This window comes from Cellulomonas sp. (genome assembly GCF_035634735.1).
In the GTDB taxonomy this organism is placed as follows: Bacteria; Actinomycetota; Actinomycetes; order Actinomycetales; family Cellulomonadaceae; genus Cellulomonas.
Genome location: NZ_DASQCJ010000235.1, coordinates 1 through 56,964 on the forward strand (window position 1 = coordinate 1; position 56,964 = coordinate 56,964).

The 56,964-nt window shown below is 76.3% G+C and carries 51 protein-coding genes, 4 tRNA genes and 1 pseudogene (1 of these 56 only partly in view); 28 read left to right on the top strand and 28 right to left on the bottom strand.

Features of this window, described 5'->3' with window-relative positions; translation table 11 throughout:
* From VER05_RS19325 to VER05_RS19345, 5 genes and pseudogenes are all read left to right on the top strand, one after another.
* Nucleotides 1-771: pseudogene (locus tag VER05_RS19325) on the top strand (NADH-quinone oxidoreductase subunit L); the annotation flags it as partial.
* Nucleotides 772-781: 10 nt separating this feature from the next.
* Nucleotides 782-2,401, top strand: coding sequence for an NADH-quinone oxidoreductase subunit M (locus VER05_RS19330; protein ID WP_324846935.1), 1,620 nt, complete (start codon nt 782-784; stop codon nt 2,399-2,401).
* On the top strand, nt 2,398-4,170 hold the full coding sequence (gene nuoN / locus VER05_RS19335; RefSeq protein WP_324846936.1) for an NADH-quinone oxidoreductase subunit NuoN: 1,773 nt from the start codon (nt 2,398-2,400) through the stop codon (nt 4,168-4,170). Before VER05_RS19330 ends, nuoN begins: the two co-directional genes overlap by 4 nt.
* A 101-nt stretch (nt 4,171-4,271) precedes the next feature.
* The gene (locus VER05_RS19340; RefSeq protein WP_324846937.1) at nt 4,272-5,279 is read left to right on the top strand and encodes a polyprenyl synthetase family protein; all 1,008 of its coding nucleotides are present in this window, start codon (nt 4,272-4,274) and stop codon (nt 5,277-5,279) included.
* Between the two features lie 376 nt (nt 5,280-5,655).
* A complete protein-coding gene (locus VER05_RS19345) occupies nt 5,656-7,188 on the top strand; it encodes an RDD family protein (protein WP_324846938.1) in 1,533 nt (510 codons plus the stop codon).
* Between the two features lie 477 nt (nt 7,189-7,665).
* On the opposite strand, the gene eccCa is transcribed toward VER05_RS19345, so the two are convergent.
* Entirely contained in the window at nt 7,666-11,646 is a 3,981-nt protein-coding gene (gene eccCa, locus VER05_RS19350; protein WP_324846939.1) for a type VII secretion protein EccCa, read from the bottom strand.
* Between the two features lie 260 nt (nt 11,647-11,906).
* On the opposite strand from eccCa, the gene VER05_RS19355 reads away from it, so the two are divergent.
* Nucleotides 11,907-13,274, top strand: a complete 1,368-nt coding sequence (locus VER05_RS19355; RefSeq protein WP_324846940.1) for a hypothetical protein — start codon at nt 11,907-11,909, stop codon at nt 13,272-13,274.
* A gap of 82 nt (nt 13,275-13,356) precedes the next feature.
* Nucleotides 13,357-14,820, top strand: a complete 1,464-nt coding sequence (locus tag VER05_RS19360) for an RDD family protein (protein WP_324846941.1) — start codon at nt 13,357-13,359, stop codon at nt 14,818-14,820.
* Nucleotides 14,821-15,538: 718 nt separating this feature from the next.
* Here the strand turns inward: VER05_RS19360 and VER05_RS19365 are convergent.
* The 6 genes from VER05_RS19365 to VER05_RS19390 all read right to left on the bottom strand — a co-directional run bounded on the left by VER05_RS19365 (nt 15,539) and on the right by VER05_RS19390 (nt 20,901).
* Nucleotides 15,539-16,825, bottom strand: a complete 1,287-nt coding sequence (locus tag VER05_RS19365; RefSeq protein ID WP_324846942.1) for a S8 family serine peptidase — start codon at nt 16,823-16,825, stop codon at nt 15,539-15,541.
* Between the two features lie 127 nt (nt 16,826-16,952).
* Nucleotides 16,953-18,458 (bottom strand): hypothetical protein, encoded by a 1,506-nt coding sequence (locus tag VER05_RS19370; protein WP_324846943.1) that lies wholly within the window; start codon nt 18,456-18,458, stop codon nt 16,953-16,955.
* Entirely contained in the window at nt 18,451-19,752 is a 1,302-nt protein-coding gene (locus tag VER05_RS19375; protein WP_324846944.1) for a S8 family peptidase, read from the bottom strand. Before VER05_RS19375 ends, VER05_RS19370 begins: the two co-directional genes overlap by 8 nt.
* Entirely contained in the window at nt 19,752-20,138 is a 387-nt protein-coding gene (locus tag VER05_RS19380) for a hypothetical protein (protein WP_324846945.1), read from the bottom strand. Before VER05_RS19380 ends, VER05_RS19375 begins: the two co-directional genes overlap by 1 nt.
* A 148-nt stretch (nt 20,139-20,286) precedes the next feature.
* On the bottom strand, nt 20,287-20,571 hold the full coding sequence (locus VER05_RS19385) for a WXG100 family type VII secretion target (RefSeq protein WP_147795412.1): 285 nt from the start codon (nt 20,569-20,571) through the stop codon (nt 20,287-20,289).
* Nucleotides 20,572-20,589: 18 nt separating this feature from the next.
* Nucleotides 20,590-20,901, bottom strand: coding sequence for a WXG100 family type VII secretion target (locus VER05_RS19390; RefSeq protein ID WP_147795413.1), 312 nt, complete (start codon nt 20,899-20,901; stop codon nt 20,590-20,592).
* Nucleotides 20,902-21,279: 378 nt separating this feature from the next.
* Here VER05_RS19390 and eccD point away from each other — a divergent pair, with 378 nt between their 5' ends.
* From eccD to VER05_RS19405, 3 genes are read left to right on the top strand one after another with little or no spacing between them, the layout of a single operon-like run.
* On the top strand, nt 21,280-22,629 hold the full coding sequence (gene eccD, locus VER05_RS19395; RefSeq protein WP_324846946.1) for a type VII secretion integral membrane protein EccD: 1,350 nt from the start codon (nt 21,280-21,282) through the stop codon (nt 22,627-22,629).
* Between the two features lie 3 nt (nt 22,630-22,632).
* Nucleotides 22,633-24,033, top strand: coding sequence for a type VII secretion protein EccB (gene eccB / locus VER05_RS19400; protein WP_324846947.1), 1,401 nt, complete (start codon nt 22,633-22,635; stop codon nt 24,031-24,033).
* Complete coding sequence (locus tag VER05_RS19405) at nt 24,030-25,301, top strand: S8 family serine peptidase (RefSeq protein WP_324846948.1); 1,272 nt, start codon at nt 24,030-24,032, stop codon at nt 25,299-25,301. The genes eccB and VER05_RS19405 overlap by 4 nt, the downstream gene beginning before the upstream one ends.
* 32 nt (nt 25,302-25,333) lie before the next feature.
* Here VER05_RS19405 and rarD read toward each other — a convergent pair whose 3' ends face one another.
* Nucleotides 25,334-26,338 carry an EamA family transporter RarD gene (rarD, locus tag VER05_RS19410; protein ID WP_324846949.1) on the bottom strand — a complete coding sequence of 335 codons (1,005 nt, stop codon included), beginning with the start codon at nt 26,336-26,338 and terminating at the stop codon, nt 25,334-25,336.
* A 138-nt stretch (nt 26,339-26,476) separates the two neighbouring features.
* Between rarD and VER05_RS19415 the strand changes: the two genes are divergently transcribed.
* A complete protein-coding gene (locus tag VER05_RS19415; protein ID WP_324846950.1) occupies nt 26,477-27,874 on the top strand; it encodes an FAD-dependent oxidoreductase in 1,398 nt (465 codons plus the stop codon).
* A gap of 109 nt (nt 27,875-27,983) precedes the next feature.
* On the opposite strand, the gene VER05_RS19420 is transcribed toward VER05_RS19415, so the two are convergent.
* Genes VER05_RS19420 through VER05_RS19430 form a run of 3 tightly spaced genes read right to left on the bottom strand, consistent with a single transcriptional unit; the run spans nt 27,984 to nt 30,528 of the window.
* Nucleotides 27,984-28,763 (bottom strand): amino acid ABC transporter ATP-binding protein, encoded by a 780-nt coding sequence (locus VER05_RS19420; protein WP_324846951.1) that lies wholly within the window; start codon nt 28,761-28,763, stop codon nt 27,984-27,986.
* On the bottom strand, nt 28,760-29,647 hold the full coding sequence (locus tag VER05_RS19425; RefSeq protein WP_324846987.1) for an amino acid ABC transporter permease: 888 nt from the start codon (nt 29,645-29,647) through the stop codon (nt 28,760-28,762). Before VER05_RS19425 ends, VER05_RS19420 begins: the two co-directional genes overlap by 4 nt.
* Before the next feature lie 26 nt (nt 29,648-29,673).
* Entirely contained in the window at nt 29,674-30,528 is an 855-nt protein-coding gene (locus tag VER05_RS19430) for a transporter substrate-binding domain-containing protein (RefSeq protein ID WP_324846952.1), read from the bottom strand.
* A gap of 116 nt (nt 30,529-30,644) precedes the next feature.
* Between VER05_RS19430 and htpX the strand changes: the two genes are divergently transcribed.
* A complete protein-coding gene (htpX, locus tag VER05_RS19435; protein WP_324846953.1) occupies nt 30,645-31,520 on the top strand; it encodes a zinc metalloprotease HtpX in 876 nt (291 codons plus the stop codon).
* Between the two features lie 29 nt (nt 31,521-31,549).
* Here htpX and VER05_RS19440 read toward each other — a convergent pair whose 3' ends face one another.
* The 5 genes from VER05_RS19440 to VER05_RS19460 form a co-directional block, all read right to left on the bottom strand.
* Nucleotides 31,550-32,044, bottom strand: coding sequence for a hypothetical protein (locus VER05_RS19440; RefSeq protein WP_324846954.1), 495 nt, complete (start codon nt 32,042-32,044; stop codon nt 31,550-31,552).
* On the bottom strand, nt 32,041-33,552 hold the full coding sequence (locus VER05_RS19445; RefSeq protein WP_324846955.1) for a hypothetical protein: 1,512 nt from the start codon (nt 33,550-33,552) through the stop codon (nt 32,041-32,043). Before VER05_RS19445 ends, VER05_RS19440 begins: the two co-directional genes overlap by 4 nt.
* On the bottom strand, nt 33,549-34,358 hold the full coding sequence (locus VER05_RS19450; RefSeq protein ID WP_324846956.1) for a hypothetical protein: 810 nt from the start codon (nt 34,356-34,358) through the stop codon (nt 33,549-33,551). Before VER05_RS19450 ends, VER05_RS19445 begins: the two co-directional genes overlap by 4 nt.
* A complete protein-coding gene (locus VER05_RS19455) occupies nt 34,355-34,825 on the bottom strand; it encodes a putative T7SS-secreted protein (RefSeq protein WP_324846957.1) in 471 nt (156 codons plus the stop codon). Before VER05_RS19455 ends, VER05_RS19450 begins: the two co-directional genes overlap by 4 nt.
* Before the next feature lie 116 nt (nt 34,826-34,941).
* Complete coding sequence (locus tag VER05_RS19460; protein WP_324846958.1) at nt 34,942-35,442, bottom strand: YajQ family cyclic di-GMP-binding protein; 501 nt, start codon at nt 35,440-35,442, stop codon at nt 34,942-34,944.
* Nucleotides 35,443-35,568: 126 nt separating this feature from the next.
* Here VER05_RS19460 and VER05_RS19465 point away from each other — a divergent pair.
* The 6 genes from VER05_RS19465 (at nt 35,569) to VER05_RS19490 (ending at nt 37,157) form a co-directional block, all read left to right on the top strand.
* A tRNA-Tyr gene (locus tag VER05_RS19465) sits at nt 35,569-35,650 on the top strand.
* 170 nt (nt 35,651-35,820) lie between these two features.
* A tRNA-Thr gene (locus tag VER05_RS19470) sits at nt 35,821-35,892 on the top strand.
* 51 nt (nt 35,893-35,943) lie between these two features.
* Nucleotides 35,944-36,020, top strand: a tRNA-Met gene (locus VER05_RS19475).
* Between the two features lie 78 nt (nt 36,021-36,098).
* The gene (gene rpmG, locus VER05_RS19480) at nt 36,099-36,269 is read left to right on the top strand and encodes a 50S ribosomal protein L33 (RefSeq protein WP_179684973.1); all 171 of its coding nucleotides are present in this window, start codon (nt 36,099-36,101) and stop codon (nt 36,267-36,269) included.
* 16 nt (nt 36,270-36,285) lie between these two features.
* Nucleotides 36,286-36,735, top strand: a complete 450-nt coding sequence (locus VER05_RS19485; RefSeq protein WP_324846959.1) for an FAS1-like dehydratase domain-containing protein — start codon at nt 36,286-36,288, stop codon at nt 36,733-36,735.
* The gene (locus tag VER05_RS19490) at nt 36,735-37,157 is read left to right on the top strand and encodes a MaoC family dehydratase (RefSeq protein ID WP_324846960.1); all 423 of its coding nucleotides are present in this window, start codon (nt 36,735-36,737) and stop codon (nt 37,155-37,157) included. The genes VER05_RS19485 and VER05_RS19490 overlap by 1 nt, the downstream gene beginning before the upstream one ends.
* Nucleotides 37,158-37,194: 37 nt before the next feature.
* Here VER05_RS19490 and VER05_RS19495 read toward each other — a convergent pair whose 3' ends face one another.
* Nucleotides 37,195-37,494 carry a hypothetical protein gene (locus VER05_RS19495; protein ID WP_324846961.1) on the bottom strand — a complete coding sequence of 100 codons (300 nt, stop codon included), beginning with the start codon at nt 37,492-37,494 and terminating at the stop codon, nt 37,195-37,197.
* Nucleotides 37,495-37,617: 123 nt separating this feature from the next.
* Nucleotides 37,618-38,685: a LacI family DNA-binding transcriptional regulator gene (locus VER05_RS19500; protein WP_324846962.1), complete on the bottom strand. Its 1,068-nt coding sequence runs from the start codon at nt 38,683-38,685 to the stop codon at nt 37,618-37,620.
* A gap of 361 nt (nt 38,686-39,046) precedes the next feature.
* Between VER05_RS19500 and VER05_RS19505 the strand changes: the two genes are divergently transcribed.
* From VER05_RS19505 to VER05_RS19515, 3 genes are all read left to right on the top strand, one after another.
* Nucleotides 39,047-40,477: an MFS transporter gene (locus VER05_RS19505; RefSeq protein ID WP_324846963.1), complete on the top strand. Its 1,431-nt coding sequence runs from the start codon at nt 39,047-39,049 to the stop codon at nt 40,475-40,477.
* A 90-nt stretch (nt 40,478-40,567) separates the two neighbouring features.
* Nucleotides 40,568-41,803 (top strand): MFS transporter, encoded by a 1,236-nt coding sequence (locus VER05_RS19510; protein ID WP_324846964.1) that lies wholly within the window; start codon nt 40,568-40,570, stop codon nt 41,801-41,803.
* Nucleotides 41,800-42,894, top strand: coding sequence for a UDP-N-acetylmuramate dehydrogenase (locus VER05_RS19515; RefSeq protein WP_324846965.1), 1,095 nt, complete (start codon nt 41,800-41,802; stop codon nt 42,892-42,894). The genes VER05_RS19510 and VER05_RS19515 overlap by 4 nt, the downstream gene beginning before the upstream one ends.
* 21 nt (nt 42,895-42,915) lie before the next feature.
* Here VER05_RS19515 and VER05_RS19520 read toward each other — a convergent pair whose 3' ends face one another.
* The 6 genes from VER05_RS19520 to VER05_RS19545 form a co-directional block, all read right to left on the bottom strand.
* Complete coding sequence (locus tag VER05_RS19520) at nt 42,916-43,956, bottom strand: adenosine deaminase (protein WP_324846966.1); 1,041 nt, start codon at nt 43,954-43,956, stop codon at nt 42,916-42,918.
* Nucleotides 43,957-44,098: 142 nt separating this feature from the next.
* Entirely contained in the window at nt 44,099-44,665 is a 567-nt protein-coding gene (locus tag VER05_RS19525) for a response regulator (protein ID WP_414647663.1), read from the bottom strand.
* An 80-nt stretch (nt 44,666-44,745) separates the two neighbouring features.
* Nucleotides 44,746-46,047, bottom strand: coding sequence for a sensor histidine kinase (locus VER05_RS19530; protein WP_324846968.1), 1,302 nt, complete (start codon nt 46,045-46,047; stop codon nt 44,746-44,748).
* 19 nt (nt 46,048-46,066) lie between these two features.
* Nucleotides 46,067-46,906: an ABC transporter permease gene (locus VER05_RS19535; protein ID WP_324846969.1), complete on the bottom strand. Its 840-nt coding sequence runs from the start codon at nt 46,904-46,906 to the stop codon at nt 46,067-46,069.
* Nucleotides 46,903-47,805 carry an ABC transporter ATP-binding protein gene (locus VER05_RS19540; protein ID WP_324846970.1) on the bottom strand — a complete coding sequence of 301 codons (903 nt, stop codon included), beginning with the start codon at nt 47,803-47,805 and terminating at the stop codon, nt 46,903-46,905. Before VER05_RS19540 ends, VER05_RS19535 begins: the two co-directional genes overlap by 4 nt.
* Before the next feature lie 132 nt (nt 47,806-47,937).
* Nucleotides 47,938-49,173, bottom strand: coding sequence for a pyridoxal phosphate-dependent aminotransferase (locus VER05_RS19545; RefSeq protein WP_324846971.1), 1,236 nt, complete (start codon nt 49,171-49,173; stop codon nt 47,938-47,940).
* A 186-nt stretch (nt 49,174-49,359) separates the two neighbouring features.
* Between VER05_RS19545 and VER05_RS19550 the strand changes: the two genes are divergently transcribed.
* From VER05_RS19550 to rplA, 5 genes are all read left to right on the top strand, one after another.
* Nucleotides 49,360-49,432, top strand: a tRNA-Trp gene (locus VER05_RS19550).
* Nucleotides 49,433-49,546: 114 nt separating this feature from the next.
* The gene (gene secE, locus VER05_RS19555; RefSeq protein WP_324846972.1) at nt 49,547-49,831 is read left to right on the top strand and encodes a preprotein translocase subunit SecE; all 285 of its coding nucleotides are present in this window, start codon (nt 49,547-49,549) and stop codon (nt 49,829-49,831) included.
* 71 nt (nt 49,832-49,902) lie between these two features.
* Nucleotides 49,903-50,706 (top strand): transcription termination/antitermination protein NusG, encoded by an 804-nt coding sequence (gene nusG, locus VER05_RS19560; RefSeq protein WP_324846973.1) that lies wholly within the window; start codon nt 49,903-49,905, stop codon nt 50,704-50,706.
* Nucleotides 50,707-50,803: 97 nt separating this feature from the next.
* Nucleotides 50,804-51,235, top strand: coding sequence for a 50S ribosomal protein L11 (gene rplK / locus VER05_RS19565; protein ID WP_147795436.1), 432 nt, complete (start codon nt 50,804-50,806; stop codon nt 51,233-51,235).
* A gap of 110 nt (nt 51,236-51,345) precedes the next feature.
* Entirely contained in the window at nt 51,346-52,065 is a 720-nt protein-coding gene (rplA, locus tag VER05_RS19570; protein ID WP_324846974.1) for a 50S ribosomal protein L1, read from the top strand.
* Between the two features lie 265 nt (nt 52,066-52,330).
* Here rplA and VER05_RS19575 read toward each other — a convergent pair whose 3' ends face one another.
* A complete protein-coding gene (locus tag VER05_RS19575) occupies nt 52,331-53,071 on the bottom strand; it encodes a hypothetical protein (protein ID WP_324846975.1) in 741 nt (246 codons plus the stop codon).
* The gene (locus tag VER05_RS19580; RefSeq protein WP_324846976.1) at nt 53,068-53,484 is read right to left on the bottom strand and encodes a DUF4383 domain-containing protein; all 417 of its coding nucleotides are present in this window, start codon (nt 53,482-53,484) and stop codon (nt 53,068-53,070) included. The genes VER05_RS19575 and VER05_RS19580 overlap by 4 nt, the downstream gene beginning before the upstream one ends.
* Nucleotides 53,485-53,705: 221 nt before the next feature.
* Between VER05_RS19580 and VER05_RS19585 the strand changes: the two genes are divergently transcribed.
* Together VER05_RS19585 and VER05_RS19590 are read left to right on the top strand one after the other, a co-directional pair.
* Entirely contained in the window at nt 53,706-53,999 is a 294-nt protein-coding gene (locus tag VER05_RS19585) for an MTH1187 family thiamine-binding protein (RefSeq protein ID WP_324846977.1), read from the top strand.
* A 202-nt stretch (nt 54,000-54,201) separates the two neighbouring features.
* Nucleotides 54,202-55,293 carry a hypothetical protein gene (locus tag VER05_RS19590; protein ID WP_324846978.1) on the top strand — a complete coding sequence of 364 codons (1,092 nt, stop codon included), beginning with the start codon at nt 54,202-54,204 and terminating at the stop codon, nt 55,291-55,293.
* 47 nt (nt 55,294-55,340) lie between these two features.
* On the opposite strand, the gene VER05_RS19595 is transcribed toward VER05_RS19590, so the two are convergent.
* Together VER05_RS19595 and VER05_RS19600 are read right to left on the bottom strand one after the other, a co-directional pair.
* Entirely contained in the window at nt 55,341-56,309 is a 969-nt protein-coding gene (locus tag VER05_RS19595; RefSeq protein ID WP_324846979.1) for an alpha/beta hydrolase, read from the bottom strand.
* A gap of 29 nt (nt 56,310-56,338) precedes the next feature.
* Nucleotides 56,339-56,964 carry the 3' portion of a zinc-binding dehydrogenase gene (locus tag VER05_RS19600; RefSeq protein WP_324846980.1) on the bottom strand. 337 nt of this gene lie beyond the right edge of the window, so the window shows 626 of its 963 coding nt (coding positions 338-963); its start codon lies off the right edge, out of view — the gene reads right to left on this strand; it ends in the stop codon at nt 56,339-56,341.

The window sequence follows — 56,964 nt, forward strand, 5'->3', positions numbered from 1 at the left end:
TTCGGCCTCGGCTGGCTCGCGATCCTCGGCGTCCCGCCGTTCTCCGGCTTCTGGTCGAAGGACAAGATCATCGAGTCCGCGTTCGTGGTGCCCGAGGGCGCCGGCGAGTGGCGGGCCTGGCTGTTCGGCGCGGTCGCGCTGATCGGCGCCGGGATCACCGCGTTCTACATGTCGCGGCTGTTCTTCATGACCTTCCACGGCTCGAAGCGCTGGACGAAGGACGCCGACGGCCACGAGCCGCACCCGCACGAGTCGCCCGCGCTCATGACCATCCCGATGATCGTGCTCGCGATCGGCTCCGTCGGCCTCGGCTTCGTGCTCCAGCTCGGCGGCGGCTTCACGACCTGGCTCGAGCCGGTCACCGGCCACGTCGAGCACCACGAGCCCGTGCTGCCGGTGCTGGTCATCCAGGTCGTCACGCTGCTGGCCGTCGCGATCGGCCTCGTCCTCGCGTGGCGGCAGTACGCCTCGCTGCCGGTGCCGGAGACGGCGCCGGAGGGGTCCGCGCTCACCCGCGCGGCCCGGGTCGACCTCTACCAGGACGCCGTCAACGACGCCGTGCTGGTGGAGCCCGGCCGCCACCTGACCCGCTCGCTCGTCTACGGCGACCGCACCGCCGTCGACGGGACGTTCACCGGGCTCGGCCGCCTCACGGTCGGGATCGGGGAGCTCGTGCGCCGGCTGCAGACGGGCTACGCCCGCCAGTACGCCGCCACGATGCTGCTCGGTCTCGTCGTGCTCGCGGTCGTCGTCCTGGCACCTCGGATCTGAGGGGAAGTCGATGTCGTCATCCGTCGTGACCACGGACGTGCCGTGGCTGACCCTCCTCATCGTGTGGCCGCTCGTCGGCGCGCTGGTCCTGTGGCTGCTGCCGCGGGGCTCGGGCACCGCGGGCGCCGACGCCGAGGGCACCCTCACCGCCGGGCCGCGGCGGTACACCCGCCAGATCGCCCTCGGGGTCTCGCTCGTCGAGGTCGCCCTCGCCGTCGGCGCCCTGCTGGCGTTCGACACCGGCGCCGCCCGGGTGCACCAGCTGTCCGAGACCCACGCCTGGATCTCGCAGCTCGGCGTCTCGTACGCGGTCGGCGTCGACGGCGTCGGCCTCGCGCTGGTGCTGCTGTCGGTCGTGCTCGTGCCGGTCGTGATCCTCGCGGCCTGGCGGGAGCAGGGCTCCGGCACGCTGCCCACCGAGCGGCTGCGGCACTACCTGGCGCTCGTGCTGGTGCTGACCGCGTTCATGGTGGCGGTGTTCGCCGCCCGGGACGTGTTCCTGTTCTACGTGCTGTTCGAGGCCATGCTCATCCCGGTGTACTTCATGATCGGCGCGTTCGGCGGGCCGCGGCGGCGGTACGCGGCGGTCAAGTTCCTGCTGTTCTCGCTCGCGGGCGGGCTCATCATGCTGGCCGGCGTCATCGCGCTCTACCTGCAGGGGCCCGGCGGGCCGCAGGGCTTCCTCACCGACAACCTCACCGGGCTGGACCTGCCGGTCGGGACCGAGCGCTGGCTGTTCCTGGCCTTCTTCCTCGCGTTCGCGATCAAGGCCCCGATGTTCCCGGTGCACACCTGGCTGCCGGACGCCGCCGAGCAGGCGCCCGCCGGCACCTCCACGCTGCTGGTCGGCGTGCTGGACAAGGTCGGCACCTTCGGGATGCTCACGCTCTGCCTGCCGCTGTTCCCCGACGCCTCCCGGTGGGCGGCGCCGGTGATCATCGCGCTGGCCGTCGTGTCGATCCTCTACGGGGCGCTGCTCGCGATCGGGCAGCAGGACCTGTTCCGGCTCGTCGCGTACACCTCGGTGTCGCACTTCGGGTTCATCGTGCTCGGCATCTTCGCCTTCACGTCGACCTCGGTCGCCGGCTCGTCGTTCTACATGGTCAACCACGGCCTCTCGACCGGCGCGCTGTTCCTGCTGGTCGGGTTCCTCGCGGCCCGCCGCGGCTCCGCCCGGATCGAGGACTTCGGCGGCCTGCAGAAGGTCACCCCGGTGCTGGCCGGCGTCTTCCTGGTGACCGGCCTGTCCGCGCTGTCGCTGCCCGGCCTGTCCACGTTCGTCTCCGAGTTCCTGGTCCTGGTCGGGTCGTTCGGCACCAACCGGGCCGCGGCCGTGGTCGCGACGCTCGGCGTCGTGCTCGCCGCCGTCTACGTCCTGTGGACCTACCAGCGGCTGTTCACGGGCCCGGTGCGCGGCGACCTCGCCGGCACCCGGGACATCGGCGGCCGCGAGCGGTGGGTCGTCGGCCCGCTCATCGCGATCATGCTGGTGCTCGGCTTCTACCCGGCGCCCGCGCTGCGCCTGGTCGACGAGCCCGCCGCGCAGACCGTCGAGCACGTGGGCGGCGAGCCGCCCGCGGTCGAGATGCCGATCGCCGTCGACGGCGACTCCGAGGGGAGCGAGCAGTGAGCTTCACCGTGCCCGACATCGCGTGGGCCCAGCTCGCGCCGGTGCTCATCGTCCTCGGCGCCGCCGTGGTCGGCGTGCTGGTCGAGGCCCTCGTGCCGCGCCGCGTGCGCCGCGTGGTCCAGCTGACCCTGACCCTGGTCGCGCTGGCCGGCGCCGTCGTCGCGGTCGCCGCGCTCTGGAACGGCGTCGCCGACACCGGCGGCACCGACGTGCTCGGCGGGTCGCTGCTGGTCGACGGCCCGACGCTGGTGCTGTGGGCGACCACCGCCGTGCTGGCGCTGCTCGCCGTGCTGGTGATCGCCGACCGCACCGCCACCGGCGAGGACGCGTTCGCCCCGCAGGGCGCCGCGGTGCCCGGCTCCGGCTACGAGGAGGCGGCGCGCGCCGCGGGCCTCGAGCAGACCGAGGTCTACCCGCTCGTGCTGTTCGCGACCGGGGGCATGCTGATCTTCCCGGCGACGGGCGACCTGCTGACGCTGTTCGTGGCGCTCGAGGTGCTGTCGCTGCCGCTCTACCTGCTGACCGGGCTGTCCCGGCGGCGCCGCCTGCTCAGCCAGGAGGCGTCCATGAAGTACTTCCTGCTGGGGTCGTTCGCGTCCGCGCTCCTGCTGTTCGGCATCGCGCTGCTCTACGGGTTCTCCGGCTCGCTCCGGTACGCCGAGATCGCCGACGCCGTGCGCACCGTCTCCGGGATGGACGGGCTGCTGCTCGTCGGGTCGCTGCTGGTCCTCGCCGGCCTGCTGTTCAAGGTCGGTGCGGTGCCGTTCCACTCCTGGACCCCGGACGTCTACCAGGGCGCGCCGACCCCGATCACCGGGTTCATGGCCGCGTGCACCAAGGTCGCCGCGTTCGGCGCGCTGGTCCGGGTGTTCTACACGGTGGTGCCGGACCTGCGCTGGGACCTGGAGCCGGTGATGTGGACCGTCGCGATCGCCACCATGGCGGTCGGCACGGTGGTCGCGCTGGTGCAGACCGACATCAAGCGGGTGCTCGCGTACTCGTCGATCGCGCACGCGGGCTTCGTGCTCACCGGCGTGGTCGCGCTGGTGCAGTCGGGGATCACGGCGGTGCTGTTCTACCTGCTCGCGTACGGCGCGGCGACGGTGGGGGCGTTCGGGATCGTGTCGCTGGTGCGGGAGCGCGGGGCGGTGCGGTCGGCGGGGGTCGCCGCGGGGGTCGCGGGCGCGCGGGTGCCGGCGCTGGCGTCGGCCGGGTCGACGGTCGACGTCGGGGGGTCGGGAGCCGGCACGGGCGCCACGGGTGCCGCGGGTGCCGGCGCGGACGACGCTGCCGACGCCGACGGCGAGCAGCCGCCGGTCGAGGCCGAGGGCCCCGTCCTCGGCGAGGCCACGCACCTGTCGCAGTGGGCCGGCCTCGGCCGGACCAACCCGGTGCTCGCCACCACGTTCGCGCTGTTCCTGCTGTCGTTCGCGGGCATCCCGCTGACGGCCGGCTTCACCGGGAAGTTCGCGGTGTTCTCCGCGGCCGTCGAGGGCGGCGCCTGGCCGCTCGCGGTGGTCGGCGTCCTGGCCTCCGCGGCCGCCGCGTTCTTCTACGTGCGGATCATCGTCCTGATGTTCTTCACCAGCCCGCACGGCGGCCCGCGCGACGACGCCGACGACGAGGCCCGCCCGGGCGCCGTGGTCGTCGCCTCGCAGGGGTTCGCGGTCGTCGCCATCGGCGCCTGCGCCGTGCTGACCGTCCTGCTCGGCGTCCTGCCGGGCCCGGTCCTGGACGCGATCGCCGGCGTCGCCCAGCTCCTGCCCTGATCGCCCCGACCGCACACGGCCGTGCGCCCGTCCACCTGCGTGGGCGGGCGCACGGCCGCGTCGGTTCTGCCCCGGCCCGCCCGGCCAGATAGGTTCGTCCCGTGACTTCCCCGACCGCCCTGCCGCTCGCCGACCCCGTGCTCGCCGAGCGCATCGCGGGACGCCTCGACCTGGTCGAGGAGCGTCTGCGCACCGCCGTCGAGTACGCCGACCCGCTCGTCGACGACGCCGCGCACCACCTGGCGAACGCCGGCGGGAAGCGCCTGCGCCCGCTGCTGACGCTGCTGTCCGCCGAGCTGGGCGGCACCGCGGGCTCCGACGACGTCCTGGACGCGGCCGTCGTCGTCGAGCTCACCCACCTCGCCTCGCTCTACCACGACGACGTCATGGACTCCGCGCCGCTGCGCCGCGGCGCCCCCGCCGCGCACGAGGTCTGGGGCAACAACGTCGCGATCCTGGTCGGGGACCTGCTGTTCGCGCGCGCCTCCAGCACCGTCGCGCACCTCGGTCCCGAGGCCGTCATCATCCAGGCCGGCACCTTCGAGCGGCTGTGCCTCGGCCAGCTGCACGAGTCCACCGGCCCCGGCGCGGACGACGACGCGGTGCAGCACTACCTGCACGTGCTGGCCGACAAGACCGCCTCCCTCATCGCCACCTCCGCGCGGCTCGGCGCGATGTACGGCGGCGCGTCGCCGGAGGCCGTCGAGACCGTCGCCGCGTTCGGCGAGCGGATCGGCGTGGCGTTCCAGCTGGCCGACGACGTCCTGGACCTCACCTCCGCGGGCGACGTCTCCGGCAAGACCCCCGGCACCGACCTGCGCGAGCAGGTGCCGACCATGCCGGTGCTGCTGCTCCGGGAGCGGGCCGCCACCGGGGCCGACCCGGCCGACGCCGAGCTCGTCGCGCGCCTGGACGGGGACCTGTCGGACGACGCCGTGCTGGCGCAGGTGCTGGCCGACCTCCGCGCGCACGACGTGGTCCGCGAGACCCGCGAGCGGGCGGCCGCGCTCGTGACCGAGGCCGTCGACCTGCTCGCGCCGCTGCCGGACGGGCCCGTGAAGGACTCGTTCGTGTCGTTCGCGGACGCGCTGGTCGACCGGGCGTCCTGACCCGCTCGGCGACGGCTGCGGGGGGAGCGGGATGAGCACGCCGGGTGTGGCGGGCGCGGCCGGGGTCGGCGCGTGCCCGGCCTGCGGCGCGGGGCTGGAGCCGGGGTCGGCGTTCTGCGGCGCCTGCGGCGCGCGGGTGTCGGCCGGGGCCGGCGTCCCGGGCGTGGCGGCTGCGCCGGGGGTTCCGGGTGCGCCGGGGGTTCCGGGTGCGACGGGCCTGGCGGGTGGGTCGGGTGCGCCGGGCCCGGCCGGTGCGCCGGGCGGCGGGACCGTGCCGGGCGCGCCGGCCCAGGGCGCGCCCGCCGCCGCCGGCTCCGGAACCGTCCCCGGGCCGGTGGATCCGCTCGCACCGACGCGCCCGGGCGAGCCGGCCCGGGTGGATCCCCCCACCTCCCGGTCGGGCCCTCCGTCGGCGCCGGGCTGGTCGCTGGGCGCGGACGTCGACGACGCCGTCGCGCCCGTGTGGCGCCGGCTCGTGGCCCTGGTGGTCGACCAGGCGCTGGCCGTCCTCGTCGGCGGCGCCGGCCTGCTCGCGGTGCTGCCCGCGCTGCGCTCCGACGGCTCGTTCGGCGCGTTGCTCGTCCCGGGCCTGCTCCTGCTGCTGCTCGCGGCGGGCCAGTGGTTCGCCGAGGCGTTCGGCGGTCGCACCGTCGGCGGCGCGCTGCTCGGCACCCGCACCGTCTCCGCCCGGACCGGCCGGGCGCCGGGCCTGTGGGCGGTGCTGGTGCGGAGCGTCGTCCAGGCCCTCGGCGTCCTGCTCGGCGGCGTCGGCGTCTACGTCGTCGCGGGCTCCGGCGCCTGGGACGAGGGCCCGGAGCAGCGCGGCTGGCACGACAAGGCCGCGGGCACCCTGGTGCTGCGCGCCCGCGCGCCGCGGCGCGAGGACCCGGCTCCGGCACCGATCCCCGCGGCCGCCGCCCCCGCACCCGCCACCCGCGCATCGGGTCCGACCTCGGGCCCGCCCCGCCCGGCGACGACCCCGTCCGCCGGGCCGCCCGCCGAGGCGCTGCCGCGCATCGCCCCGACCTCGGGCCCGCCCGCGCCGGTCGCGCCCGCCCCGGACGCCGTGCCGGGGGAGCACGCGCGCCCCGCGCCGGATGCTGCGCCGGGGGAGCACGCGCGCCCCGCGCCGGATACTGCGCCGGGGGAGCACGCGCGCCCCGCGCCGGATGCGGCGCCGCGGGAGCACGACCGCCCCGTGCCCGCGGCCGCCTCGCGCCAGTACGTCGCCGTGCCGGATGCCACCGCTGCGGAGCCGACCCCGGCGGCCCCCACCGCCGCGCCGGACGTGCCCGCACCCTCGGTGGCGTCGGCCGTGCCCGACCCCGCTCCTGCCGCGGCGGACCCGGTCCTCGCGGTCGACCCGACCCCGACGCCCGCCCCGGACGACACCGCGCGCCTCCCGCGGCACGCGGCCTCCGCCGCGCCCGCGCCCGCGGTCCCCGCGGCGCCGGCCGCCACCTCGGCCCTGTCGACGGACTCCCTGCTCGGCCTGCCGGACGCCACCGTCCCGACGGCCGACCTCGGCGACGTCGAGCACACCCGCGTCGGCCGCTGGGCCGGCTCCCTGGACGCGGCGTCGTCGACGCTCGCGCTGGTGCTCGACACCGGCGATCGCGTGGCCGTCACCGGTCCCGGCCTGATCGGTCGGCGCCCGGCCCCCGGGGCCGAGCAGTGGGCCCACCTCGTCACCATCCACGACCCGGAGCAGTCGGTGTCGTCGACGCACCTGGCGTTCTGGCCGGTCGACGGCGGGCTCGACGTCGTCGACCGCGGCTCCACCAACGGCACCGTGCTCCTCGACGCGGCGGGCAAGCCGTGGAGCCTCCCGCCCGGGCAGCCCGCCCGCGTCGGCGCCGGCTGGACCCTGGTCCTGGGCAGCCGCCGCATCACCGTCGCCCAGGCCTGACCGGGGCCGGGGCGTCGCGCGGTCGAGCCCGGCCTGCCGGCGCCCACGGCGACCCCTCGACCTCGGGGCGCGGCGCGCCGCGCGCGGCGAGCGCGGTCGTCCGCGGCGAGCGCGGCGGCCGGAGCTGCAGCGCCGGGCGGGAGGTACCGCGGGCGGCGCTGTGGCGCGCGGACGGGCGGGAGCGGCTCGGCGGCTGACGCAGTCACCCCGTGCGGATGAGGTGACGTGCGCGCGGGCGGCGGGAGCATGGGCGGAGCCGGGTCTCCCGGCAGGCGCGCCGCCCCGGGGCCGGGGGGACCGGGGCCGGCCGCGCCGCCCCTCGCGCCGTGCTCGACGCCGGACCGCCGTCGCGGCCCGCACTCCGAGCGCACATGAAACGTGTCGAGTGCCTATCCGCCTGATAGGCACTCGACACGTTTCGTAGGCACTTGGCGTTGCGCGGCGCGGACGCGTGGGCGCGAGCGCCCCGCGCGCGCCTCAGAGGGTCGGCGGGGTCCAGGCCAGCTGGACCACCTGGCGGCCCTCGTCGCGCGTCACCAGCTGCGCGCGCCCCGCCACCGACGGCACGGGCTTCGCCCCGCCGACCAGCGCGCCCTCGTCCGGGCTGCCCGACATCACGATGCCCGGCGCCGCCAGGTCGCGGAGCGCCTGCAGCACGGGCTCGTACATCGCGCGGCCGGCGCCGCCCGACCGGCGGGCGAGCACCAGGTGCAGGCCCACGTCGCCGGCCTGCGCGAGCAGCGGCACGAGCGGCTGCAGCGGGTTGCCGGTGGTCGTCGCGACGAGGTCGTAGTCGTCGACGATCACGTACACCGCGGCGCCCGACCACCAGGACCGCGACCGCAGCTGCTCCGGCGTGACGTCCGGCCCGGGCAGCCGGCTGCGCAGGTACTCCGCGAGCCCGGCGATCTCGGCCGCCGCCTGGTCCTGGGTCGTGAAGTACCCGGCGAGGTACTCCTCGGGGATCTCGCCGAGCAGCGACCGCCGGAAGTCGACCGCGAAGATCTGCGCCTGCTGCGGGGTGTGCAGCCGCCGGACCTCGGACGCCACCGCGCGGAGCAGCGCGGACTTGCCGGAACCGCCGTCGCCGAACGCGTACAGGTGCGGCTCCTCGGTGACGTCGATCCCGACCGGCGCGAGCGCGGCCTCGTCGATGCCGAGAAGCAGCCGGCGCGCGTCGGCGCGGGCGTCGGACCGGACGTGGTCGAGCGTGACCTCGTCGGGCAGCAGCCGGAGCTTCGGGCCGGCGGGGCCCTGCCAGGCGGCGTTGACGGCCTGGATGAGGTGCGTGACGCCGGCGCCCAGGGTGTCGGGCGAGGAGTCGCCGTCGACGCGGGGGAGCGCCGTCAGCACGTGGTGCTTCGACACGGCGAGGCCGCGGCCCGGGCGGTCCTTCGGCACGTTGACGGCGACCTTGCGGTCGAGCTCGGAGTCCATCGGGTCGCCGAGCCGGAGCTCCAGCCGGGTGCCGAACAGGTCCTTCACCTGGGTGCGGAAGTCCATCCAGCGCGCGGCGGACGCCACGAGGTGCACGCCGAACGTGAGGCCGCGGCCGGCGAGCGCCTGGATGCGCGGCTCGAGCTCGTCGAACTCCGCGCGGATCGTGGACCACCCGTCGACCAGCAGGAACACGTCGCCGTAGCCGTCGTCGGCGGTGCCCTGGGCGCGACGGGTGCGGTACGTCTCGATGGAGTCGATGCCGTGCGCGCGGAAGTACCGCTCGCGCTCGTCGACGATCGACTCGACCTCGGCGACCGTCCGGCGGACGACGTCGGGCTCGGCCCGGGACGCGACGCCCGAGACGTGCGCGAGCCCGGCCAGCGGGGCGAACGTGCCGCCGCCGAAGTCGAGCACGTAGAACTGCACCTCGAGCGGCGTGTGCGTGAGCGCCAGCGCGGTGACGACCGACCGCAGGACGGTGCTCTTGCCGGTGCGCGGGGCGCCGACGACGGACATGTGGCCGGCCGCGCCGCCGAGCGACACGGTGAGGTTCTCGCGGCGCTGCTCCAGCGGCCGGTCGACGGTGCCGAGCGGGACCGTGAGCGTGCCGGCCGAGCGCCAGCCCGGCGACACCAGGCCCAGCCGCGGGTCGGCGACCAGGTCGGGCATGAGCTCGTCGAGCGTGCGCGGGACCACCAGCGGCGGCAGCCACACCTGGTGCGCGGGCGGGCCCTGGTCCTTCATCCGCTGCACCGCGATGTCGAACGTCGCGCGCGACTCCTCGGGCTCGGTCGCGACGACCTCGGTCGAGGCCGGCTCGGCGACGACGCCGCCGAGCACGGGCGCGGCGGTGAACGACTCCAGCCGGGTCAGCCCGGTGCCGGCGACGGTGCCGCCGCCGGCCGCGGTGCGGCGCCGGGCCTTCGGCGGACCGGACACGTAGGCGGCGCGGAACTGGATCATCGTCGTGGTGTCGGGCTTGAGGTAGCCCATGCCCGGCACCGGCGGCAGCGTGTACGCGTCGGGGACGCCGAGGACGGTGCGCGACTCGGCGGCCGAGAACGTGCGCAGGCCGATCCGGTAGGACAGGTGCGACTCGAGCCCGCGGAGCCGGCCCTCCTCCAGCCGCTGCGAGGAGAGCAGCAGGTGCATCTGCAGCGACCGGCCCAGGCGGCCGATCGTGACGAACAGGTCGACGAACTCGGGCTTGGCGGACAGCAGCTCGGAGAACTCGTCGCAGACGATGAGCAGCGCGGGCAGCGGCGCCAGGTCGGTGCGGCCGCCCTTGCGCGCCTTCTCGTAGTCGGCGACGTTCGCGAAGTTGCCCGCGGCGCGCAGCAGCTCCTGGCGGCGGACCATCTCGCCCTGCAGGGCGTCCTGCATGCGGTCGACGAGCGTGAGCTCCTCGCCGAGGTTGGTGATGATCGCGGACACGTGCGGCATGTCGGCCATGCCGGCGAACGTGGCGCCGCCCTTGAAGTCGACGAGGACGAAGTTGAGGTCCTCGGACGAGTGCGTCATCGCCAGCGCCAGCACCAGGGTGCGCAGCACCTCGGACTTGCCGGAGCCCGTGGCGCCGATGATGAGGCCGTGCGGGCCCATGCCCTGCTGGGCGGACTCCTTGATGTCGAGGGCGACCGGCTGGCCCTGCGGGGTGACGCCGATGGGCACCCGGAGCCGGTCGCGCGGCAGCCGCGGCCGCCAGGCGACGTCCAGGTCGAGGTCGCGGACGTCGCCGACGCCGAGCAGGTCGACCAGCTCGGACGACACCTCCTCGTCGCCCCGCTCCGGCCCCGACTCGACGTGCAGCGGGAGCAGGCGGCGCGCAGTGGCCTCGGCGTCCGCGACGGACATCTGGTCGCCCTCGACGCGCACCGGCGCGTTGCCGAGCCGCAGCACGTCGACCGGGGCGCGCACGGCGTCCTCGGTGACGACCGCGCCGCCGACGTTGAGCCGCAGCGTCGTGGGCTCGTCGAGCTCGTCCCAGCGGTCGGGGAGCTCGAGGACGGTCACGCCGAGCACGCCGTCGGTGGTGAGGATCGCGTTGCCGACCGGGACGTGCCCGCCGTCGACCACGACCAGCACGTGCGGGAGCGGCGCCTCCGCGGCGTAGCCGAACCGCGGGCGGTCCGTCAGGTCCTCGGGGAGCAGCGACTCGACGTCGGCGAGCGTGGTGCCGATCATCCGGGCGGCGCCGACGGCGTCCCGGGACCGCGTCGAGTGCGCGTGCGGCAGCCACTTGACCCAGTCCCACTCGGGCAGCGCGGCGTCGCCCGCGACGACGGCGATCTGCAGGTCCTCGGGCGCGTGGAACGTGGCGAGCTGGCTGACGACGGCCCGGGCGAGCGCGCGCGACTCCGCGGCGGCGCCGGTGACCTCGATGCGGGCGACCGACCGGACGTCGAAGGCCATCGGCACGCCCTGCTGGACGCGGTGCGTGACCAGGAACCGGTGCGCGGCGGACGCGGCGACCGGGTCGAGCTGCGCGAGCGGCGGGGTCTGCGGCGCCTCGAGCTCGAGGCAGAGCGGCTGCGCGCCGACCCCGACGCGCGCGACCAGGAAGTCGTCGTGCTGCGACCGGCGCTCCCAGACCCGGGTGCGCTCCTCGGCGACGGCGGGCAGCGCGCGCGGGTCGGGGGAGGTCCACTCGGCGGCGCGGCGCTGGGCGCCGGCGGCCTGCCGGACGGAGCTGCGCAGGTCGGACAGGTACGCCAGGTACTCCCGGCGGGCGCCGACGACCTGCGCCTGGTGCTGCGAGCGCTGCCGCCAGCCGTTCACGCCGACGAACCCGAGCGACGCCAGCAGGAACATGCCGGCCGTGATGAAGCCGCGCGGCCCGGGCTGGGTGGTGGCGACGAACACGATCGAGCCGACCGACCCCAGCATGGGGATGGCGTTCGCCAGCATGCCGCTGATGCCGTCGGAGGCCTGGATCTCGGGCGGGGGCTGCAGGACGACCTGTCCGCTGGGGACGGCGGGCGGCTCCAGGCGCGTCCCCTGCTGCGGCGCGATCGACATCGTCGGCGCTCGGTCCCTCCTGCCGGGCGGGGGACCGCACGCCCCCCGACGTTCCTGTGGCGTCAACCTACCCGCACGGGCGCGCGCGGGGCGGCCGGCGTTCCACCGTCCGGGCGATCCTGGCCGCGGTCCGCCCGGACGGGGGGACGACCGGGGTGCTGACCGGCCCTGACCGCATAGCATGACTGGCGCCGCGCCCGGGGGCGGGCGGGACCGCCGCCGTCGCCCCGCCGGGCGCGCGACCGGCGGAGGGAGAGCGCGTGACGGTGCAGGCACCCGGCGCGCCCCTGACGCGCGTTGCCGTGCACCTGGGTGCGCGCCGCCTCGACGTCGCCCTGGACGCCGCCCGGACCCTCGGCGAGCTGCTGGCCGCCGCCGGGGTGCCGCTCGTCCCGGGCATGCTCGCGCTCGACTCGTCCGGCCGGGTGCTGGACCTGGCCGCGCCCGTCGCCGCGCAGGTGGCCGACGGCGCGGTCGTGCACGTCGTCGCGCCCGCGCCTCGCCCGCGGGGCCGGGCCGCCCGCGCGCGCGCCGGCTGGGTCGCGCGCCGCCCCGACCCGCAGGCCGCCCTGCTCGGCGCCGCCGCGGCCGCTGCGGGGGTGCTCGCCGCGGTCGCGCTGATCGACCCCGTCGCGCGGGGCTGGCTCGCGCTGGCCGCCGCCGTCCTGCTCGGCGTGGCCGCGCTCGCCCTGGCCGTGCTCCCCGTGGCCTCCGCCACCGCCGCGACGCTGGTCGCGCCGGTCCTCGCGTTCGCCGCCGGGGTGTCCGCGGTCGACCCCGCAGGGTCGGCCGACCGGCGGCTCGCGCTCGTCGCGGGGCTCGTGGCCGCGACCGCCGCCGCCGCGGCGCGCTGGGTCGCCACCCGGGCGGAGCGCCGCGGGCAGGACGTCGCGGGCGTGCTGGTCGTCGCCGTCGGCGTCGTGGCCGGGCTGGCGCTCGCCGTGCTGCTAGCCGGCCTGCCGGGCGTCGTCGCCGCGGCGGTGCTGCTGGGCCTGACGCCGGTCGGGCTGCGGGCGGTGCCGGTCATGGCGCTGTCCGTGCCCGACGAGCAGCTGGTGGACCTCGCGCACGTCGCCCGCACCGCGCCGTCCGTCCGTGGGCCGCGGCCGCGTGGGCTGGGCCGCGTGAACGAGCGCCAGGTCGTCCGCACCGTCGACTCCGCCGAGCGCCGGACCGACGCGGGCGTGCTGCTGGTCTGCGCGCTGCCGCCGGTGCTGGTGCCGCTGGTGCTGGTCGCGGCGCTGGGCGACCCGCAGCGGGCGACGCTGCGCGGCTGGGCCGCCGTGGCGCTCGTCGCGGCCCTGGTGGCCGTGCTGTCGCTGCAGCCGCGCGCGGCCCGCGGGCCGGTCGCGCGCTGGGCCCCGCGGGTGGCCGCCGCGCTGGTGCTGGTCGAGCTCGCGGCGCTGGGCGCCCCCCGGCTCGGCGCGGACGCCGTGCTGGTGGCCGCCGGCTGCCTGGTCGTCGCGCTGGCCGCCTCCGCGATCGGTGTGGCGCTCGGGCGTGGCTGGCAGTCGGTGGTGGCGTCGCGGTTCGCCGACTTCGTCGAGGGGCTGGGCGTCGTGCTGGCGCTGCCCGCGGCGCTGGTGGCGGCGGACCTGATCGAGACGCTGCGGCGGGTGACGTCGTGAGGTGGGGGCTCGGGGGCGGGGCCACCGGGCGGGGCAGGGGCAGGACGACAGGGACGACGGGGGAGCCGACGTGGACCAGACGATGAGCGCGACGCCGGTCGGCACGGTCGCCGTCCGCGCCTGCGCCAGCTGCCACCGGCCGCTGCGGCCCGACGCCCGGTTCTGCACCGCGTGCGGCGCCCCGGCCCAGCCCGACGCCACCGTGACGCTCGTCGAGGGCGCGCAGGGCCGCTCGCGCGCCGAGGCGCGGCCGCGCGAGCCCCGCCCGGCCGTGCTGCACCCGGCGTTCGGCGACGCGACCCCCGCCGGCCCCGGGCGCCGCGTGCTGGCCTACGCGCTCGACGCGGTGGCCGTGGGCGCCGTCGCGGGCGGTCTCCTCGCCTGGACCGGCTCCTGGCTGCTGGCGGCGCTGGTCGTCGTCGAGCTCGCGGTCGGCCTGCTGGTCTGGGAGGCGCACACGGGCCGCACGCTCGGCAACACCGTCCTGGGGCTGCGCACCGCGCGGGAGGAGACGCCGTACTCGGTCGGGCCGGCGCGCGGGTTCCTGCGCGGGCTGGTGCTCGCCGCCGGGCACGCCGCCGCGGGGCTCGGGCAGTGGCTGGTCGTGGCGTCCGGGGCCTTCGACAGGACCGGGCGCGCGCAGGCGTGGCACGACCGCGTCGGGCGGGCCGTCGTCGTGGACGTGCGGGCGCACGAGCGAGCCGTGGAGGCGGCCGCCGACGCCGCGGAGCGAGCGGGGGCCGTCGCGGTCCCGGCGGCGCCGCGGGCGGGCGTGCAGGTCGGCGCCGCGGGGGTGCCGCGGCCGCAGCAGGGGGCGGTGCCGGGCGCACCGGCCGGCGCGGTGCCGGACGTCCCGACGCCGCAGCCGCCGCGGGTCGGCGCCGCGCCGCAGCCGCAGCGGGTCGGTCCGGTCCCGGCCGCCGCGGTGCCGGTGCCGCCGGTCGCCCCGACCCGACCGCCCGCGCCGGTGGCCGCGCCGGATGGGGACGCCGCGTCGGCCCCGTCCGGTCGTCGCGCCGCGCGGGCCGCGGCCGCGCAGCCGCCCGCGGTCCCGGCGGGGCACCAGGCGCAGCCGCAGCAGCCGCCGGCCGCCGCCGCGCAGTCTGCCGCCGAGGCCGCGTCCGTCGGCATCCGCCCGGTGGTCCCGGCCCAGCCGGCCCCGGAGCCCGCCGCCCCGCGCCTGGCGCACCAGGCGCAGCCGTCCCCGTTCCTGGTCACCCTCGACACCGGCCAGGTCATGTCCGTCACCGGGCCGGGCCTCATCGGCCGCGCCCCGCGCCCGGTCGCCGGCGAGCGCTGCGACCACGTCATCGTCGTGGACGACCCGGAGCGCAGCGTCTCCCGGACGCACGCGCGGTTCGGCATCGACGACGGCACCTTCTGGGTCTCGGACGCCGGGTCGGGCAACGGGACGACGCTGCGGCTGCCCGGCGGTCGGGTCGTGCCGGTGCCGGCGGACCAGCGGGTGCTGGTGCCGTCGGGGTCGACGATCCAGGTGGGCGACCGCGGGGTGCGGATCGACGCGCCGGGGGCGGCGCGGGGCTGATCCGCCCGTGCCGACGGCTCAGCTGGGCCGCGGCGGGTGCGCCGGACCCCGGATCGCGGGGAGCGGCGGCCGGACGGGCGCGGCCGTCTGCGTGCCTGCCCGAGGTGCTCGCTCGATCGTCACCTCGGCGGCGGGTGTCAGGAGCTCCGCACCATCCCGAGTGCGGCGCTCCGCGCCGCGACGTGTACAGCGGCTGCGAACAGGGTGACGACGAACGCAGGACGACCGAGGCGGCGACCGAGAGAAAGGGGCGACCCAGCACCGCCCGCTGCCCGCATGAAGCCGTGCACGAGGCCCCCGATCGCGAGAACCGGTGCCAGCCACGCCAGCGCAGCAGAGGTGCGCGCCGGGCTGCGTCCGATCACCACGGCGACGCCGCAGGCGGACGTCCCGAGCGCGAGAACAGCGAGGGCCGCCGCGCACCCCACGAGCCGGAGGTCCGGGTCGGCGCCGTACTGGGCGCTCAGGAGGCCCATGCTGAGTCCGACGGGTGCGACCAGGAGCGAGGCGACGGCAGCGACGAGGGCGTTGCGGCGGTAGCTGTCGGGGCGTCCCCCTGCGGAGCGCTCGCGACAGCGCGAACGACGGTCACGAGGTCGACCTCGAGTACGCGACGCCGGTCAGCGTGTTCTCGGCGGACGACGGGCGTTCCGCCGGGCGATGCCACGGTGCTCGGGCGCGAAGGGGAGTTGCGGGCCCGCGCGACGGCGAGGAGGTCCTAGCCCCGATCCGAGACCGTGACGGTCGGCTGCGGCTCGTGCTCGGGTCCGTGTTCGACGCGACGACGACGGCGGATGACGACGACCGCCGTGACCGCCCCCGCGAGGACGAAGGCGACTCCCGCCCCGACCAGGACGGGCGTCAGCGTGCTGCCGGGCGACTCGTCGCTGGCGGGCGGCTCCGGGTGGGCGGGCTCGACAGGTGCGGCGCTCGGCTCCGGGGCGGCCTTGGCGTCGTCGGTGTCGCCGAGGACCTCTCGGATGGTCGGGCGGAGCATCGGGTCGTCGGACAGGAACGGGTTCTCGTCGGGGTACGTCGTGGGGTCGACGCTGAGCAGGGTGCGGACGTTGACGGTGCCGTAGCCCCAGTCGTCGTCGTGGGCGGGGTCGTGGACGTCGCCGTCCGTGGTGTGGATGAGGGCCTGGAGGATCTGGTTGCCGGTCGCCTCGGGGTGCGCGGACCAGGCGAGCGCGAGCACGCCGGCGGTGAAGGCCGCGGAGTTGGACGACCCCTCGGTGAGGACGTACGAGCTCCAGTCCGCGGCGATCCCGAGCATCGCCTCGCCGGGCGCGACAACGCCGAGGCGCGGACCGGAGGCGCTCCCGACCGAGAGCTGGATCTGCTGGTCGATGTACCCGGTCGCCACCACGCCGTTCATGGTGGCGGGCTGGCCGTTGACCCGGCCGGAGGTGTTCCCGCCGGAGGCGATGACGATGACCCCGGCGCGGAGGGCCTCGGTGATCCCGGCTTCGTGGAACAGGTTGCTTCCCGGCACGACGATGATGTCGACGCCGTCCGCCACAGCGGCGCGGACCGCGTCGTCCCGACCGGGGCTCACCCCTGCCGGGCTCTGGCACGCGTTCTCGATGTTGATCGCGTACGAGCGCAGCGAGGCGCCGGGGGCGACGGCAGGGATCCCGGGCTGCCCGCCCGCTCCCGAACCCGTGCCCACCAGCAGCGCGGCCATGGTCGTCGCGTGGCGGGCATCGGCCTCGGTGGTGATCGAGGGGAACGCCTCGCCACCGGTCTCGGCGGCGCAGAAGGACGGCTCGCGGACCCACACGTCCGCACCGGCGACGTCGGGCGCGGCAGGGTTGAGGGGTCCGTCGAGCAGCCCGATGGTGATGCCCTCGCCGGTGGCCAGCTGGTGGGCGTCGGCGAGCCCGGCGCTGTCGTAGTACCAGCGGCCGTCGTCGGTGGCCGCCGAGGCCGTTGCCGGCGCAGACAGCGCGAGAAGCAACGCGGTGCCGCCGGCCGCCTGGCGGACCGCGCGGAGTGTCTGCATCAGGCCGGCCACGGGGTCGTCTGGGAGTGCGTCACCCCGGGGACGGGGAGGGTACGGGCCCGGACGCGCTCCCACGGGTCACGCGGGAGCGCGTCGATGGACACGCCGGAGGATGTCGAGCGTCCCGTCACCACTCGTCCTGGTCGTCGTCCGCGACGGCCGCCACGGGCGCCGTGGGCCGGATCGCGTCCCGACCGCCGGCGCGCGCCGCCGCGCCGAGGTCCTGGCGCTGCGCGCCCTCCTCGACGTCGATGTCCGGCGCGAGCAGGCCGGCGGACGAGCGGCGCTTCGAGTCCTTCGACCCGCCCGCACCGCCGCTGCCGCCCATCGGCGCGCCCATCATGCCGCCGGCGCGGGAGCCCGAGGCGCCGGCGCCCGCGGCGCCGGCCTGCGAGCCCTGCACGAGCCCGGACGCCGAGCCGGACAGGCCGGAGCCCGAGGCGCCCGCCCCGGTCCCGCCCGCGCCGCCGAGGGTGCCGAGCGGCACCGCGCCACCCGCGCCCGTGCCGACGCCGAAGGAGCCCGCGCCGCCGAAGGAGCCGCCGCCGAGCCCGCCGGCGCCCGCGGTGCCGCCGGCCAGGCGGTTCAGCCCCGCCGCGCCGAGCGCCGCGCCGCCGACGGTCAGGCCGCCGGCCAGGCCGCCGGCACCGACGCCGCCGAGCGAGCCCGCGCCGCCCGCGCCGCCGCCGGACCCGCCGGCGCCGCCGAGGAACCCGCCGCCGCTGCCGCCACCGGGGATCGTGCCGCCGACGACGCCGTCGGACGACGAGCCGTCGCCGCGGCCGGGGATCACCCCGCCGCCGATGCCCGACCCGGCGCCGCCGCCGGTGCCGGTGCCGGTGCCCGTGCCGCCGGTGCCCGTCGAGCCGTGGCCGCCGGATGACCCCGAGCCGCCGGTGGAGCCGGAGCCGCCCGAGCCGATGCCCACGGAGCCGGAGCCGCCCGGCTCCCAGCTGCTGCCGACCGTGCCGCCGCCGGTGGTCGGGACGTAGCCCGACGTGCCGGAGGCGGTCGTGCCGGACGAGCCGGACGGGGCCCAGCCGCCGGACGGCGTGCGGCCGGTGGAGCCGGTGCCGCCCGTGCCGGGCTCGACGACGCCGCCCTCGGGATCGACGCCTTCGTTCCTCTCCCGGACGGGATCGAGAGAGATGGTGGACATCGTCGAGTTGAGCTTGTTCAGGGCCTGCGTCGCCGCGCGCTCGCGCTCCTGCTCCCGCTGCCGCGCCAGCAGGGCGCCGTCGACGACGGTCGTCGCGATGCCGACCGGGTTGGCCGCGGTCACGGCAGCCTGTGCCGCGATCCGGGCGCGGTCCGACCCGGTGAGCTCGCCGCTGGGCAGCGCGGCGTAGTCGGTCTGGGCCTGGGCGATCGCGGCGGCCGCGGCGTCGCCGCCGGCGCGGATCCCGACGATCGCGTCCGCCACATCGATCACGTCGCGGCTCAACGCGAGGAACGAGTCGGCCGCTGCGTCGTTGCTCGCACCGGCGAGACCGGCGTCCGCGGCCAGGCGCGCGAGGGTGTCGGCCGTGGACTCGATCTCCGTCCGGTGGCCGTCGAGCTGGGACCCCGAGTCGTAGACGACGTCCGGGTTGGCGTCGAGCGCGTGCCCGAGGCGTTCGGCGTTGTTACCCATGGGTCCCCCCGGTGAAGGTCGGCGGCTGCGGCTGCGGCTGGTGCTCGGGTCGGTGGTCGGCGGCGCGGCGACGCCGGGCGACGACGACGGCGGTGGTCGCTCCCGCGACGAGGACGAGGGCGACACCGGCCCCGACCAGGACCGGCACCAGCGCGCCGTCGGACGACTCGTCCTCCGACGGCTGCTCGGGTGCAGCCGGCGCCGCGGGCTCCTCGCTCGGCTGCGGGTCGGCCACGGCATCCGCGTCGGTGTCACCGAGCACCTGGTCGATGCTCGGGATGAGGATCGGGTTGTCGGACAGGAACGGGTTCTCGTCCGGGTAGGTGGTGGGGTCGACGCTGAGCAGCGTGCGGACGTTGACGAGGCCGTAGCCCCAGTCCTTGTCGTGGACGGGCTCGTGCACCTCGCCGTCCGTGGTGTGGATGAGGGCCTGGAGGATCTGGTTGCCGGTCGCGTCGGGGTGGGCGGACCAGGCGAGCGCCAGGGCGCCGGCGGTGAACGCCGCGGAGTTCGACGACCCGTCCGCGATGACGTAGGAGGTCCAGTCCTCGGCGACGCCGCGCATCCGCTCCCCGGGTGCGACGACCCCGAGTCGCTCACCGGACGAGCTGCCCTGGGAGAGCTGTCCCGCCTGGTTCATCCAGCCCGTCGCGACGACGCCGTTCATGCTCCCGGGGGCCTCGGCCACCGCGCCGGAGTAGTTGCCACCCGCGCCCACCACGATGACGCCGGCCTGCAGGGCCTCCGTGATCCCGGCCGCGCCGAAGTTGTTGCTGCCCGGGACCACGATGATGTCGACGCCGTCGGCGATCGCGTCCCGGATCGCGTCGTCCCGGTTGCCGCTGACGCCCTCCGGGCTCGTGCACGCGTCCCCGACGTTGATCGTGTAGGCGCGCACGGATGCGCCGGGGGCGACACCGGGGATGCCGGGGCGGTCACCGGATCCTGCGTCCGTCCCCACCATGAGCGCCGCCATCGACGTGGCGTGCCGGGCGTCCGGGTCGGTGGAGACCGCGGGGAACGCCGTGCCGTCCTCCGCCGCGCAGTACGACGGCTCGCGGGCGGTGACGTCGGCACCGACGAGGTCCGGCGCCGCGGGGTTGATCTGGGTGTCCAGCAGCCCGATGGTGATGCCCTCGCCGGTCGACTGCTGGTGGGCGTTCGCCAGCCCGGCCGCGTCGTAGTACCAGCGCCCGTCGTCGGTGGCGGCCGTCGCCGCGACCGGCGCGGACAGGGCGAGCAGCAGAGCGGCGGTGCCTGCCGCGCGCCCGAGGTTCCGTCGCGTCGGGCGCATCAGTTCAGCTGCCGCTGGTGCGCCGTCGCGGAGCCGTTGACCGGTGCAGGACGCGAGTCGATGCGCTCCTGCAGCCCGCGCAGCAGCTCGTCGATCGACTCGTCGGCGCGATTCAGCGAGCGGTACGAGTCGTCCAGCGCCTGCCGGTTCGCCTCGATCGAGTCCCGGATGGTGCCGAGCCGCTGCTCGACCATCCAGAGCCTGTTCCGGTACTGGTCCGCGAAGTCCGCGACGCTCGGGATCTCGGACGGCCACACCGCGGAGGTCTGGTCGAACCGGATCTGCGTGACCTGCCTCTTGAGGTTCTCCGTGATGTCGAACAGCGTCACGAGCTTGCTCAGCCGGTCACGGATGATCTCCGCCTCGTACCCGGTGTCCGCTGCCACGTCCGTCCTCCGCAAGAAGTGTCCTGCGCGTCGCCCCCTGCGACGCGATGCCGCGCGGCCGCGCCCGGGCCGTCCTGGGTGACGGCGGGCGCGACCGCGCGGTCGTGCTGGGTCGGCCCCCGCGCTCAGGCGCGGGGGCCGGGGTGGTTCACCAGCGGGCGGCGTTGGCCCGCTCGGTGGACTGGTACTCCTCGCCGGAGGTCGACACCGCGCGGCCGACGTCGGCCAGCAGCGCCTTCATGTCCGTCAGCGCGGCCTCCCACTTCGCCTTCGCGGCGGTGTAGGCGGTCGACGCCTCGCCGGACCAGTTGGCCCGGAGCGGCTGCAGGGAGCGGTCGAGGTCCGCCAGGCGGGACTCGATGTTGCTCGCGCTCGACTGGATGTCGGCGGCGGCGGTGGACAGGCCACCGAAGTTGACCTTGAGGTCAGCCATCGTCTCGTCCTCTCCCGATCAGCCCAGCCGGCCCTGGAGGCGGCTGAAGGTGGACTGCTGCGACTCGTCCGACGCGGTGTACGTCGACTGCGAGGTGAGCAGGTTGGCCTCGAACTCGTTGAGCGCGGACACGATCTTGTTCGCGTCCTCGCGCCACCGGGCCATCAGCGCGTTGAACGCGACGGCGCCCTGGCCCTGCCAGTGCGACCCGATGCCGGACAGCTTGCCCTCGAGAGCGCTCAGCTCGCGCTGCAGCTCCCCACGGCTCTGGACCACGGCGTCGGCGCCCTGCTTGAGCGCGCCGTCTGCTGCGGAGACCTCTGCTGCCATGTCACCTCCCCCTACACGGCCCCGTGGGCCTGCCTGACGTGCGCCGCTGCGGCGCCGCCTGTGCCCGAGCTCACTCGACCCCGGAACCGCGTCGAGGCTAGCCGACAGGTCGCGGACGCGTCAGGTGAGATCACCCGCGCTGTGGACAACCACGCTGACTGGTGTCATGCATCACCCGTTCGGCCCAGTCATGCGGTGGGTTCTGTCACCCTGCGTCCCATTTGCCGGGCAGGACGCCCACCGCGCGGGGGACGGCCGTCCGGGCGCGGCGGCCGAGAGTCCACCCGGTCGGCCGCGCCCACCCGTGCGCCCCGCGGGCGGGATCGGCTGCCGTCGCTATGCTGACCGCCGACCTGCCCAGGGAGTACAGGGGACCCGATGACAGACGCACCCGCCGCCACGACGTCCGTGGGGACGCTCGTGCGGGTGTCGGTGACCGCCGGGGACCGCCGCCTCGACCTCGGCATCCCGGGCGCCGTGCCGATGGCCGAGGTCGTCCCCGGCCTGGCCCGCGCGCTCGGCCTGCTGGACGCCGCCACCGCGCACGGCGGCTACCGCCTGGTGCGGGCCGACGGCACGCCGATCGACTCCGCCCGCAGCCTGCTGGCCGAGGGCGTCGAGGACGGCGCCGTGCTGACGCTCGAGTCGGGCGCCCGCCGCGACGCGGAGCGGATCTACGACGACGTCGTGGAGGCCGTGGCCGACGCGGTGGAGAACCAGTACGCCCCGTGGACGCCGCGCGACTCCGCGCTGAGCGCCGCGTGGGCCGCCGGCGCCCTGCTGCTCGCGGGCGCCGCGCTGCTGCTCGGGGCCGACCAGGCGTCGCTCGTCCCGCCGGTCGTCGCCGCGCTGGCCGCCCTCCTCGCCCTGGTGGCGGGCGCCGTCGTCGGCCGGGTGGGCACCGAGCCCGCCGCCGGCCGGGTGCTCGTGCTGACCGCGCCCGTGCTGGCCGCGGTCGCCGGCCTCACCGCCGGTTCCGGGGCGCCGTCCTGGGGCTGGCCCGCCGCGCTCGCCGGGACCGGGGTGCTGGTCGCCGGCCTGCTCGGCATGCCCGCGCTGGTCGACCGCCGCGAGCTGAGCGCCGCGCCGCTGGCCGGCGGGCTCGCGCTCGCCGTCGCCGGGACCGCGATCGCGCTCACCGACGCCCGCCCCGGCGAGGTGCTGGCGGTCGTGGTGGCCGTCGTCGCCACCGCCAGCATCGGCGTCCCGTGGCTCGCGCTGTCCAGCACGCCGCTGCGCGTGGTGTCGCCGCGCAACGACGCCGAGATCCTCGCCGACCCGCCCGCGGTGCAGTCCGCGCGGGTCCGCGCGCAGCTCGCCGCCGGCCACCGCATCCAGGTGGCGCTGCGGGTCGCGATCGGGGTGCTCGCCCTGGTGGCCGCACCCGCGGTCGTCGCGACCGGTGTCGCCGGAACGGTGCTGCTCGTCCTCGCCGCCGCGGGCCTGCTGCTCGCGACCCGGCAGACCTACTCGCGCCTGGACGTGCTGCTCACGGTCGGGCTGTCCGTGGCGCTGCTGGTCGTCGTCGCGGTCGTGGCCGCCGCGCAGCACCCAGGCTGGCGCCCGGCGCTCGTCGGCGTGGCCGGCGCGGCCGCCGCGGTGGTCGTCGGCCTCGGCCTGGTCGCCCCGCGCCGCCGGGTCGGGCTGGCGCGGCTGGGCGACTTCCTCGAGATCGCCTGCCTGGCGCTGCTGCTCCCGCTCGGCGTCGTCGCGGCGGGCCTGGTCTGACCGGTGGCGTCCAAGCGCGACCTCGTCGAGGCGCAGACCTACAGCCGCCGGCGCCTGCTCACGGCGTTCACCAGCGGCGCGCCCGGCGGGCGGGAGCTCGAGCCCACCAAGCCGCTGCGCGGCGTCGTCGCGGGCGTCTCGCTGTCCGTGCTGCTCGTGCTGGGCAGCCTCGGGTTCGGCCTGCTCAGCCCCACGCTGCCGGACGGCTGGGACGACCAGTCGCTGGTCATCGTCGAGGGCGACGGCAGCCGGTACGTCGGGATCCAGGGCACGCTGCACCCGGTGCTCAACGTGACCAGCGCGCGCCTGGTCCTCGACTCCGGCTCGTTCCACGTGGTCGACGTCAGCGAGGACGACATCACCGACGCCCCGCGCGGCGCGACCATCGGCATCGCCGGAGCCCCCGACGAGCTGCCGCTCGCGAGCCGGCTCGCGGCGACGGGCTGGGCGGCGTGCGTCGCGCCCGACGGCGGCACGGCGCTGACCATCGACCCCGACGCCCCGGCACCGGTGGCGGACCCCGGCGCCGGCGCGCTCGTGGAGGCCGCGGGGACCCTGTACCTGGTCTCCGACGGCACCCGGCACCGCATCCCCGCCGGCGACGAGGCCGCGGTGCTGCGCGCGCTCGGCCTGGACACCGCCACCCCGCTCGCCGCGGGCGCCGACTGGGTCAACCTCGTGCCGGTGGGCTCGGACCTCGCGCCGCTGACCGTCGAGGGCGCCGGAGACGCGGCGCTGCCCGAGGGCGGCCTGCCGATCGACACCCGGGTGGGCACGCTGGTCGAGGTGACCGGGGTCGGCGACGGCGCCCGGCGCTACGTGGTCGACGCGCGCGGCGAGCTCGCGCCGCTGTCCGACCTCGCCTACCCGCTGTACCTGCTGGGCGCCGGCGACCTCGCCGCACAGCCGCTGGAGGTCACCGCCGCGGAGATCGCCGCCGTGCGCACCTCCGCGACCCCGGTCGCGCCGGCGGACCTGCCGGCCACCGTGCCGACGCTGCCCGCCGCCGGGTCGACCGCGTGCGTGGTGCTCACGACCGGCGACGCCGAGCGGGTCGACCTGGTGCTGCGCGACGGCGCCGAGGTGGCCGCGGGCGTGCGGGTCGCGCCCGGGTCGGGCGCCCTGGTGCGCGCGCAGACGACCGACGGCGCCGCCGCGACCGTGCGGCTGGTCGACGGCTCGGGCCGCGCGTACCCGGTGCCGGACGCGGGCGACGAGGTGCTGGCCCGGCTCGGCTACGCGCCGGACGACGTCACGCGGGTGCCGCCGGCGTGGGCCGACCTGCTGCCGACGGGGCCGGACCTGACCGTCGAGGCGGCCGCGACCGAGGTCTCGGGCGGGACCGCGGCGTCGGGCGTCGGCGCGACGACGGGCTCGACGGGCGCGAGCACCGAGGCCCCGTGACGCCCCGACCCGCGCGCGGCGGGCGGCCGGTCCTCGCCGGCCTCGCCGCCGCGCTCCTGCTGGCCGGCCCCGGTGTCGGCGCCGCCCTCGCAGCGGGCCCGGTCCCGGCGCGCGTGCCCGCGGCGACCACCACGCAGTGCACCCAGGAGAAGACCCAGTACGTCGCCGACGCCCCGCCCGCCCTCACCCGGCTCGCCGCGGAGCGCGCGTGGCAGTCGGCTACCGGCGCGGGCGTGCTGGTCGGGGTCGTCGACTCCGGCGTCGACCCGGGCAACGCCCACCTGGCCGACGCCGTCGTCCCCGGGGTCGACCTGGTCGGCGCCGCGGGCGACCCGGCCGGGCGCACGGACACCGCCGGGCACGGCACGGCCGTCGCGGGCCAGATCGCCGCGCGGGCGCTGCCGGACCTGGGCTCGGGCGTCGTCGGCCTCGCCCCCGACGCGACGATCCTCCCGGTGCGCGTCTACTACGCCGACGACGACCAGGCGCGCGAGCAGGGCGTCGCCCCCGACGCCGGCCGGATCGCGGCGGGCATCGACGCCGCCGTCGCCGCGGGCGCCCGGGTGGTCAACGTGTCGATGAGCACGCCGAACGACACCCCGGCGCTGGCCGACGCCGTGCGGCGCGCGGCCGCGGCCGGCTCCCTCGTCGTCGCCAGCGCGGGCAACCGGAACACCAGCAGCGACGAGACGGACGGCCCCCGCTACCCGGCGGCGTACGACGGCGTGCTGTCGGTGACCGCCGTCGACGTGGACGACCAGCCGGCGGGCGACGCGATCCACGGCGCGCACGTCGACGTCGCCGCGCCGGGCACGAACGTGCTCACGACCTTCCACGCGGCGGGCGACTGCATGCTGTCCGGGGAGGGCACCTCCACGAGCTTCGCGACCGCGTACGTCAGCGCCGCCGTGGCGCTGCTCGCCGAGCGGTACCCCGAGGAGACCCCCGCGCAGTGGGCCTACCGGCTCGAGGTGACGGCCGCCCGGGCGCAGCCCGCCGAGCGGGACGACCTGGTCGGCTGGGGGGTGGTCCGCCCGGACGCGGCGCTGGGCTTCGTCGACGACGGGACGGCCCCCGGCCCCGTCAGCCCGGTGCACGGGCGCGCCGACGCGCAGGCGGCGGACGTGCGGACCGTCGACGTGACGCCGCGGGAGGACCCGCTCGCCGGGGCGCGCGCGGGGGCCGTGTGGTGGGGGATCGGCGGGGTCGCGGTCGTGCTGCTCGCGGCGCTGGCCGCGCGCGTGGCGGGGCGGCGCCGCCGGGGCTGAGCGCCGCCGGGGCCGAGCGCCACCGGGCGCGGTCAGCCGGTGACGGCCGGCGCCGTCGCCGCGGCCGCCGCGCGCAGCCGCTGCGCCCGCTGGGTCCGCACCCCGTCGACCGTCAGCAGCACCAGCGCGACCCACACCAGCCCGAAGCCCCACCAGCGCGCCGGCGGCATCGTCTCGTGCAGCACCAGCACGCCGATGACCAGCTGGAGCACCGGGGCGAGGTACTGCAGGCTGCCGACGACGCTCAGCGGCAGCCGGCGGGCCGACTCGCCGAACAGCAGCAGCGGCAGCGCCGTCGCGATGCCGGTCCCGGCGAGCGCGAGCGCGTGCCAGATCCCGGTCGCGGCGAACGTCGACCCGCCGGACGCCCCGAGCCAGACCAGGTAGCCGGCGGACAGCGGCGCGAGCACGAGCGTCTCCGCGGCGAGCCCGGGCGCGGCGGCGACGCTGCGCCCGACCCGGTTCTTGAGCAGGCCGTACACGCCGAACGACCCGGCCAGCGTGAGCGCCACCCAGGGCAGCCGCCCGAGGCCGACCGTGATGACCACGACCGCCGTGACGCCGAACCCGAGAGCGACCCACTGCGTCCGGCGCAGCCGCTCGCGCAGCACGACGACCGCCAGCAGCACGGTGACCAGCGGGTTGATGAAGTAGCCGAGCGCGGCGTCGACCACGTGCCCGCCGAGCGCGGCGAACACGAACGTGAGCCAGTTGACCGCGAGCAGCACGGCCGCGGCGGCGATCAGCGCCATCGTGCGGCGCGAGCGGAGCACGACGCCGAGCGCGCGCCAGGTGCGGGTCGCGGACAGCACGACCGCGCAGAAGATCAGCGACCACAGCACCCGGTGGGCGACGACCTCGACGGCGCCGGACGGCTTCAGCAGCTCGAAGTACAGCGGCAGGACGCCCCAGAGCAGGTACGCGCCGACGCCGGCGGCGAGGCCGCGGGGGTCGAGGGCGCCGGTCGGGGCGGGGGCTGCGGGCGCCGCCGCGGCCGCGGTCGGGCTGCCGGGGACGGACGGGGAGGGCGTGCTCACGACCCGACGCTAGCGCCGCCCGCCGACGCGCCCGGGCGTCGTCCGCGCCCGCGCGGGGAGAACGGCGGGAAGTCGGGGCAGATCGGCAGAGGTTAGGTCGTCCTACACTGGTCGGCGACCCCGAAGGAAGGCACCTGCGTGACCTCGAACCGCCCCGTCCGCGTCGCCGTCGTCGGCGCCGGCCCCGCCGGCATCTACGCGTCGGACATCCTCAGCCGCTCGGGCCTGGACGTGTCCATCGACCTGATCGAGCGCCTGCCCGCGCCGTTCGGGCTGGTCCGGTACGGCGTCGCGCCCGACCACCCGCGGATCAAGCAGATCATCGTCGCGCTGCACAAGGTGCTGGAGCGCGGCGACATCCGGCTGATCTGCAACGTCGACTACGGGGTGGACCTCAAGCTGGAGGACCTGCGCCGGCACTACGACGCGGTGGTGTTCGCGACCGGCGCCATCAAGGACGCCGAGCTGCCGATCCCGGGCATCGACCTGGACGGCTCGTACGGCGCCGCCGACTTCGTGTCCTGGTACGACGGCCACCCGGACGTCCCGCGCACCTGGCCGCTGACCGCGCAGCACGTCGCGGTGCTGGGCGCCGGCAACGTGGCGCTCGACGTCGCCCGGATCCTCGCCAAGCACGCCGACGACCTGCTGCCGACCGAGGTCCCGCAGAACGTCTACGACGGCCTGAAGGCCAGCCCGGTGACGGACGTGCACGTGTTCGCCCGCCGCGGCCCGGCGCAGGCCAAGTTCTCCCCGCTGGAGCTGCGCGAGCTCGGCCACGTGCCGGACGTCGACGTCGTCGTGTACCCGGAGGACTTCGACTTCGACGAGGGCTCGATGGCCGCCATCCACTCGTCGAACCAGACCAAGCAGGTCGTCAAGACGCTGACCGACTGGACCCTGAAGGAGCCGGAGGAGCTGACGGCGAGCCGCCGCATCCACCTGCACTTCCTGCACAAGCCGGTCGAGGTGCTGGGCGAGGGCGGCAAGGTCGTCGGGCTGCGCACCGAGCGCACCGCGCTGGCCGGCGACGGGACGGTCGCGGGCACGGGGACGACGTACGACTGGCCGGTGCAGGCCGTGTACCGCGCGGTCGGCTACTTCGGGTCCCCGCTGGTGGACGTGCCGTTCGACGAGGCCAAGGGCGTCATCGCGAACCGCGAGGGCCGGGTCGTGGACGTCGACGGCGAGCCGGTGCCCGGCGTCTACACGACCGGCTGGATCAAGCGCGGGCCGGTCGGCCTGATCGGGCACACCAAGTCCGACGCGAGCGAGACGATCCGGCACCTGGTCGAGGACGCCGGCGACGTGACGGAGCCGGGCAACCCGTTCCTGTCCGCCACCGAGCCGGACCCGCAGGCCGTCGTCGACGCCCTGACCGCGCGCGGCGCCCGCCCGATCCACTGGGCCGGCTGGGAGCTGCTGGACGCGTACGAGCGGGCGCTGGGCGAGCCGCACGGGCGCGAGCGGGTCAAGGTCGTGCCGCGCGAGGACATGGTGCGGATCGCGCTGGCCGAGGCGGCCGGCGAGGCCTGACACCCCCGGGGGTGGAACCGAGTGGAGCGTTCTGCCGCGACACGCCGCGCGTGTCGGGCAGGACGCTCCACTCGTTTCCACTCGTACGTGGGCGAGCGGCCCCCCCGGGTCAGCCCGTGAAGCGGCGCAGGAACTCCTGCGTGCGCTGCTCGCGCGGGGCGCCCAGCACCTGCTCCGCCGGCCCGCGCTCCAGGATCCGGCCCTGGTGCAGGAAGCAGACCTCGTCGGCGACGTGCCGCGCGAACGCCATCTCGTGCGTCGCCACGACCATCGTCGTGCCCTCGTCCTTGAGCTCGCCGAGCAGGTCGAGCACCTCGCCGACCAGCTCCGGGTCGAGCGCGCTGGTGACCTCGTCGAGCAGCATCAGCGCCGGCTGCGTCACCAGCGCCCGCGCGATCGCCACGCGCTGCTGCTGGCCGCCGGACAGCTCGTCCGGGAACGCCTGCGCCTTGGCGCCGAGGCCGACCCGCTCGAGCATCGCCGCGGCGCGCTCCCGGGCCTCCCGCTTCCCGACCTTGTGCACCAGCCGCGGCGCCAGCGTCACGTTGTCGAGGACCCGCAGGTGCGGGAACAGGTTGTAGGCCTGGAACACCATGCCGATCCGGGCGCGCACGGCGTTCGCGTCGACGCGGGGGTCCGTGACCTCCTGGCCGGCGACCTCGATGACGCCGTCGTCGACCTCCTCCAGCAGGTTCACGCAGCGCAGCAGCGTCGACTTCCCGGAGCCGGAGGCGCCGATCAGCACGACGACCTTGTGCTCGGCGACGTCGAGGGACAGGTCGTCGAGCACCACGTGGTCGCCGAACGCCTTGCGGACCCGGTCGACGCGCAGCAGCGGCGAGCCGGCGGGGACGACGTCGGGGGCGGCGCCCGCGGTCGGGCCGGTCATCGCATGGCCCCCGCGCCGGCCAGCCCGCTCTGCGAGCCGAGCCAGCCGCCGCGCTTCGCGAGCGCGTCGGTGAACCGGGTCAGCGGGATGGTCAGCAGCACGAACAGCACGCCCGCGACCACGTAGGGCGTGAAGTTGGCGTAGGTGGCCGTCTGGATCTGCGCGGCGCGCACCGCGTCCACCGCGCCGAGGATCGAGATCAGGCCCGAGTCCTTGGACAGCGACACCAGGTCGTTCAGCAGCGGCGGGATCACCCGGCGCACGGCCTGGGGCAGCACGACGTGCCGGAGCGTCTGCCCGCGGGTGAGGCCCAGCGACCGCGCCGAGGCGACCTGCGACGGGTGCACCGACTCGATGCCCGCGCGGAACACCTCGGCCACGTACGCCGAGTACGTCAGCACCAGCGCCAGCCCGCCGAGCACGACCGCCGACGTCGGGACGCCCTGCAGCCGCAGCCCGGGCAGGCCGAACCCGACGAGCAGCAGCACGAGGATGAGCGGCAGGCCGCGGAACACGTCGACGTAGCCGGTGGCCAGCGCGCGCAGCGGGAAGAACGCCGGCCCGCGCAGCGTCCGGGCGAGCGCCAGCAGCATCGCCACGACGACGATGATCACCGCGCACGCGGCCATCACGCGGACGTTCAGCCACAGGCCCTCGAGGACCTTGGGCAGCGACGCCCAGGCGACCTCGGGGTCGAGGAACGACTGCTTGACCCGCGGCCACCCCGGCGAGCTCACCAGCCCGAGCACGGCGACGGCCGCCACCACCACGGTGCTGACCAGGGCGACCACCGTCGAGCGGCGGGTCTGCCCGCGCCGGTAGGCGTCGCGCTCGCGCTGCCGGTCGGACGGCACCCACGCGGGGCGGGTGCCGTCCGGCGGCATCGCGGGGTCCGCGGGTCCCGCGGGCACTACTGCAGGACCGGCGCGCCGGCCGCGTCGGTGAGCCACTGCGACTCGAGGTCGGCGAGCGTGCCGTCCTCGCGCAGCGCGTCGACGGCCTCGGTGACGGGCTGCGTCAGCGAGGAGCCCTTGTCGAGGACCAGGCCGAGCTGGTCCGCGCCGGCCGCGTCGTCCGCCGGCAGCTGGCCGACCAGGACGCCGCCGTCGAGCTCGGCCGCGGTGATGTAGAGCGCGGTGGGCAGGTCGACGACGATCGCGTCGACCAGGCCCGCCTGCAGCGCCTGCTTCACCTGGTCGTTGTCGTTGAACACCTGGATGTCGGTGCTCGGGTCGATCGCGTCCTGCGCGACGGTGAGGCTGGTGGTGCCGACCATCGCGCCGAGCTTCGCGTCCTTCAGCTCGGCCAGCGAGGTCGCGCCGGCGACGGAGGAGCCCTCCAGCGTCACGACGGCCTGCGCGGTGTCGTAGTACGACGACGAGAAGTCGAGGTTCTCGGCGCGCTCGGGGCTGATCGACACCTGGTTGATCGCGAAGTCGAACGACTTGGCCCCCGGGGCGATGATCTGGTCGAACGTGACCGGGACCCACTCGACCTGGTCGGCGTCGTAGCCGAGCTGCTGCGCGACCGCGTAGGCCACGGCGGCCTCGAAGCCCTCGCCGCTGCTCGGGTCGTTGCCGACGACCCAGGGCTCGTACGCCGGGTCGGAGGTGCCGATCGTCAGCACGCCGTCGGTCAGCGTGTCGAGCGCGCCCTCGGCGGCGGACGACGACGCCGGCGCGTCGCTCCCCTCGTCGACGGGCGCACAGGCCGCGAGCGCCAGCGCGCTCGCGGCGGCCAGGGCCAGGATGCGGACGGTACGCACGGTGTCTCCTCGGGGACGGCGGGATGTGCGGGGTCAGGGTAGGGGAACTGGTCGGCGGCCTGCCGCGTTGTTCGGGACGCGGGACGAGCTGTCGGCCGCGACGAGGAAGGACGGACATGGGTCACCGGCACTACAACGGTCTCAAGACGGCGCTGCTGTTCGGCGTCCTGTGGGCCGTACTGCTCGGCATCGGCGCGTTCGTCGCGAACGGGCGGTACATCTTCCTGTTCGCGCTGGCCGGTCTCGCGATGACCGCGTACTCCTACTGGAACTCCGACAAGATCGCGATCCGCGCCATGCACGCGCGGCCGGTGTCGGAGATCGAGCAGCCCGCCATGTACCGGATCGTCCGCGAGCTCTCCACCGCCGCGCGCCAGCCCATGCCGCGCCTGTACGTGTCGCCGACCGCCGCGCCGAACGCGTTCGCCACCGGGCGCAACCCGCGGAACGCGGCCGTCTGCTGCACCGAGGGCATCCTGCAGATCCTCGACGAGCGGGAGCTCCGCGGGGTGCTCGGCCACGAGCTCATGCACGTCTACAACCGGGACATCCTCACGTCGTCGATCGCCGCGGCCGTGGCCGGCGTCATCACCTCGGTCGCGCAGTTCGCGCTGTTCTTCGGCGGCGGCAACGACCGGGACCGCGGCGGCAACCCGATCGCGGCGCTGCTCATGGTGTTCCTCGCCCCGCTCGCGGCGACGCTCATCCAGCTCGCGATCAGCCGCACCCGCGAGTACGACGCCGACGAGGACGGGGCGGCCCTCACCGGCGACCCGCTCGCGCTGGCCTCGGCGCTGCGCAAGCTCGAGCAGGGCACCGCGGCCCGCCCGCTGCCGCAGGAGCGGGATCTGGTGGACGTGTCGCACCTGATGATCGCGAACCCGTTCAAGGGTGCGGGCATCGGCAAGATGTTCGCGACGCACCCGCCGATGGCGGACCGGATCCAGCGCCTGGAGCGCATGGCGGGCTACGGCGGCGTCGAGCGGTACTGACCGGCGTCGCTCGACCGCGGACGCCGCGCTCAGCTGCTCGACGTCGGGGCCCCGGTGGGGGTGGCGCCGGGCTCGGTCAGCGAGGGCGGGGTGCACGCGCGCCTCGTCGCCGTCGGCTGCGGCTCCGTGGGACGCGGGCCGTACCGCTCGCCGAGCCGCGCCTCGCCGACCAGGTCCGCCGCGCGCACCGTGGTGCCGCCCTGCTCGACCTGGACCGCGCGCAGCGAGGTGTCCTGCCGGCCCTGGTAGAGCACGGCGAGCGTCTCGTCGAGGATGCAGAGCGGGTCGGCGCCGCGCTCGGCGGTCACGGTTCCGGCGTAGGCCGGGATGTTCCCGAAGTTCAGCTCCCACCGCAGGTCCGCCGCCGCGACGCCCGGCAGCCCGGCGACCTGCTCGAACAGCACGTCGTCCGGGACCGGCCCGCGCGACTTCCCGGACGGGCCGATACCGCACCCACCGAGGCCGCCCGCGAGCACCCCCGCGATCGCGGCGCCGACGAGCACCCTCGCCCCGGACCGCCTCACCACGTGGTCACGTCCCACCGGGTCGTCGTCCCGCCGCCCCGGAAGAACGACGCCTGCTCGTCGAGCCACGCGCGCACCGACGGGTCCGTCGACGCGTCCACCAGCGCGCCGGTCTGCGCGTAGGCGTCCGTGCCGTGCGCGGCGCCGAGGTGACGGGGCGGGGCGTGCTGCGTCGCCTCCGGGTGCTCCGGGTCCGGATCGCCGACCGGTGCCCGCGCGAGGTCGCGCTCGACGGTGATCCAGGACGGCCGGTCCGGGTTCTCCCGGCCCTCCAGCATCGGGACGGCGTCCTGGTCGTGCTCCAGCGCCAGCACCGCCACCGAGCCGGGGATGTCGAACCGCGCGATCGGCGACCCGCCCGTCACGACGGCCCGCACGTCGTACCGGTCGCGGAACGCCGGGTCGGCCGCGAGCGAGGCGGCGGTGATCCCGCCCTGGCTGTGCCCGGCCAGCAGCACCGGGTCGCGGAGCCCGATCCCGGCGGCGACCATCGCGGCCCGGACCTGGTCGCCCAGGTGCGTCGGCTCGCCGGCCATCAGGCGGAGGTTCGTGGTGAGGTCGACGGGGTTGCCTCCGCGCACCGGCTCCCACGGCTGGGTGCCGGGGACCTGGACGATCCACGACGACGTGCCGTCGGCCTGCCGCACCTCGCTGATCTGCACCTGGCCCCAGCTCTCCAGCTGCCCGATGCTGCCCTGCTCCGTGAAGATGTCCTCGACCGAGCGCGGCGCGTGCCCGGTGAAGTCGCCCTCGACCTGCCGCACCCCGACGTCGCCGGTGTCCCGGAACATCCCGAGCAGCCCGCCCGCGTGGATCAGCCCGCCCACGGCGTCCTCGTACGACGCGGTCGGCCACCGCCCGCCGGAGAGCACGTAGGGCACCGTCACCCCGCCGAGCGGCCCGCCCAGCAGCGTGCCGAGCGACCACGTCGAACCCTGGACCAGCCCGGGCGCGGCGCGCGTCAGGCCCTCCAGCAGCCACGGGTTGTCGTACAGCCCGCCCACGAGGGCGCCGGGCACGCGCGCCGCGTCGATCCGCTGCGCGGCGAGGACCAGCGCGGGCCAGGTCGACGGCGTCGAGGCCGCGGACAGGCCCACGCCGAGGGCCACGAGGGTGCTGCCCGCCGCCAGGAGCGGCAGCGCCGATCCCAGCGCGAACCCGGCGGCGGTGTGCAGCGCCTCCAGCACCCGCTGCTGCGTGCTGTCGACGAGCTCGTACGTGGTGGCCGAGGCCCGCAGCACCACGGCGGTGCCCTCGAGCCGTGCGCTCAGGACGAGCAGCCCGTCCGCGCCGAGGGACGCCGCCGCGACGGAGCCGGCGACGGCCGCGACCTCCCCGGGGCACAGCAGCGTGGCGACGGCGACCTCCGGGTGCACCGCGACGGCCGCGACGGACCCGCTCCACCGCCGCACGTCGTCGCCGGCCGCGTCCAGCAGCCCCGCCTCGGAGCGCAGGTCCTGCAGTCGCGCGCCGACCCCGCCGGCGCCGCCGCTCACGCTGATGGTCACGCGTCGCCCTCCGTCGTCGTCGCGGTCGGGAACCGTCCGGTCAGGTCGTGCAGCAGCGTGGTCCGCACGTCCTCGCGGCTCCGTGGGGTGTGCACGACGTGGCCGTCGGCGGTGCGGGCCAGCTCGACCCAGCCGGCGTCCGTCCGGAGCAGGCTGAGCGTCGAGACGTCCGCGCGGCCGCGGCTCGCGACCGACACGACCAGGCTGCCGTCGGTGCCGCGGACGGCCGCCTCGACCACCGCGGGCGGGCCGTCGGTGCCGAGCTCGGCGCACAGGGCGTCGACGGTCGTCGTGTCGCCGGTGCGGATCGCCTGCGCGAGCGCGATCGTCAGCTCCTCGGGGACGGTCGCCGGGGCGGCCGCCACCCGGACCGGGGCGTCGGGGACGTGCCGCAGCACCTCGTCGAGGAGGCGCCCGACGGGGAACGCGCTCACCTCGACGCCGGGCCGCGGCGTGCTGCCGGCCAGGCCCGCACCCGGGACGACGTCGACGCCCCGTGCCAGGCCGGATCCCGCCGCGGGGTCGCACCAGAGGACGGCGAGCAGGGCGCGGTCACCCGCGGCGGCGGCCACCTCGATCGTCACGGTCGCCGCGCCGGCGCCCTCGACCGCGGCGCGCAGCACCGGGTCCGGATCACCGGAGCGCTCGGCGGGGCCGGCCGGCGCGACCGCGGACCCGTCGCGGTCCACCGGCAGCACCCCGGCCCACCCGGGCAGGCCGGGGACGCCGGCGCTCGCGGCGGCCCACTCCTGCTCGCCGAGCCGGGCCCGGAGCGCGCCGTCCTCCGGCGCGAGCGTGGCGGTCACCCGATCCGCCCGATGCGCTCGGCGACGCCGGACCAGTCGGGGGAGCCGGGGGTGGGCAGCCCGCCGGCGACGGTGCCGAGCACGGTGTGCGCGGCCCGGCGCGCGGCCCGCTCGCCCGCGGTGAGCACGTCGTCGGCCAGCCCGCCCAGCCGGCCGACGGTGCGCCGCGCGTCGTCGACCCGGTCCTCGACGAACCGCATCGCCCGGCGGATGGTCGCCTGCCGGGCCTCGAGCTGGTCCGCGAGCCGGTCGAGCGCGGCCGCGGCGCCGAGCACCTGGTCCTGGGCCGCGGCCACCCGCCGCCCGTGCTCGGCCAGGCGCTCGCGGTACCGGTCGGCGGCGACCCCGACCCACGCGATCCCGGCGCCCGCGCGGACCCGGTCGCCCGTGCGGGCCACCTCGTCCGCCGTCGCGCGCAGCCGCCCGGCGTGCTGCCGGATCGCCTCGGGATCTCCGCCTGCCGTCATGCCCGTCGATGCAACCAGAGGTCACGAGCCCGCGACAGGGCCACCCGCCGCGCCTGTGGACGACGCGAGGCCCGGCGCCCGGTCCCGGGTGCCGGGCCTCGCGGAGGCGCGTCGCGTCAGCGGTAGTTGATGAACTGCAGCGCGGCGTCGATGTCGTCGGCGCCCTTGAGCAGCGCGATGACCGCCTGCAGGTCGTCGCGCGCCTTCGCGGAGACGCGGACCTCGTCGCCCTGGATCTGCGTCTTGACGCCCTTGGGGCCCTCGTCGCGGATGAGCTTGGTCACCTTCTTCGCGATCTCGGAGGACAGGCCCTCCTTGATCGAGGCCTCGAGGCGGTACTCCTTGCCGGACGGCTTGGGGTCGCCGTCGCCGGTGTCGAGCGCCTTGAGGGAGATGTTGCGCTTGATGAGCTTGGTCTGGAACACGTCGAGGACGGCGCGCACGCGCTCCTCGGAGTTCGCGGCCATGACGATCTTCTCGCCGCTCCACGCGATCGAGGCGCCGACGCCCTTGAAGTCGTACCGCTGCGCGATCTCCTTGATGGCCTGGTTCAGCGCGTTGTCGACCTCCTGGCGGTCCACCTTGCTGACGACGTCGAACGACGACTCGCTCGCCATGACTCCTCCTGACCTGTGGTGCTCCGGTGCTGCTGTGCCGACGACGGGCCGGTTTCGGAACCGGCCCGAACCCTTGCTATCCTTCCATCCGCACCCCGGAGACGCAGTCACCGAGGCGCGCACCCTGGCGGGTTACCCGAGTGGCCAAAGGGGGCTGACTGTAAATCAGCTGGCATCGCCTACGGGGGTTCGAATCCCTCACCCGCCACGCACGTCACGACGGGGCGTCCTCCGCACGGAGGGCGCCCCGCCGTCACGCACGGACCGGGCTCGACCTGCTCCGGGCCGGCACGAGGACGGGCTCCGACCTGCGCGATCACGCGGGTGGGGGAGCCGATTTCGCACCGGCCAGGAGCACCGTGTAGCCTGGTCCGCGCTGCCCCGATAGCTCAGTGGTAGAGCACTTCCTTGGTAAGGAAGAGGTCACGGGTTCGAATCCCGTTCGGGGCTCTGTGGTGTGTCGCAGGCCAGGACAGCGTCCTGGCCCGCGTGCGCACCCGAGGCGGGGTAGCTCAGTTGGTGAGAGCGCACGACTCATAATCGTGAGGTCGCGGGTTCGAACCCCGCCCCCGCTACCAGCACTGAATCCAGTGGGGCGTCCGCCGGCGCCCGACGACGAAGATCCAAGCGCCGCGTGCGCGAGAGGTGGCATGACCATGGCCAGCAAGAGCACGGACGTCCGTCCGAAGATCACGCTCGCCTGCACGGAGTGCAAGGAGCGGAACTACATCACGAAGAAGAACCGTCGGAACGACCCCGACCGGCTCGAGATGAAGAAGTTCTGCCCGCGCGACGGCCGTCACACGCTGCACCGCGAGACCCGCTGACCCAGCGGCACCGATCGTGGCCGTCAACCCCGAGTACGCGGGACGCGAGTACCCGCCGAACGAGGCGTACGAGGTCGGCCGCGAGCATCTCCGCGCGTTCGCGGAGGCGGTCGGGGCGACGCACCCGGCCCACACCGACGTCGACGCGGCGCGGGCACTCGGGCACCCCGACGTGATCGCGCCGCCGACGTTCGCCGTCGTCGTGGCGCAGCGCGCCGAGGCGCAGCTGATCGAGGACCCGCAGGCGGGCATCGACTTCAGCCGCGTGGTGCACGCCGACGAGCGGTTCATCCACCACCGCCCGATCCACGCCGGCGACCGTCTGGTCACCGTGCTGCACGTGGACGCGGTCACCGAGCGCGCCGGCCTGTCGATGGTGACGACCCGCGCCGTGATCAGCGCCGAGGGCGGCGAGCCCGTCGCCACGGTGACGTCCACGCTCGCGGTGCGGGGGGAGGACGCCTGATGGCCCCCGTCTTCGAGGACCTGGCCGTCGGCCAGGAGGTCGGTCGCCGCGAGGTCGCCGTCGACCGGTCCCGGCTCGTGCGGTACGCCGGCGCGTCCGGCGACTTCAACCCGATCCACTGGAACGAGCGGTTCGCGACCGAGGTCGGGCTGCCCGGCGTCATCGCGCACGGCATGTGGACGATGGGTGCCGCGGTCGGCGTCGTCGCCGACTGGGTCGGCGACCCCGGCGCGGTCGTGGACTACCAGACCCGGTTCGCCCGGCCCGTGCCGGTGCCGGACCCGGGCGCCGCGGCCGTCGAGGTCGTCGCCGTGGTCGGCGCGCTCGACGCCGACACCCGCACCGCGCGGATCGACCTGACGGTCACCGCCGCGGGCGCCCGCGTCCTGGCCAAGTGCCAGGCGCTCGTCCGCCTCTCCTGACCCGGGCGGTCGCCCGCCCGGGCCGCGGTCGACGCGCTCAGGAGAACAGCGACGCCATCGTGATGAGCACGACGAGCGCCCCGACGCCGACGAGCAGCCCCCAGCGCCACCACCAGCCGAGCGTGAGCTCGCGGTCGGCGCCGGTGTGCGCCACCTCCTCGGGCGACATCGGCCGGGTGGCCCACCCCTGCTCCGTGGCGGTCGCGAGCGCGTAGCGCAGCCCGAACGAGACCCGGAACAGCCAGAAGACGTGGACGTACCCGTAGGAGAGCACCAGCGCCTGGGTCGGGCTCACCTGGCGGGACGTGTTCCTGCGTCCCCAACCGAAGAAGATCACGCACAGCTCCTCGCTCGAACGGCGCGGCGGGTCCCGGGCCGGGCGCGACCCTAGCGCGTGGCCCGGTCGGCCCGTGACCGATCAGGCATCCGGGTGACGCGCCGGGGGCGACGCGGCCCGCGCTCAGGCCGCGGGCGCCGGCCCCGTCGTCGTGCCGACGCGGAGCTCGACCGGCAGGACCTCGTCCGCCGGGTCGCCGCCCGCCAGCAGGGCCTCGATCGCCCGGCCGACCACGGCGCCCTTCTCGGTGATCGGCTGTGCCACGGTCGTGAGCACGTCGGGCGCGAGCCAGGGGAGGTCCAGCCCGTCGAACCCGGCGACCGACACGTCCTCCGGGACGCGCAGCCCGAGCTCGCGCGCGCCCAGCACGACGCCGGAGGCGAGCAGGTCCGACTGCGCGACGACGGCGGTGGGCCGGGTGGCCGCGGGTCCGGACAGCAGGGCCTGCGCCGCGGCGTGCCCGTGCTCGACCAGCGACGCCGGCGTCTCGTACACCGCGACCGGGTCGACGCCCGCGTCGTGCAGCCCGTCCAGCCGGCGGCGCGCGATCGACCAGGTGATGTGCCCGAGCCGCTCGGCGTCCGCGAGCCCGCTGCGCCGGTCCGGGCCGAACGGCAGCGTCACGGTCGCGATCCGCTCGTGGCCGAGGGCGGTCAGGTGCCGGGCGACGTCCGCGACGCCGCCCCGGTCCTCGATGCCCACCGTGACGATGCCGGGCAGGTCCTGCCCCTCGACGACGACCAGCGGGATGCCGCGCCGCTGCAGCGCCTGCAGCGTCGGGTCGTCCAGCGTGCCGCCCCAGATGAGCACGGCGACGTCCATCGCGGCGGACTCCACCAGCGGGTCGACCAGGGGCGCGCCGGGCTCCAGCGAGCCCGGCACCAGCAGGACGCCGAGCCCGAGGGGGCTGATCGTGTCGACCAGGCCGTCGAGCAGCTGGACGGACACCGGCTCGCGGAACGACCGGCGCAGGGCGTCGCCCACGACCACGCCCACGATGCCGGACCGCCCGCTGCGCAGCTGCCGCCCGAGCGGGTTCGGCCCCGCGTAGTCGAGGCCGGCGGCGGCGTCGAGCACCCGCTGCTTCGTCGCCTCGGCGATCGGGCCGGCGCCGGAGAAGGCCAGCGACGCGGTCGAGACCGACACCCCGGCGGCGGAGGCCACGTCGGCCAGGGTGGGTCGCTGGGACACCGCGGCGCCTCCGGGTCCGGGGCTCGGGGGTGAGGGGCGTCACCGTCCCCGTGAGTCGTTGACGCCGCCGCCAGCGTACCCGCACACTGGTGACCTCCCCCGAATCGATTCGACCGCCCGCTCCGGCGCCCGGATCGAATCGATTCGAACCGGGCCTCGACCCGGCCGGGACCTCCGCTTGACCACCCCCTTGCACCGATCTGGAGCTGCCGTGAGCCAGCAGCGGGCCCGCACCGGGCGCGCCCCCCTCCGCCCGGCCAACCGCCGACCCCGACCTGAGGCCCCCGTGACCGGCGGCCGCCGGCCGGGGCGGTCCGGCCGGGCCACGTCGCCGACCCCACATCGGCCCGTCGACCCGGCGGTGCACCGCGCCCGCTGGCTGCTGATGGGCCTGTTCGCGCTGAGCGGGCTCATGCTGTCCGGCTGGCTCGCCCGCCTGCCCGCCGTGCGCGCGTCGCTCGACCTCGGCACCGCCGAGCTGGGCGGCCTGCTGATCGCCGGCTCGATCGGCTCGCTCGCCACGGTGTCGGTCGCGGGCGTGCTGGTGAACCGGTTCGGCGGGCGCGCGGTGCTCTACGTGTCGATGGTGGCGTTCGCCGCGGCGTACGTGCTGATCGGCGTCGGCCCCACCATCGGCTCGGTGCCCGTGCTGACGGTCGGCATCTTCCTGTCCGGCGTCGGGTTCGCGATCGGCAACGTGCCGCTGAACGTCGAGACCGCGGCCGTCGAGCGGCGGATGGGCCGCACGGTCCTCCCGCAGTTCCACGCCGCGTTCTCGATCGGCTCGGTGCTCGGCTCCGGCATCGGCGCGCTGTGCGCCGCGGCCGACGTCCCGCTGCTCGCGCAGTTCGTCGCCACCGCCGTCGTCGGCACCGTCTGGCGGCTGCTGTCGGTGCCGGGCGCCGTCATCGAGTCGCTGCCGCCGGACCGCGCCGCGCTCGCCGCCGCCCGCGACGCCCGCGCCGGGGGCCGCACCCCGCGCGAGGCGGGCCTCGCCGGCCGGCTGCGCGCCGCCCGGGTCCGCCGCGTCGCCCGACCCGGCTCCGCGCTCGGCGCCTGGCGCGAGCCCCGCACGCTGCTGATCGGCGTCGTCATCATGTCCGCCGCGCTGTCGGAGGGCGCCGCCAACGACTGGCTGGCCATCGCCGTCGTCGACGGGTTCGACCAGGTCGAGGCCGTGGGCGCCGCGATGTTCGGCGTGTTCGTCGGCGCGATGACGCTGGTCCGGCTGCTCGGCACGAAGCTCATCGACCGGTACGGCCGGGTGACCGTGCTGCGCACCTCGGGCCTGGTCTCGTTCGGCGGCCTGGTGCTGTTCGGGTTCGCGCCGTCGCTGCCGCTCGCGGCGGTCGGCATCGTGGCGTGGGGCTGCGGCGCCGCGCTCACCGTCCCGCTGGGCATCGCGGCCGCGTCGGACGACCCGCTGCGCGCGGCGAGCCGGGTGGCGGTCATCTCGGCGTTCTCCTCGACGGCCTCGCTCGCCGCCCCGCCGCTGCTGGGCCTCGCCGCCGAGCTCACGGGCACCCGGCACGCGCTGCTGCTCATCACCGCGGCGATGATCGCGTCGGTGCTGCTCGCCCGGACGGTGCGCCGTCCGGACGGCGTCGCCGGCTCCGGCCACGCCGCCGCCGGCCCCGCCGACGACCCCGGCGCCCCCGTCGTCGCCACCGCCGAGCCCGCCGCGGTGCCCGCGCTGGACGGCCCCGGGGAGGACGCCGTGTGCGTGCCCTCCGGTAGCGTCCGACGCGAGCCCGCCGGCGACCACGTGCCGGAGCCGGCCCGCCCGGCCTGACCCCGGGCCCGGCCCCGGGCCCGACCCCGGGTCGGGCCCACCGCGTCCGCACCCCCGACCCCGACCCGCACGACCCCGTGGAGCCCCGCGATGACGCACCCCACCCCGATCGCCCCGCGCGCCGTCCGCACCGCCTCGGTCGCGGTGTTCACGGTGTTCGCCCTGTCCGGGTTCAACTTCTCGAGCTGGGCGGCGCGGCTGCCGGCGGTCCGGGACGCGCTCGGCCTGTCCGAGGCCCAGATGGGGCTGCTGCTGCTCGTCGGGTCGTGCGGGTCGCTCGTGGCGCTGCCGCTCTCCGGCCTGGTCGTCACCCGGATCGGGGCGGTGAAGGCGGTCGCCGGGTTCGCGCTGCTCAACGCGGCCGGCCTGACGATCGCGACCTTCGGCGCCGCGCTGGGCGAGGTGGTCGTCACGGCCGCGGGCCTGGTGGTGTTCGGCGTCGGCACCGGCGTCTGGGACGCGGCGATGAACCTCGAGGGCGCGATCGTCGAGCAGAAGCTCGGGAAGACGGTCATGCCGCGGTACCACGCGGGCTTCTCGCTCGGGACCGTGGTCGCGGCCGGCGTCGCCGCCCTGGTCGCGGCGCTGCACGTGCCGGTCCAGGTGCACGTGCCGGTCGCGGTGCTGCTGTCGTCGGTCGCGGTGCTGGTGGCCGTGCGCTCGTTCCTCCCCGCCGGGCAGCACGCGCCCGCCGGCGGCGACGCGGCCGCGCAGCACGCGCCGCGGTCGGTGTTCGCCGCGTGGTTGGAGCCGCGCACGCTCCTCATCGGCCTCGTCGTCCTCGCCGCGGCCCTCACGGAGGGCGCGGGCAACGACTGGCTGAGCCTCGCGGTGGTGGACGGGTTCGACCGGTCCGACGCGGTCGGCGCGATCTCGTTCGGCGTGTTCGTCACCGCGATGACCGTCATGCGGTTCCTCGGCACCGCGCTGCTCGACCGGTTCGGCCGGGTCGCGGTCCTGCGGCTGTGCGCCGGCCTGGCGCTGGTCGGCCTGCTGATCTTCGGCCTGGTGCCCGACGACCTGCTGTGGCTCGCGCTCGTCGGCGCGGTGCTGTGGGGCATGGGCGCGGCGCTCGGCTTCCCGGTCGGGATGAGCGCGGCGAGCGACGACCCGCTGCGCGCGGCGGCCCGGGTGTCCGTGGTGTCGACCATCGGCTACTCGGCGTTCCTCGCCGGCCCGCCGCTGCTCGGCCTGCTGGCGCACGAGGTCGGCTACCGGCACGCGCTGCTGGCGATCGCGGTGCCGATCGTCGTCGGCCTGCTCGTCGTCAACGCCGCCGCACCGGCGCGGCAGGAGCCCGCGGAGCGGCCTACGCTCGTCCCGTGACCACCGACGTCCAGTCCACGACCTTCAGCGAGCTCACCACCCTCGGGGTGGGCGGGCCCGCGAGCCGGCTCGTGGACACGACCACCGAGGCCGAGCTGATCGACGCGGTGCGCACCGCCGACGCCGAGGGCGTCCCGCTGCTGGTGCTCGGCGGCGGGTCGAACCTGCTGGTGTCGGACGCCGGCTTCGACGGCCTCGTGGTCCGGGACGTCCGGCGCGACCTGACGACGCCCGACCACTCGGCGTGCGCCGGCGTGACCGTGACCGCCGCCGCCGGCACCCCGTGGGACGACGTCGTGGCGCACGCGGCCGCGCACCGGCTCAAGGGGATCGAGGCGCTGTCCGGCATCCCCGGGTCGACCGGCGCGACCCCGGTGCAGAACGTCGGCGCGTACGGCCAGGAGGTGTCCCAGACGATCGCGACCGTGCGGGTCTGGGACCGCGTGCGCGCGCGGGTGCGGACGCTGCCGGTCGTCGACCTGCAGTTCGGCTACCGCACGTCGCTGCTCAAGCGGTCGATGCGCGCGCTGCCCGACGCGGCCGACCCCGGCGCCCCCTGGTTCCCGACGCCGCGGTACGTCGTGCTGGACGTGACGTTCCAGCTCCGCGTCGCCGACCTGTCCGAGCCCGTCCGGTACGGCGAGCTCGCGCGGGCGCTCGGCATCGAGGTGGGCGAGCGGGCGCCGCTGCCGGAGGTGCGCGCGACGGTGCTCGCCCTGCGCGGGCGCAAGGGCATGGTGCTCGACCCGGCGGACCCGGACACCCGGTCGGCGGGGTCGTTCTTCACGAACCCGGTGCTGACCGAGGCCGACGCCGCGGAGCTGCCCGAGGGCGCCCCGCGGTTCCCGGCCGGCGACGGCCTGGTGAAGACCAGCGCGGCGTGGCTGATCGAGCAGGCCGGGTTCGTGAAGGGCTACGGCCTGCCCGGGCCGGCGGCGCTGTCGACCAAGCACACGCTGGCGCTGACGAACCGCGGCGGCGCGAACGCGGGCGACCTGCTGGCCCTGGCTCGGACGGTCCGGGACGGCGTGGCGCAGCGGTTCGGCATCGTCCTGGAGCCCGAGCCGGTCCTGGTCGGCACCGACCTCTGAGGTCCGTGCGGCCGCGGTTGGTCAACCCGCGGGTTGCGCAACCGGGTCGGTGGCGAGCCACGCGTCGACGCCGGACAGCAGCCGCGCCTTCGACCCGTCGGACGCCCGGCTCGCCCGGATCGACGCCCGCGCCAGGTCGGCCAGCTCGGCGTCGGTGAACCCGTGCACGTCGCGCGCGGTCGCGTACTGCTCGACCAGCCGGGAGCCGAACAGCAGCGGGTCGTCCGCGCCCAGCGCCACCGTGGCGCCCGCGTCGACCAGCCGGCGCAGCGGCACGTCCTCCGGCCGGCGGTAGACCCCGAGCGACACGTTCGAGGCCGGGCACACCTCCAGCGCGATCCCGCGGTCCACGATCCGGCGCAGCAGCGCGCCGTCCTCCGCGGAGCGCACGCCGTGGCCGAGCCGGTCGGGGGCCAGCGACTCGAGCACGTCCTCGACGTGCGGCGGGCCGAGCAGCTCGCCGCCGTGCGGCACGGACGCCAGGCCCGCGCGCCGGGCGATCGCGAACGCCGGCGCGAACTCCGGGGTGTCCCCGCGGCGCTCGTCGTTGCTCAGGCCGAACCCGATGACCTCGCCGGGGCCGTCGCCGGCGTACCGGGCGGCCAGCCGGGCGAGGATCCGGGCGTCCAGCGGGTGCCGCATCCGGGACGCGGCCACGATCACGCCGACCTCGATGCCCAGGTCCGCGCTCGCCGACCGGGCCTCGTCCAGCACGATCTCGAGCGCGGGCGTGATGCCGCCGACCGGCGGGGCGTACGACGTCGGGTCGACCTGGATCTCCAGCCGGCCCGAGCCCTCGGCGGCGTCGTCGGCCGCGGCCTCACGCACGATCCGGCGCAGGTCGGCCTCGCCGCGGACGCAGGCGCGGGCCGCGTCGTACAGCCGCTGGAACCGGAACCAGCCGCGCTCGTCGGCCGGGACGCGCAGCCCCTCGCCGTCGAGCAGCGTCGCCGGCAGGCGCACGCCGCGCTCGGCCGCAAGGTCGCCCAGGGTCTGCACGCGCATCGACCCGGTGAAGTGCAGGTGCAGGTGAGCCTTCGGGAGCAGGGCCAGGTCGCGCACCCGGCGAGTCTGCCCGATGCGGCCGTGCGGCGCGCCCGGCGGCGCGCCGGGGGTCACGTCGCGCGAGGTCGTCGGTTCAGCCCGAGGTCGGCGGTTGCGCACCCGTCCTCCTGGACGGAACCCACGACCTCGGCGCCGCGCGTCAGGGCGGCGGCAGCAGCCCGCGCTGCATCGCCACCGTCACCGCGTGCGTGCGGTCGTCGACCCCGAGCTTCGCGAACGCCCGCAGCAGGTGCGTCTTCACGGTCGCCTCGGTGATGAACAGCTCGCGCCCGACCGCGGCGTTCGACAGCCCGCGCGCCACCCCGGCCAGCACCTCGAGCTCCCGCGCGGTCAGCCGCTCGCCCTCGCCGCGCACCTGCTGCACCAGCCGGGAAGCCACGGACGGCGACAGCGCCGACTCGCCCCGCGCCGCGCCGCGCACGCCCGCGACGAGCTGCTCGCGCGGGGTGTCCTTGAGCAGGTAGCCGGTGGCGCCGGCCTCGACCGCGCGCAGGATGTCGGCGTCGGTCTCGTACGTCGTCAGCACGAGGACCCGCACGCCCGGCACCTCCGCGACGATCCGCGCGGTCGCCGCGGCGCCGTCCAGCACCGGCATCCGCAGGTCCATCAGCACCAGGTCCGGGCGCAGCGCCCGCGCGGCCTCGACCGCGGCGGCCCCGTCGCCGACCTCGCCGACCACCTCGACGTCCGGCTCGACGGTCAGCATGCCGACCAGCCCCGACCGCACCACGGGGTGGTCGTCCGCGACCAGCACCCGCACCGTCGCCGCGTCCTGCTCCTCCGCGGTCACGCCGTCCCCGTCCCCGGGCCGGCGAGCGGCCCGTCGTCGTCGCGGAGCGGCATCGCCAGCCGCACCCGCGTCCCGCGGCCGGGCTCCCCGGCCACGTCGAGCGTCCCGCCGCCGGCGGTGACCCGCTCCCGCATCCCGCGCAGCCCGACGCCCTCGGCGGTGCCGGGCGCGAGGCCCTGCCCGTCGTCCAGCACCTCGAGCGCCAGCACGTCGTCGTCGCGGACCAGGCGGAGCAGCACCCGGCGGGCGCCGGCGTGCTTGCGGACGTTGGCCAGCGCCTCCTGCGCCGCCCGCAGCAGCACGACCTCGGTGTCCCGGTCGGGCGCGCCGGCCTCGCCGAGGGCGACCTCGACCCGGACGCCCGTCTCGGCCTGGAACCGCTCCGCCAGCCGCTCCAGCGCCTCCGCGAGCGTCGCGTCCGCCAGCGCGGCCGGCCCGAACGCGGCGACGAGCGCGCGGGCCTCGGCGAGGTTCTCCCGCGCGACCCGCTCCACCTGGTCGAGCCGGTCCCGGGCCAGGTCGCCCCGGCCCGCGTCGAGCTGGGCCTGCGCGGTCTGCGCGAGCATCACCACGCTGGTGAACCCCTGCGCCAGGGTGTCGTGGATCTCCTGCGCCATCCGCTCCCGCTCGGCGAGCACGCCCGAGGCGTGGTTGCTGGCGGCGAGCTGGGCCTGGGCCGCCTCGAGCTGCTCCAGCAGCCAGGCGCGCTCCTCGGACCGCTCGGCGACCCGGGTGATCCACACCCCGAGCGCCAGGGAGAAGATCAGGCCCACGGCCATCTGCGCCGCCAGCACCACCAGGTCGCGCGCCGACGGGTCCTCGCCCGCCGCGAAGGCGGCCGTCGCGATCGCCGCGCAGGAGGCCACCGCGAGGACGACGGACGCGACCACGCCCTCCCGCATCGAGGCGGCGAAGAACCAGACCTGGGAGAAGCCGACGAACAGCAGGATCGAGCCGATGGTGCTGACCCCGCTGCACAGCGAGACGACCACCACGAGCACGACCAGGTAGGCCCGGGTGAGCCGGACGTCGCCGGCCTGGGCGCCGCGTCGGCCGACCAGGACGTAGGCGAGCAGGAGCAGGGTCAGCCCGCCGAGCGCCGCCCAGGTCCCCCCGTCCGGCGGGAACGTGTCCGCGACCGTGAGGATCGAGATGGCGCTGATGGCCAGGAGCGCGTAGAACGCCGCGTCCCAGCCCGCCAGGGCCCGGCGCCAGAACAGCGTCCGCTCGGCCTCGGCGCGCGCGCCGCCGGGGGCCGGGGCCGCAGCCCCGTCCCCCGGTCGCGCGTGGCTGGTCACGGGCCCAGTCTGGCGCAGCTCAGCCGTCGTCACGCCGCCGCCACCGGAACGTGCGCACCCCGACCACGAGCCCGACCACCAGCCAGGCCAGCAGGACCGCCGCGGTGGCGCCGTGCTGCCAGGACCCGGACGGCTCGAGCGCGGCCGCCTCGTCCGGCAGGAACACCGACCGCATGCCCTGGGCCATCCACTTGAGCGGGAACACCGACGCCACCTGCTGCATCCAGGAGGGCAGGTCGTAGAAGGCGAAGAACACGCCGGAGATGAACTGCAGCACCAGCACCACCGGCGTCACCACGGCGCTCGCGGACCGGCCGGACCGGGGCAGCGAGGAGAACCCGACCCCGCACACCGCGGCCGCCGCGACGCCGAGCAGGAACACCCAGCCGAACGTCACCCAGCCGGCGGCGTCCGGCAGGTCGACGTCGAACAGCAGCGCGGCGACCGCGAGCAGCAGCGCCACCTGCACGACCGACACGACGAGCACCTGGCCGATCTTGCCCAGGAAGTACGCCGACGGCGGCAGCGGGGTCCCGCCCAGGCGCTTGAGGCCGCCCTCGTCGCGCTCGACGGGGATCGAGATCGCCAGCGACTGGAACGAGGACAGCAGCACGCCCGTGGCGATCATGCCGGGCAGGAAGTACTGCGCGAACGGCACCCCGTCGGCGACCTCGGCGCCGTCCTGGCCGAACACCGTGGCGAAGATCGCCAGCATGATGATCGGGTACGCGAAGATGAAGATGATCGCGTCCCGCTCGCGGAAGAACCCGCGGATCTCGTAGCGGGCGCGGTCGACGCCGAGCCGCACCGCGCCGGGCAGGCGGCCGGCGGTGGGCCGGTCCAGGGTCATGGTGCTCATCGCGCGGCCTCCGTCGTCGCCAGGGCGGGCGCCGCCGCCGGGGTGCTGTCCTCGTCGTCCGCGATCAGCCCGAGGTACACGTCCTCGAGCGTCGGCCGGACGACCTGCAGGCCGGGGACCTCGCCGCCGAGCCTCGCGCCGAGTGCGGCGACCACCGCGGTCGGGGCGTCGGTCCGCTCGCGGCGGACCTCGCCGCCCTCGGTCCACTGCACGACCGCCTGCCGCGCCGAGCGCCCGCCGAGGTCGGCGGGGGTGTCCACCGCGACCACCCGGCCGGACCGGACCACGGCCACCCGGTCGGCCAGGTGCTCGGCCTCCTCCAGGTAGTGCGTGGTGAGCAGGATCGTCGTGCCGCCGTCGCGCAGGCCGGAGACGAGGTCCCAGAACGCGTGCCGCGCCTCGGGGTCGAAGCCGGTCGTCGGCTCGTCGAGGAACAGCAGCTCCGGCCGCCCGACGATGCCCAGGACGACGTCCAGCCGGCGCCGCTGCCCGCCGGACAGCTGGCGGCTGCGGGTCCGCGCCTTCTCGCGCAGGCCGACGGCGTCGATCACCTCGTCGGGGTCGCGCGGGTCGGGGTAGTACCGGGCGAAGTGGTGCACGAGCTCGGAGACCGTGGCCTCGGCGAGGTCGTTCGTGCCCTGCAGCACGATGCCGATCCGGGCGCGCCACTCGCGGCCCGCGGTCTGCGGGTCGACGCCGAGCACGCGGACGTCGCCGCCGTCGCGCCGGCGGTACCCCTCGAGGATCTCGACGGTGGTCGTCTTGCCCGCCCCGTTCGGGCCGAGCACGGCGACGATCTCGCCGCGGGCCACCGCGAGGTCGAGCCCGTCGACGGCGCGCTTCTCGCCGTACCGCTTCTCCAGCCCGGTCACCCGGACCGCCAGGTCGCTGTCGTCCATGGCAGCCAGCCTGGCGGGGGCGCGTGCCCCGGCGGGACGACCGGGGGACGGGACCGCCCGTCCACCGATCGGTGGACGGGCGGGTCAGCCGGTGCGGGGCGCTGTGGCGTCCGGGGGCGGGGCCCGGGGGCGTCAGCCCTCGGCGAGCAGCGCCTGGATCCGCCCGACGCCCTCGGCGAGGTCGGCGTCGCCCAGCGCGTAGGACAGCCGCAGGTACCCGCTCGGCCCGAACGCCTCGCCCGGGACCACCGCCACCTCCGCCTGGTCGAGCAGCAGCGCGGCGAGCTCGGCGGACGTGGCCGGCGTGACGCCGCGGTAGGTCCGCCCGAGCAGGCCGTCGACCGCGGGGTAGGCGTAGAACGCGCCCTCCGGGGCGGGGATCACGACGCCGTCGATCTCCGCCAGCATCGACACCATGGTCCGGCGCCGGCGGTCGAACGCCTCGCGCATCGCGGCGACGGCCGACAGGTCGCCGGTCAGCGCGGCGATCGCGGCGTGCTGGGACACGTTGGCGACGTTGGAGGTCAGGTGCGACTGGAGGTTGGTCGCGGCCTTGACGACGTCCGACGGACCGACGAGCCAGCCCACCCGCCAGCCGGTCATCGCGTAGGTCTTGGCGACGCCGTTGAGCACCACCGTGGTGTCCGCGAGCTGCGGGACGGCGGACAGCATCGGCGTCGCCACCGCGCCGTCGTAGGTGAGGTGCTCGTAGATCTCGTCCGTGACGACCCAGATGCCGTGCTCGAGCGCCCAGCGCCCGATCTCGGCGGTCTGCTCCGGCGAGTACACGGCGCCGGTCGGGTTGGACGGCGAGCAGAACAGCAGGACCTTCGTGCGGGGGGTGCGCGCGGACTCCAGCTGGTCGACCGTGACCTTGTACCCCTGGTCGACGCCGGCGATCACCTCGACCGGCACGCCGCCGGCCAGCCGGATCGCCTCGGGGTAGGTGGTCCAGTACGGCCCGGGCAGCAGCACCTCGTCGCCCGGGTCGAGCAGCGTCGCGAACGCCTGGTAGACGGCCTGCTTGCCGCCGTTGGTCACGAGGACGTCGGCGGGGGAGACCTCGTACCCGGAGTCGCGCAGCGTCTTGGCCGCGATCGCCTCCTTGAGCGCGGGCAGCCCGCCGGCGGGGGAGTAGCGGTGGTTCGCGGGGTTGCGCGCGGCGGCGACCGCGGCCTCGACGATGTAGTCGGGCGTCGGGAAGTCGGGCTCGCCGGCGCCGAAGCCGATCACCGGCCGCCCGGCGGCCTTCAGGGCCTTGGCCTTCGCGTCGACCGCCAGCGTGGCGGACTCGGCGATGCCCCCGACGCGCGCGGACACGCGGCGGGTCGACGCGGACGGGGCGGGCTGAGGGGCTGGCGCGCTCACGGCGCCATCCTCGCAGACGGGGCGGCGCCGGCGCAGCGGGCGTCCGCGGCGGCGCGCGTCACAGCGGCGGCGCCCCGGGGCGGTTCGACCCCGGCCCGCGCGTCGCGTACAGTGGTCCCTCGGTGGTTGACGTCCACCATGATGAGCCGCGCCCGCGAGGGACGCTCACCAGGACGCCGCCGCCGTAGGGTAGTGGCGCAATTGGTAGCGCACCGGTCTCCAAAACCGGCGGTTGCGAGTTCGAGTCTCGCCTGCCCTGCGCGTGTGGTCACGGACCGCGCGGCCCACCCGGGGACCTCCCGGGGCGCGGCCGCCGGACGACATGAGGCGCCCGGCGACGGCCGGCGTCGCGAGACGTAGGGGAATCGATCAGGTGAGCGACTCGGCACCCGTGGCGGCGTCCGACGCGGGCGAGCCCGCGGAGCGGACCGGCGGCAAGAAGGCCGCCCGCCCGGAGAAGAAGCGCGGCCTGTTCGCCCGCATCGCCCTGTTCGTCCGCCAGGTCGTGGCGGAGCTCAAGAAGGTCGTCCGCCCCACCCGCAACGAGCTGGTGACCTACACCGGCGTCGTGCTGGTCTTCGTGGCCGTCGTGATGGCGTTCGTGACGATCGTGGACTTCGGCATCGGCAAGGCCACGTTCTGGATCTTCGGGGGCTGAGCGCCCACGGCGCCCCCGCGGGGCGCACGTCCCCTCAGCACCACCTTCCGCAGCAGAAAGCAGGTTCGCCCGTGTCGCAGGAATCGCAGGAGCCCGGTCTGGGTGCCGCCGAGTCCGAGCTCGACGACGCCCTGGCGTCGGTCGAGGCGGTCGAGGCCCCGGCCGCCGGCGAGCCCGCGGACGCGGTCGACGCCGACGCCGACGAGACGACCGAGGTCGAGGCCGAGGAGACCGACGAGGTCGCCGACGACGACGCCGCCGACGAGGTCGACGTCGACGAGGACCCGGTCGCCGCGTTCAAGGCGCAGCTGAAGTCGCAGTTCGGCGACTGGTACGTCATCCACTCCTACGCGGGCTACGAGAACCGCGTGAAGACGAACCTCGAGAACCGCATCCAGAGCCTCAACATGGAGGACTTCATCTTCCAGGTGGAGGTCCCCATGGAGGAGGTCGTCGAGATCAAGAACGCGCAGCGCAAGGTCGTGCGCCGCGTCCGGATCCCCGGCTACGTCCTCGTGCGCATGGACCTCACCGACGAGTCGTGGGGCGCCGTCCGGCACACCCCGGGCGTCACGGGCTTCGTCGGCCACACCCACCAGCCGGTGCCGCTGACCCTCGACGAGGTGTTCTCGATGCTGGCGCCGACGATCGAGGCGAAGGCCCCGGCCGCCGCCCCGCAGCAGAAGGCCGCCGCCCCGATCGAGGTCGACTTCACCGTCGGCGAGTCGGTCACCGTCACCGACGGCCCGTTCGACACGCTGCCGGCCACGATCTCCGAGATCAGCCCCGAGAACCAGAAGCTCAAGGTCCTCGTCTCCATCTTCGGCCGGGAGACCCCGGTCGAGCTGTCGTTCAGCCAGGTCGCCAAGATCTGACCCGCCCGCCCCGCACCACGCGGGGCGCGCGCGGACGCAGCACTGCAACCGGGTCATCGCCCACGGCGTCGGCCCACGAGAGAAGAAAGGGTGGCTCATGCCCCCGAAGAAGAAGGTCACCGGCCTCATCAAGCTCCAGATCAACGCCGGTGCGGCGACCCCCGCCCCGCCGATCGGTCCGGCGCTGGGTCAGCACGGCGTCAACATCATGGAGTTCTGCAAGGCCTACAACGCGGCCACCGAGTCGCAGCGCGGCAACGTGATCCCGGTGGAGATCACGGTCTACGAGGACCGTTCCTTCACCTTCATCACGAAGACCCCGCCGGCCGCCGAGCTCATCAAGAAGGCCGCCGGTGTCGCGAAGGGCTCGCCCACGCCGCACACGGTCAAGGTCGCGACGCTGACCGCGGACCAGGTCCGCGAGATCGCCTCGACCAAGCTCGAGGACCTCAACGCCAACGACCTCGCCGCCGCCGAGAAGATCATCGCCGGCACCGCGCGCTCGATGGGCATCAAGGTCGAGGGCTGATCCCCCCGACCGACTGATCCACCGCCCGCCCCGGGACCTCCGGGGCGGGCGACCCAGTGGCAGGGCCCTGTGCGGCCCGACGACCACGACTGCTGAAGGAGAGAGAGCAGATGGCGAAGCACAGCAAGGCGTACCGCGCCGCGGCCGAGAAGATCGAGGCCGGCACCACCTACAACCCGCTGCAGGCGATCCGTCTCGCGCAGGCCACGTCGACCACCTCGTACGACGCGACCGTCGAGATCGCGATGCGCCTGGGCGTCGACCCGCGCAAGGCGGACCAGATGGTCCGCGGCACGGTCAACCTGCCGCACGGCACCGGCAAGACCGCCCGCGTCATCGTGTTCGCGAACGGCGAGCGCGCCGAGCAGGCCCGCGCCGCCGGTGCGGACGAGGTCGGCGGCGACGAGCTGATCGAGAAGGTCGCGGCGGGCTACACCGACTTCGACTCCGCAGTCGCGACCCCGGACCTCATGGGCAAGGTCGGCCGGCTCGGCAAGGTGCTCGGCCCGCGTGGCCTCATGCCGAACCCGAAGACCGGCACCGTGACCATGGACGTCGCGAAGGCCGTCGCCGACATCAAGGGCGGCAAGATCGAGTTCCGCGTCGACAAGCACGCGAACCTGCACTTCATCATCGGCAAGACGTCCTTCTCGGACACCCAGCTGGTGGAGAACTACGCCGCGGCGCTCGAGGAGATCCTGCGTCTCAAGCCGTCCGCGTCGAAGGGCCGCTACATCACCAAGGCGACCGTCTCGACCACGAACGGCCCCGGCATCCTGGTCGACCAGAACAAGACCCGGAACCTCACCTCGGAGGACGAGGCGGCCTGAGCCACCTCACCCGGTACGCGGAGGCCCGGCACCCCTGAGGGGGTGCCGGGCCTCCGGCGTTCGCGGGGTGCTGCGCGGCCGCTGCGCGCGTGCGCCGGAGCGCGCCCGGCGACCGGGCGGCGCGGGCGCGCGCAGAGCCGCGCGGCGCCGGGGGAGCCGTCCCTGCCGACGCCGCGCGGCGGTCGTGGGGCCGGGCCTCGCGGCCCGGCGGGGTGCCCGACCTCGCGGCCCGGCACGCCGGACCACGGGCCCGGCGGGTGCTCGACTAGTGGCCCGCGTGGCCCGTCTCGGCCGGGAGGCCGTGCGAGCCGTGGGGCACCGCGTGGGCGCCCGCCTCGGTCGCGGCGAGCCCCGGCACGGTCACCAGGGCCACCAGCAGGGCCCCGGCCGCCAGGGTGCCCGCCTGCCCCGCACCGCCGGGGGCGCGGCGGCGCGGCCCCGGGGCGCCCGCGGCGCGCAGCCCGAGCGCGAGCAGCACGCCCGCCGCCAGCCCCAGCACCAGCGCGGCGGCCTCGGCGGCCGTCGTGGCCGTCCCGGTCAGCGGCGCGCTGAGCAGCACGGCCGGCCCGGACGCCAGCGCGACGCCGGCGGCGACGCGGGGCGCGGGGGCCGGGCCGCGCAGGGCGAGCACGCCCCAGCCGATCGCCACGAGCCCGAGCGCCGCCAGGGCGACGCCGACGGGCAGGTGGTGCTCGAGGTGGCCGGCGCCGACGCCGCAGGCGACGAGACCGAGGCCGAGCGCGGCCAGCGACGACCACTGCCGGGTGAGGGCCTGGAGCGCGCCCTCGTCGGCCGTGCCGGCGCCGACGCCCTCGACCGCCGCCGAGGCCTCGGCGGCCAGCCGGCCCTGGGCGGCGGGCGCCGCACCGCCCACCCCCGCGGCGGCGGGCGCCCGCACGCCCGCCGCCGGGACGGCGCCGCCCGCCGGCCGGGCCGGGGCGTGCGCGCGGCCGCCGAGCAGCCCCCGCGCCGGCCCGGGCGCGCGGCCGGCGAGCGACCCGCTCACGCCCGGCGCGCCGCGGCCGGGGCGGTGGCGGCGCGGTCGGCGCCCAGGCCGACGCCGAGCAGCAGGATCGCGCTGGCGAAGTGCAGCACGTTGTCCGCGCCGTTCAGGGCGAGGATGTTCGCCGACGAGCCGACCAGGAACAGGCCGAGCAGGCCGACCAGCAGGTAGACGGCGCCGACGGTGGTGTTCGCGCCGCGCGCGGCCTTCACGGACGCCAGCGCGGCGCCCAGCAGGGCGGCGCCGATCGCCAGGTGCACGATGTTGTGCAGGGGGTTGACCTCGAAGAAGATCAGCGTCCCGCCCTCGGTGCCCGCGAAGTCGGCGCCGGAGCTGACGAAGAAGCCCGCGATCCCGACGAGCAGGTAGACGGCGCCGAAGATCCCGCCGACGAGGCGGTTGGCAGACTGGCCCATGGTGATCTCTCCTCTCGGGGTGCGTCCCCGCTGACGTGGCGCACGGGGCGTGCGCTGCCGGGGGTTCGGAGCCGGGGCCGGGCCGGATGGGTCGGACCTGCGGGTGAAGCGCCGCGGACCTGCGCCGACCCGCCCGTGCGCGGGGCCCGCACCCGTCCGCGCGGCCCCGCACCCGTCCGGGGGCTGGACGCCGCCGGGGGGCGTGCACCAGGGTGGGACGCATGCTCGTGGCGTTCTCCGTGTCCCCGCTCGGTGCGGGTGAGTCCGTGACCGAGGCCGTCGCCGACGCGGTGCGCGTGGTCCGGGAGTCCGGCCTGCCGCACCGCACCGACGCGATGTTCACGACGATCGAGGGCGACTGGGACGCGTGCATGGACGTGGTGAAGCGCGCGTCCGAGGCCGTCGGCCGGCACGCCGGGCGCGTGAGCCTCGTGCTCAAGGCCGACATCCGGCCGGGGCGCACCGGCGAGCTGACGGGCAAGGTCGAGCGGTTGGAGGAGCACCTGTCCGCGTGACGGCGTGCGCGGCCGGCCGCCGGCCGGGGCGCGCCGGCGTGGACATCTCGTGCAGATGGACGGCACCGGGACCCCGTGCGGCCCCGGTGGTGGAAGACTTCCGCGGGGTGGCGCGCCCGGCGGTGCCGGGCGCCGAGCAGCGGCGCGTGCGGCGCGGTGGGGCGGTCCGGCAGGGGGCCGCGGGAAGGGATGCAGCGTTCTGATGGCGATCTTCGAGCTCGACGGCGGCCAGGGGACCCTGGTCCAGCCGATGCGGCCCCGGGCCGACGCGTTCGAGGCCGACTCGTCCGCGCTGGTGACCGAGCACGCGTCGGACCTCCTGGGCGAGCAGGTGCTCACGGTGCGCGAGGGCGGCGCGGGCGGACCGCACCTGCTGGCGCTGGACGCGGGCTCGCGCCCCGTCGTGGTCGAGGTCGTGCAGCTGCTCGACGAGACCGGCCTGGTCCGCGCCCTGCGGCACGCGGGCGGCGCCGCCCGGCTGAGCCGCGCGGACCTCGCCCGGATGTACCGCGGGGGCCCCGAGGCCTTCGAGGCGGACCTCGCCGTGTTCCGCGACCGCGCCCCGGTGCTGCAGTCGCAGGCCCCCGTGCGCCCGGGCGCCCGGCTGGTCGTCGTGTGCGCGGACGTCGCCGAGGACGTGCTGGAGGCGGTCGACCACGTGACGGCCGGCGGCGGCGTCGAGGTCCTGCGGCTGGGCGTGACCCAGGGCCCCGGCGGCCGCCGCTACGTCGACGTGTCCCCGCTGCGCACGACCCCCGGCCAGCGCCGCGCCGTCGAGCCGGGTCCGCGCACGGGCGCCGTGCCGGTGGCCGCGGCCCGCACGGCGACCTCCGGCGGGCACCGCGGCGCCGCGCCGACCGACCCGACGCCCGTGGTCCGCGCGGACGCGGCCGACCCCGACGGCGCCGAGCACCACCGGCACGCCGCCCCGGCGCCGGCGCCGCGCCCCGCGCCGCGCACGGACGAGACCACGCTGATCCCGCCGGTCGTCGACGACGTCCCCGCCCCCCGCGACGGCGACGCGGCGGCCGACGCCCCGCTGCCGGAGCTGGAGGCGCTCGCCGCCGCCGAGCGCCGCGACCTGGAGCTCGTCTGGCACCGGGTGCGCCGCAACCAGCGGCTGGTGGCGACGCTGCGGGTGGACGGGCTGATCGAGCTCGAGGACGGCAGCGTGCACGCCGACCCGAGCACCGCCGCGACGGCGGCCGCCGACCTGGAGCGGCCGGCCGACGGCTGGCGGGTGTGGCGGTTCGGCGAGGACGGGCCGACGCTCGGCGAGGCCGTCGGCGCCTGACGCGCGGCGCCGGACGCCCCCGCGCGCGACCGGCGCCGGGGGCCGGCTCAGGACCAGCCGTACGCCGCCGTCCAGCGGGCGATCTCCGCGTACAGCCGCGCCCGCACGGGCGCGGGCGACAGCGTGAGGTCGTGCAGCCCGCCGGCGATCCGCACCACCGACACCACCGGCCCGAGCTGCACCGCGCGCCGGGCCAGCAGCTCGACGTCGAGCACCACGTCCGCGGCCCGCATGTCCTCGCTCCACCGCGGGCTGATGACGGTCCGGTCGGAGGCGAGCATGAGCACGGGCACCCGGATGTGCAGCCCGCGGGCCACCTCCGCGTGCCCGGCGAGGATCGCGGCGAGCCAGCCGGCCCGCGCGGGGAACGACGGCACCGGCCGCCACGCGTCCTCGTAGGTCCACTCGCCGCCGTCGGCCGCCCGCAGGGTGCGCGCGTAGAACCCGGGGTCGATGTTCGGCAGCGGGGCCTTGGGCTGCAGCCGGGCCAGCCGGGTCACGGCGGGGGCGCTGACGTGCCGGACGAGCGCGGCGCCCTGGAGCTCCAGCCACGGGGAGTTGAGCACCAGCCCGTGCACCCGGCCCGGGTGCCGGTTCGCCCAGAGCGAGCCGATCAGCCCGCCCGTGGAGTGGCCCATGATCATCACCCGCGCGAACCGCCCGAGGTCGCGGTGCACCTGGTCGAGCGCGGCCTCGATCTCCTCGTCGTAGGTGCGCAGGTCCTCGACGTAGCCCGGGGTCTGGTGCGGCAGCAGGCTGCGGCCGTACTTGCGCAGGTCGAGCGCGTAGAACGCGGCGCCCTGGGCGTGCCAGAACTCGGCGAGCCCGGTCTGGAAGAAGTAGTCGGACCAGCCGTGCACGTACAGCACGGCGCGCGACGGGCGCAGCGGCTCCGGCGTGGGCGGGGCGTACCGGACGAGGCTGGCGACGACCTCGCCCTCGTCGTCGGGCGCCAGGTCGATCGTCCGGACGCGGTAGTCCGGGCCCAGGACGTCCTCGCGCCACCGGCCGGCCATCGCGCCCCCCTCGTCGACCCGTCGACCCGTCAGACCTCGGCGACGACCTTGCCGAACTGCTCGCCGCGCGCCAAGCGTGCCAGGCCGTCGCCGACCCGGGCCAGCGGGACCGTCGAGTCGACGACCGGGCGCACGCCCGTGCGGGCCAGGAACGCGAGCAGCTGCTCCAGGTCCTGCCGGGTGCCCATGGTCGCGCCGAGCACCGCGATCTCCAGGAAGAACACCCGCTGGATCTCCATCGCGGCGGGGTCCCCGGTGGTGGCGCCGGCGACCACGATCGTGCCGCCCGGCCGCACCGAGCGGACCGAGTGCGACCAGGTCGCGGCGCCGACGGTCTCGACCACCAGGTCCACCCGGACCGGGAGCCGCTCGCCGGACCCGACCGCGCCGGCCGCGCCCAGCTCGAGCGCCCGCGCGCGCCGGCCCTCGTCGCGGCTGGTCACCCAGACCTCGAGGCCGGCCGCCGCGGCGAGCCGGATCGCGGCCGTGGCGACGCCGCCGCCCGCGCCCTGCACGAGCACCCGCTGGCCGGGCTGCGCGCGGCCGGTCACGAACAGCATCCGGTAGGCGGTGAGCCAGGCGGTCGGGACGCAGGCCGCCTCGACGAACGACAGCTCCGCCGGCTTGGCGACGAGGTTCCACGTGGGGACCGCGA

Excerpts from the sequence above, each read along its gene's own strand:
- VER05_RS19330 (WP_324846935.1), top strand. The coding sequence starts at position 782 with ATGTCGTCATCCGTCGTGACCACGGACGTGCCGTGGCTGACCCTCCTC.
- eccCa (WP_324846939.1), bottom strand. The coding sequence starts at position 11,646 with ATGTCGATCGCGCCGCAGCAGGGGACGCGCCTGGAGCCGCCCGCCGTC.
- VER05_RS19360 (WP_324846941.1), top strand. The coding sequence starts at position 13,357 with ATGAGCGCGACGCCGGTCGGCACGGTCGCCGTCCGCGCCTGCGCCAGC.
- VER05_RS19365 (WP_324846942.1), bottom strand. The coding sequence starts at position 16,825 with ATGCAGACACTCCGCGCGGTCCGCCAGGCGGCCGGCGGCACCGCGTTG.
- VER05_RS19370 (WP_324846943.1), bottom strand. The coding sequence starts at position 18,458 with ATGGGTAACAACGCCGAACGCCTCGGGCACGCGCTCGACGCCAACCCG.
- VER05_RS19375 (WP_324846944.1), bottom strand. The coding sequence starts at position 19,752 with ATGCGCCCGACGCGACGGAACCTCGGGCGCGCGGCAGGCACCGCCGCT.
- VER05_RS19385 (WP_147795412.1), bottom strand. The coding sequence starts at position 20,571 with ATGGCTGACCTCAAGGTCAACTTCGGTGGCCTGTCCACCGCCGCCGCC.
- VER05_RS19390 (WP_147795413.1), bottom strand. The coding sequence starts at position 20,901 with ATGGCAGCAGAGGTCTCCGCAGCAGACGGCGCGCTCAAGCAGGGCGCC.
- eccD (WP_324846946.1), top strand. The coding sequence starts at position 21,280 with ATGACAGACGCACCCGCCGCCACGACGTCCGTGGGGACGCTCGTGCGG.
- VER05_RS19420 (WP_324846951.1), bottom strand. The coding sequence starts at position 28,763 with ATGACCGGCCCGACCGCGGGCGCCGCCCCCGACGTCGTCCCCGCCGGC.
- VER05_RS19425 (WP_324846987.1), bottom strand. The coding sequence starts at position 29,647 with ATGCCGCCGGACGGCACCCGCCCCGCGTGGGTGCCGTCCGACCGGCAG.
- htpX (WP_324846953.1), top strand. The coding sequence starts at position 30,645 with ATGGGTCACCGGCACTACAACGGTCTCAAGACGGCGCTGCTGTTCGGC.
- VER05_RS19455 (WP_324846957.1), bottom strand. The coding sequence starts at position 34,825 with ATGACGGCAGGCGGAGATCCCGAGGCGATCCGGCAGCACGCCGGGCGG.
- VER05_RS19460 (WP_324846958.1), bottom strand. The coding sequence starts at position 35,442 with ATGGCGAGCGAGTCGTCGTTCGACGTCGTCAGCAAGGTGGACCGCCAG.
- rpmG (WP_179684973.1), top strand. The coding sequence starts at position 36,099 with ATGGCCAGCAAGAGCACGGACGTCCGTCCGAAGATCACGCTCGCCTGC.
- VER05_RS19490 (WP_324846960.1), top strand. The coding sequence starts at position 36,735 with ATGGCCCCCGTCTTCGAGGACCTGGCCGTCGGCCAGGAGGTCGGTCGC.
- VER05_RS19510 (WP_324846964.1), top strand. The coding sequence starts at position 40,568 with ATGACGCACCCCACCCCGATCGCCCCGCGCGCCGTCCGCACCGCCTCG.
- VER05_RS19525 (WP_414647663.1), bottom strand. The coding sequence starts at position 44,665 with ATGCTGACCGTCGAGCCGGACGTCGAGGTGGTCGGCGAGGTCGGCGAC.
- VER05_RS19535 (WP_324846969.1), bottom strand. The coding sequence starts at position 46,906 with ATGAGCACCATGACCCTGGACCGGCCCACCGCCGGCCGCCTGCCCGGC.
- VER05_RS19540 (WP_324846970.1), bottom strand. The coding sequence starts at position 47,805 with ATGGACGACAGCGACCTGGCGGTCCGGGTGACCGGGCTGGAGAAGCGG.
- rplK (WP_147795436.1), top strand. The coding sequence starts at position 50,804 with ATGCCCCCGAAGAAGAAGGTCACCGGCCTCATCAAGCTCCAGATCAAC.
- rplA (WP_324846974.1), top strand. The coding sequence starts at position 51,346 with ATGGCGAAGCACAGCAAGGCGTACCGCGCCGCGGCCGAGAAGATCGAG.
- VER05_RS19580 (WP_324846976.1), bottom strand. The coding sequence starts at position 53,484 with ATGGGCCAGTCTGCCAACCGCCTCGTCGGCGGGATCTTCGGCGCCGTC.
- VER05_RS19585 (WP_324846977.1), top strand. The coding sequence starts at position 53,706 with ATGCTCGTGGCGTTCTCCGTGTCCCCGCTCGGTGCGGGTGAGTCCGTG.
- VER05_RS19590 (WP_324846978.1), top strand. The coding sequence starts at position 54,202 with ATGGCGATCTTCGAGCTCGACGGCGGCCAGGGGACCCTGGTCCAGCCG.
- VER05_RS19595 (WP_324846979.1), bottom strand. The coding sequence starts at position 56,309 with ATGGCCGGCCGGTGGCGCGAGGACGTCCTGGGCCCGGACTACCGCGTC.